At 45.3% G+C, this 57671-nt stretch carries 51 protein-coding genes (1 of these 51 cut by a window edge); 18 read left to right on the top strand and 33 right to left on the bottom strand.

Features of this window, described 5'->3' with window-relative positions; translation table 11 throughout:
• On the bottom strand, positions 1–1403 hold a 1403-nt coding region (locus V7Q33_RS02095), incomplete at its 3' end, for a glycoside hydrolase family 125 protein (protein WP_333818743.1).
• Between the two features lie 491 nt (positions 1404–1894).
• Between V7Q33_RS02095 and ychF the strand changes: the two genes are divergently transcribed.
• The gene (gene ychF / locus V7Q33_RS02100; RefSeq protein ID WP_331977901.1) at positions 1895–2992 is read left to right on the top strand and encodes a redox-regulated ATPase YchF; all 1098 of its coding nucleotides are present in this window, start codon (positions 1895–1897) and stop codon (positions 2990–2992) included.
• Between the two features lie 167 nt (positions 2993–3159).
• Positions 3160–3915 (top strand): CRISPR-associated endoribonuclease Cas6, encoded by a 756-nt coding sequence (gene cas6, locus V7Q33_RS02105; RefSeq protein ID WP_331977903.1) that lies wholly within the window; start codon positions 3160–3162, stop codon positions 3913–3915.
• On the opposite strand, the gene V7Q33_RS02110 is transcribed toward cas6, so the two are convergent.
• Complete coding sequence (locus tag V7Q33_RS02110; RefSeq protein WP_333818744.1) at positions 3912–5192, bottom strand: type IX secretion system plug protein; 1281 nt, start codon at positions 5190–5192, stop codon at positions 3912–3914. The two genes, cas6 and V7Q33_RS02110, sit on opposite strands and share 4 nt — an antisense overlap.
• 56 nt (positions 5193–5248) lie before the next feature.
• Here V7Q33_RS02110 and V7Q33_RS02115 point away from each other — a divergent pair, with 56 nt between their 5' ends.
• The 5 genes from V7Q33_RS02115 (at position 5249) to V7Q33_RS02135 (ending at position 10272) form a co-directional block, all read left to right on the top strand.
• Positions 5249–5956, top strand: coding sequence for an RNA polymerase sigma factor (locus V7Q33_RS02115; protein ID WP_331975907.1), 708 nt, complete (start codon positions 5249–5251; stop codon positions 5954–5956).
• Entirely contained in the window at positions 5937–7991 is a 2055-nt protein-coding gene (locus tag V7Q33_RS02120) for an outer membrane beta-barrel protein (RefSeq protein ID WP_333818745.1), read from the top strand. Before V7Q33_RS02115 ends, V7Q33_RS02120 begins: the two co-directional genes overlap by 20 nt.
• Before the next feature lie 61 nt (positions 7992–8052).
• Positions 8053–9387 (top strand): LVIVD repeat-containing protein, encoded by a 1335-nt coding sequence (locus V7Q33_RS02125; RefSeq protein ID WP_331975911.1) that lies wholly within the window; start codon positions 8053–8055, stop codon positions 9385–9387.
• Positions 9377–10006, top strand: a complete 630-nt coding sequence (locus V7Q33_RS02130; RefSeq protein ID WP_331975913.1) for a hypothetical protein — start codon at positions 9377–9379, stop codon at positions 10004–10006. Before V7Q33_RS02125 ends, V7Q33_RS02130 begins: the two co-directional genes overlap by 11 nt.
• A gap of 50 nt (positions 10007–10056) precedes the next feature.
• Positions 10057–10272: a KTSC domain-containing protein gene (locus V7Q33_RS02135; protein WP_331975915.1), complete on the top strand. Its 216-nt coding sequence runs from the start codon at positions 10057–10059 to the stop codon at positions 10270–10272.
• 211 nt (positions 10273–10483) lie between these two features.
• Here the strand turns inward: V7Q33_RS02135 and abc-f are convergent, their stop codons facing one another.
• The gene (gene abc-f, locus V7Q33_RS02140; RefSeq protein WP_331976008.1) at positions 10484–12391 is read right to left on the bottom strand and encodes a ribosomal protection-like ABC-F family protein; all 1908 of its coding nucleotides are present in this window, start codon (positions 12389–12391) and stop codon (positions 10484–10486) included.
• Positions 12392–12647: 256 nt separating this feature from the next.
• Between abc-f and V7Q33_RS02145 the strand changes: the two genes are divergently transcribed.
• From V7Q33_RS02145 to V7Q33_RS02155, 3 genes are read left to right on the top strand one after another with little or no spacing between them, the layout of a single operon-like run.
• The gene (locus tag V7Q33_RS02145) at positions 12648–13826 is read left to right on the top strand and encodes a PQQ-dependent sugar dehydrogenase (RefSeq protein WP_333818747.1); all 1179 of its coding nucleotides are present in this window, start codon (positions 12648–12650) and stop codon (positions 13824–13826) included.
• Positions 13827–13838: 12 nt separating this feature from the next.
• Positions 13839–14960 carry a C1 family peptidase gene (locus V7Q33_RS02150; protein WP_333818748.1) on the top strand — a complete coding sequence of 374 codons (1122 nt, stop codon included), beginning with the start codon at positions 13839–13841 and terminating at the stop codon, positions 14958–14960.
• A gap of 30 nt (positions 14961–14990) precedes the next feature.
• On the top strand, positions 14991–15779 hold the full coding sequence (locus tag V7Q33_RS02155; RefSeq protein ID WP_333818749.1) for a prolipoprotein diacylglyceryl transferase: 789 nt from the start codon (positions 14991–14993) through the stop codon (positions 15777–15779).
• Here the strand turns inward: V7Q33_RS02155 and V7Q33_RS02160 are convergent.
• The 4 genes from V7Q33_RS02160 to V7Q33_RS02175 form a co-directional block, all read right to left on the bottom strand.
• The gene (locus V7Q33_RS02160) at positions 15772–16191 is read right to left on the bottom strand and encodes an META domain-containing protein (RefSeq protein WP_331975923.1); all 420 of its coding nucleotides are present in this window, start codon (positions 16189–16191) and stop codon (positions 15772–15774) included. The two genes, V7Q33_RS02155 and V7Q33_RS02160, sit on opposite strands and share 8 nt — an antisense overlap.
• A 136-nt stretch (positions 16192–16327) precedes the next feature.
• Entirely contained in the window at positions 16328–17086 is a 759-nt protein-coding gene (locus tag V7Q33_RS02165) for a 3-keto-disaccharide hydrolase (protein WP_331975925.1), read from the bottom strand.
• An 18-nt stretch (positions 17087–17104) separates the two neighbouring features.
• Positions 17105–17617 (bottom strand): hypothetical protein, encoded by a 513-nt coding sequence (locus tag V7Q33_RS02170; RefSeq protein WP_333818750.1) that lies wholly within the window; start codon positions 17615–17617, stop codon positions 17105–17107.
• Positions 17618–17621: 4 nt separating this feature from the next.
• Complete coding sequence (locus V7Q33_RS02175; RefSeq protein ID WP_333818751.1) at positions 17622–18149, bottom strand: DUF2911 domain-containing protein; 528 nt, start codon at positions 18147–18149, stop codon at positions 17622–17624.
• A gap of 236 nt (positions 18150–18385) precedes the next feature.
• On the opposite strand from V7Q33_RS02175, the gene V7Q33_RS02180 reads away from it, so the two are divergent.
• Complete coding sequence (locus V7Q33_RS02180; protein WP_331975931.1) at positions 18386–18868, top strand: deoxycytidylate deaminase; 483 nt, start codon at positions 18386–18388, stop codon at positions 18866–18868.
• Between the two features lies 1 nt (position 18869).
• Here the strand turns inward: V7Q33_RS02180 and V7Q33_RS02185 are convergent, their stop codons facing one another.
• The 6 genes from V7Q33_RS02185 to V7Q33_RS02210 form a co-directional block, all read right to left on the bottom strand.
• Positions 18870–19322: a hypothetical protein gene (locus tag V7Q33_RS02185; RefSeq protein WP_331975933.1), complete on the bottom strand. Its 453-nt coding sequence runs from the start codon at positions 19320–19322 to the stop codon at positions 18870–18872.
• Positions 19323–20088: 766 nt separating this feature from the next.
• Positions 20089–21108 (bottom strand): UDP-N-acetylmuramate dehydrogenase, encoded by a 1020-nt coding sequence (murB, locus tag V7Q33_RS02190; protein ID WP_331975935.1) that lies wholly within the window; start codon positions 21106–21108, stop codon positions 20089–20091.
• Between the two features lie 177 nt (positions 21109–21285).
• Positions 21286–22515, bottom strand: a complete 1230-nt coding sequence (locus tag V7Q33_RS02195) for a hypothetical protein (RefSeq protein WP_331975937.1) — start codon at positions 22513–22515, stop codon at positions 21286–21288.
• An 8-nt stretch (positions 22516–22523) separates the two neighbouring features.
• Positions 22524–23417, bottom strand: coding sequence for a hypothetical protein (locus V7Q33_RS02200; protein WP_331975939.1), 894 nt, complete (start codon positions 23415–23417; stop codon positions 22524–22526).
• 24 nt (positions 23418–23441) lie between these two features.
• Positions 23442–25172: a DUF1501 domain-containing protein gene (locus tag V7Q33_RS02205; protein WP_333818752.1), complete on the bottom strand. Its 1731-nt coding sequence runs from the start codon at positions 25170–25172 to the stop codon at positions 23442–23444.
• A gap of 19 nt (positions 25173–25191) precedes the next feature.
• Entirely contained in the window at positions 25192–26964 is a 1773-nt protein-coding gene (locus tag V7Q33_RS02210; protein WP_333818753.1) for a DUF1800 domain-containing protein, read from the bottom strand.
• 220 nt (positions 26965–27184) lie between these two features.
• On the opposite strand from V7Q33_RS02210, the gene V7Q33_RS02215 reads away from it, so the two are divergent.
• The gene (locus V7Q33_RS02215) at positions 27185–28036 is read left to right on the top strand and encodes a hydroxymethylglutaryl-CoA lyase (RefSeq protein WP_333818754.1); all 852 of its coding nucleotides are present in this window, start codon (positions 27185–27187) and stop codon (positions 28034–28036) included.
• Positions 28037–28097: 61 nt separating this feature from the next.
• Complete coding sequence (locus tag V7Q33_RS02220; RefSeq protein ID WP_331975946.1) at positions 28098–28736, top strand: tetratricopeptide repeat protein; 639 nt, start codon at positions 28098–28100, stop codon at positions 28734–28736.
• A 232-nt stretch (positions 28737–28968) separates the two neighbouring features.
• Here V7Q33_RS02220 and V7Q33_RS02225 read toward each other — a convergent pair whose 3' ends face one another.
• The 16 genes from V7Q33_RS02225 to V7Q33_RS02300 all read right to left on the bottom strand — a co-directional run bounded on the left by V7Q33_RS02225 (position 28969) and on the right by V7Q33_RS02300 (position 46924).
• Entirely contained in the window at positions 28969–29814 is an 846-nt protein-coding gene (locus V7Q33_RS02225; protein WP_333818755.1) for a CheR family methyltransferase, read from the bottom strand.
• A 53-nt stretch (positions 29815–29867) separates the two neighbouring features.
• Positions 29868–30461: a hypothetical protein gene (locus tag V7Q33_RS02230; protein ID WP_333818757.1), complete on the bottom strand. Its 594-nt coding sequence runs from the start codon at positions 30459–30461 to the stop codon at positions 29868–29870.
• Entirely contained in the window at positions 30458–32152 is a 1695-nt protein-coding gene (locus V7Q33_RS02235; RefSeq protein WP_333818758.1) for a chemotaxis protein CheA, read from the bottom strand. Before V7Q33_RS02235 ends, V7Q33_RS02230 begins: the two co-directional genes overlap by 4 nt.
• Positions 32149–33165 (bottom strand): chemotaxis-specific protein-glutamate methyltransferase CheB, encoded by a 1017-nt coding sequence (gene cheB / locus V7Q33_RS02240; RefSeq protein ID WP_331975954.1) that lies wholly within the window; start codon positions 33163–33165, stop codon positions 32149–32151. The genes V7Q33_RS02235 and cheB overlap by 4 nt, the downstream gene beginning before the upstream one ends.
• A 6-nt stretch (positions 33166–33171) precedes the next feature.
• Complete coding sequence (locus tag V7Q33_RS02245; RefSeq protein WP_331975956.1) at positions 33172–33528, bottom strand: response regulator; 357 nt, start codon at positions 33526–33528, stop codon at positions 33172–33174.
• 16 nt (positions 33529–33544) lie between these two features.
• Entirely contained in the window at positions 33545–34000 is a 456-nt protein-coding gene (locus tag V7Q33_RS02250; protein ID WP_331975958.1) for a chemotaxis protein CheD, read from the bottom strand.
• Positions 33997–34512: a chemotaxis protein CheW gene (locus tag V7Q33_RS02255; RefSeq protein WP_333818759.1), complete on the bottom strand. Its 516-nt coding sequence runs from the start codon at positions 34510–34512 to the stop codon at positions 33997–33999. The genes V7Q33_RS02250 and V7Q33_RS02255 overlap by 4 nt, the downstream gene beginning before the upstream one ends.
• An 11-nt stretch (positions 34513–34523) precedes the next feature.
• Positions 34524–36812 (bottom strand): methyl-accepting chemotaxis protein, encoded by a 2289-nt coding sequence (locus V7Q33_RS02260; protein ID WP_333818760.1) that lies wholly within the window; start codon positions 36810–36812, stop codon positions 34524–34526.
• A 4-nt stretch (positions 36813–36816) separates the two neighbouring features.
• Positions 36817–37590, bottom strand: a complete 774-nt coding sequence (locus tag V7Q33_RS02265; protein ID WP_333818761.1) for a ParA family protein — start codon at positions 37588–37590, stop codon at positions 36817–36819.
• A gap of 310 nt (positions 37591–37900) precedes the next feature.
• A complete protein-coding gene (locus V7Q33_RS02270; protein WP_331975966.1) occupies positions 37901–39040 on the bottom strand; it encodes an efflux RND transporter periplasmic adaptor subunit in 1140 nt (379 codons plus the stop codon).
• On the bottom strand, positions 39037–40329 hold the full coding sequence (locus tag V7Q33_RS02275; protein WP_333818762.1) for a TolC family protein: 1293 nt from the start codon (positions 40327–40329) through the stop codon (positions 39037–39039). The genes V7Q33_RS02270 and V7Q33_RS02275 overlap by 4 nt, the downstream gene beginning before the upstream one ends.
• Complete coding sequence (locus V7Q33_RS02280) at positions 40316–43456, bottom strand: efflux RND transporter permease subunit (RefSeq protein WP_333818764.1); 3141 nt, start codon at positions 43454–43456, stop codon at positions 40316–40318. The genes V7Q33_RS02275 and V7Q33_RS02280 overlap by 14 nt, the downstream gene beginning before the upstream one ends.
• Positions 43457–43550: 94 nt before the next feature.
• On the bottom strand, positions 43551–43937 hold the full coding sequence (locus V7Q33_RS02285; protein WP_331975972.1) for a hypothetical protein: 387 nt from the start codon (positions 43935–43937) through the stop codon (positions 43551–43553).
• A 324-nt stretch (positions 43938–44261) separates the two neighbouring features.
• Positions 44262–45374, bottom strand: a complete 1113-nt coding sequence (dprA, locus tag V7Q33_RS02290) for a DNA-processing protein DprA (RefSeq protein WP_333818765.1) — start codon at positions 45372–45374, stop codon at positions 44262–44264.
• 118 nt (positions 45375–45492) lie between these two features.
• On the bottom strand, positions 45493–45831 hold the full coding sequence (locus V7Q33_RS02295) for a MerR family transcriptional regulator (protein WP_331975976.1): 339 nt from the start codon (positions 45829–45831) through the stop codon (positions 45493–45495).
• A 1-nt stretch (position 45832) separates the two neighbouring features.
• A complete protein-coding gene (locus V7Q33_RS02300) occupies positions 45833–46924 on the bottom strand; it encodes a CapA family protein (RefSeq protein ID WP_331975978.1) in 1092 nt (363 codons plus the stop codon).
• Between the two features lie 115 nt (positions 46925–47039).
• Between V7Q33_RS02300 and V7Q33_RS02305 the strand changes: the two genes are divergently transcribed.
• Positions 47040–47627, top strand: coding sequence for an HPP family protein (locus V7Q33_RS02305; protein ID WP_331975980.1), 588 nt, complete (start codon positions 47040–47042; stop codon positions 47625–47627).
• Between the two features lie 13 nt (positions 47628–47640).
• Here V7Q33_RS02305 and V7Q33_RS02310 read toward each other — a convergent pair whose 3' ends face one another.
• Complete coding sequence (locus V7Q33_RS02310) at positions 47641–48606, bottom strand: M23 family metallopeptidase (RefSeq protein ID WP_333818767.1); 966 nt, start codon at positions 48604–48606, stop codon at positions 47641–47643.
• Positions 48606–49571: a M23 family metallopeptidase gene (locus V7Q33_RS02315; RefSeq protein ID WP_333818768.1), complete on the bottom strand. Its 966-nt coding sequence runs from the start codon at positions 49569–49571 to the stop codon at positions 48606–48608. Before V7Q33_RS02315 ends, V7Q33_RS02310 begins: the two co-directional genes overlap by 1 nt.
• A gap of 214 nt (positions 49572–49785) precedes the next feature.
• Here V7Q33_RS02315 and alaS point away from each other — a divergent pair, with 214 nt between their 5' ends.
• The 4 genes from alaS (at position 49786) to V7Q33_RS02335 (ending at position 56072) form a co-directional block, all read left to right on the top strand.
• Positions 49786–52482, top strand: coding sequence for an alanine--tRNA ligase (gene alaS / locus V7Q33_RS02320; RefSeq protein WP_333818769.1), 2697 nt, complete (start codon positions 49786–49788; stop codon positions 52480–52482).
• A gap of 123 nt (positions 52483–52605) precedes the next feature.
• Positions 52606–54060, top strand: a complete 1455-nt coding sequence (gene gatB, locus V7Q33_RS02325) for an Asp-tRNA(Asn)/Glu-tRNA(Gln) amidotransferase subunit GatB (RefSeq protein ID WP_331975988.1) — start codon at positions 52606–52608, stop codon at positions 54058–54060.
• Positions 54057–55280, top strand: coding sequence for a TlpA family protein disulfide reductase (locus V7Q33_RS02330; protein WP_331975990.1), 1224 nt, complete (start codon positions 54057–54059; stop codon positions 55278–55280). Before gatB ends, V7Q33_RS02330 begins: the two co-directional genes overlap by 4 nt.
• 15 nt (positions 55281–55295) lie before the next feature.
• Positions 55296–56072, top strand: a complete 777-nt coding sequence (locus tag V7Q33_RS02335; RefSeq protein ID WP_333818770.1) for a DUF3298 and DUF4163 domain-containing protein — start codon at positions 55296–55298, stop codon at positions 56070–56072.
• Between the two features lie 21 nt (positions 56073–56093).
• Here V7Q33_RS02335 and V7Q33_RS02340 read toward each other — a convergent pair whose 3' ends face one another.
• Together V7Q33_RS02340 and V7Q33_RS02345 are read right to left on the bottom strand one after the other, a co-directional pair.
• Entirely contained in the window at positions 56094–57626 is a 1533-nt protein-coding gene (locus V7Q33_RS02340) for a M56 family metallopeptidase (protein ID WP_333818772.1), read from the bottom strand.
• 39 nt (positions 57627–57665) lie between these two features.
• Positions 57666–57671 carry the end of a BlaI/MecI/CopY family transcriptional regulator gene (locus V7Q33_RS02345; protein WP_331976010.1) on the bottom strand. The gene runs 360 nt beyond the window's last position, so 6 of the gene's 366 nt are visible here — the last part of the coding sequence; its start codon lies off the right edge, out of view; its stop codon occupies positions 57666–57668.

Raw genomic sequence — 57671 nt, forward strand, 5'->3', positions numbered from 1 at the left:
GGCTTCTCTTTGTATACATGCCATAAGAACTCACCAAATATAGTATTCGCCCAGGCGAACCACTTGCGGGTAAATTTTTGCGGGTCGTCTTTGTGGAAGGACTCGTGCATGAGGCCTGTGCCTCCGTGAGTGGTTTTGAGTGTTTTGATACAGTCTTTTATTTCCTGGTCGCTGGTGCTGGTGAGTCCGCGCATAATAATGCTGAGCGGCCAGATCATGTCCATGCCGGCATGCGGTCCGCCTATACCTTCGCCTGCTTTGCCTTTAAAGAAGAACGGATTGTTTTGTGAGAGTATATATTTGCGGGTGTTTTGATAGATCGGGTCATCTGTTTTTACAGCACCTAAATACGGCAGCGAGAGAAGGCTGGGTATATTGGCATCGTCCATCAGGTTGCAGCTGCCGTGGCCGTTTACTTCGTAGGCATATACTTTGCCGTGGCCGGGTACATCGATCACAGCATATTGTTTCAAGGCTTCGGCAACTTCATTGGATAATTGCAGTAATTCTGTTGCTAAAGCACTGTCTTTAAATATAGCAGTAATCATTTCGGAAGCCTGTTTCAAACTTACCACAGCAAAGAAGTTCGAAGGAATCAGGAATGGAAATATAGTAGCATCATCACTGGGGCGGAACATGGAACAGATAAGCCCTACAGGTTTAACAGGATATCCATACCCCGCGAGCGGCACGCCATCGGTTGCCCAGGCGGTGGTACGTTGAAATGTATAGGGACCTTGATTCTGTTTGCGTTGCTGCTCCTTAAAAACTTTGAGTGTTGCCTGTATCCCCGACTTCCACGAAGCATCAAAAGGGGTAGTATCTTTTGTGAGTGTCCAGTAATGATAGGCGAGGCGTATTGGGTAGCAGAGTGAATCGATTTCCCACTTGCGTTCGTGTATACCGGGTTTCATATCGGTGATGTCGTCTTTCCATTCGCTAACCTTGGCAGGGTCGTCATAGAAAGCGTTGGCATACGGATCTTTCAGTATACATTGTGTCTGGCGGTTGATTACGCCTGCAATCAGATTTTGCAAAGATGCATCCGTCTTCATGAATGGTAAATACGGCCATATCTGTGCAGTGCTGTCGCGGAGCCACATGGCATCGATATCACCGGTGATAATATAGGTATCGGGATGAGTGCCTTTTGCTTTCAGGAATACCGTAGTGTCGAGTGTATTAGGAAAACAGTTTTCAAAGAGCCATCCCAGTTCTTCATCTTTTACGTGCGACTTAAATTCTTTAATGGCATCTTCAATGGCCTTGCTTGTAAAGTTGCGTGCGCCTGCTTCAGGACGTTTGGATATATACCTGGATTGTTCTGCCGAAGCAGTATTTATACTTACGAGTAATCCGGCACTGATCAATCCGGCATACTGGAGAAATTCTTGTCTGTTCATGGTAGCGGAAAATTACTAAACTATGTCTTTGTAGGAAAGAACGAATTTACTTCGTTAAATCTAACCGAGGATGGATGAAAGATAAAGAGTATTTAATCCCGTTGATAACGCTATACTAAATTTTGTTGTAATCAATTGAAAAGTATCGTAGGAAATTATCTTCCAAACAGGAATATTGCGTGCGTTTTAAAATATTAACCTGACCTACTTGTGTTTTTCTCTTTATTGTCCAGGATGCGTGTAGCATCTCGCTGGTTACAATCGTCAGCCTATTTATATTCGATTGCTGTTTTTGTTGCTTCCTTCGTGCTTACCGGATGTGCTTCGTCTTACAGACCATTTCATAACGGTTAATCGTTATCCGTTAACAAGCCCTCATCTGATAACCTGTAACGGATAATTAATAACGCATAACCACCAACGTTTCACACACCAGCATTTCCCTTTACCAAATCTCCCCTTATATTTGCGGCCTTAATTAAAACACGATCATGGGACTTCAATGCGGGATTGTAGGATTGCCAAATGTTGGAAAGTCAACACTCTTTAATGCTATATCCAATAACAAGGCGGAGGCTGCCAACTTTCCGTTCTGCACCATTGAGCCCAACGTAGGGGTGATCTCCGTTCCGGATCAGCGTTTGAAAATTCTGGAGGCACTTGTAAACCCGCAGCGTGTATTGCCTACAACCATTGAGTTTGTAGACATTGCCGGTCTGGTAAAAGGCGCCAGCAAAGGCGAAGGTCTTGGCAATCAGTTTCTGGGCAACATTCGCCAGGTAGATGCTATTGTGCACGTAGTGCGTTGCTTTGAGAACGACAATATTGTGCACGTAGATGGTCGCGTAGACCCGGTAGCCGACAAAGAGATCATTGACACTGAGCTTCAATTGAAAGATCTCGAATCGGTTGAAAAGAAGATTGCCAAAACCGAAAAGGCTGCCAAAGGTGGCGATGCCAAACTGAAGAAAGAATTATCGGTACTCCAATTATATAAGGAGACGTTGCTCTCCGGCAAGAATGCCCGTTCGCTGCAAGTAGATGAAGAGGATAAAAAGGCGGTTGCCGACCTGCAATTGCTCACGGCCAAACCCGTTATTTATGTTACCAACGTTGATGAAGGCTCCATCCACACGGGCAACAAGCACGTGGAAGCGCTGAAGGCTCATGTAAAAGATGAGAATGCAGAAGTCGTAATTATCAGTGCCGCCATCGAAGCCCAGATCGCGGAGCTGGAAAGCGAAGAAGATCGTAAGGTGTTCCTGGAGGAGTATGGTCTGACTGAATCCGGTCTCAATAAGTTATTGAGAGCGTCTTATCATCTGCTCGACCTTATCACGTATTTCACGGCAGGGGAGAAGGAGGTTAGGGCGTGGCCTATTAAAAGAGGATGGCGCGCGCCACAAGCGGCTGGTGTTATACACTCTGACTTCGAAAAAGGGTTTATCCGCGCGGAGGTTATAAAATTAACTGATTATCAGCAGTATAAAACTGAACAAGCCTGTAAAGAAGCCGGCAAGATGGCGGTAGAAGGAAAAGAATACGTGGTGGAGGATGGTGATATTATGCATTTCCGCTTCAACGTTTAAAGTTTCTTTACAAATATATTCAACCTTGACTTTTTTTTCTTAGCTTTATAAACCGCTCACATTCAGTGCTGAGCGGGTTTTTTGTTTGGGTATCATTTAACCCCTGACTAATTTTTTTTGGCTTGAGAACCAGGATTATTTTTTCACTGAAAAACAGGGGTGCGTACGTGCCTTTTCACCACCAATATCTATTGGCGCAGGTAATAAAAGGCCTTTTGATTTTTGGGCCTGAGAAAAACTACGTAGAGTTTAACCAATACAACTTTTCAGGATTGAAGGGGCAGACCAAGGTCAGCCGGAAAGGACTTCATTACTTTTCATCGAAGGTAACGTTGGTGTTTGCCTGTTCAGACAAGGCTTTTATGGACTATTTCACAGCTCGTTTGTTTGAGCAGAAGGAAATCATAGTAGGCAATTTGCACCTGGTGCCGGAAGCCATTGAGCAGGAAGAACCTGTAAAGATCAGCGATGAATCGCGCTTTCTGTGTATATCACCGATCGTTGTGATTCCGGCGGCATTTAATGATGAGAGCGGAAAGAAATTCGTGTCTCCCGAGAGCGATGAATTCTCCGATCTGCTATATGATTCCACTATTGCGCGGATGGAAGCCAATGGAAAATATACAGCCGAGCAACTTACATCTTTCTATAAATTTCAGATCGTTCCTGATCACGACTATATTCAGCGGATACAGGCATCGCATAAAAAATTTGCACGCATCTATCCGCTTTATGATAGTGATGTAAAGTTTGAAGTGCGCGGCTATACATTCCCGTTCACACTCTATGCTGCCAAAGAAGTGCAGCAGTATGTTTATGAGAATGGCCTCGGCTACTTTACACACAAGGGCTTTGGTATGCTGGATGTTGCCAACAACGACTCCATCCAGCGCACTGCACAGCAGGAAATGGTATACGCTTAACGCGGATTTGCCTCCAGTCGCAAATAACCTATCAGCAGGTCGGCCTGTGGTTGAAATGGTCTGTAGTATACAAAGATCTCGTATAGGTTCTCCGTTTCGAAATGGCTGCCTTCAAATGCATAAGGGCTCACCGTTGGCGACTTTACCACATATTGATAATCATACCAGCCTTGCTTCAGCAACATGTTTGCAGTATAGGCACTTTGCGCAGTATCATAATGCATTCTGTTCTCATTGTTCAGGTTCCAGTAGTTGAAAGCTCCGGCTACATAGACATCGCCTTTAACAGGTGGTGATGAGAGTGTAAAATTTACATCGACATAATTTGCATACGCCATGTTCTTGTTATAGTCCAGATTGTCGAGCGTATAGTTGCCATCGAGGTCGTTGTATTGTGCGTAGGCCTGGCCGTCTCTGCTTTTATCTTTCTGAATATAGGCTTTAAAAGGTTTTACCTTCTTATCGACATACGCCACGTTGCGTCCCGGGTATACCAGGGAACGCAGATCAAAGAACCTGAACTCATTTCCGCCTTTGAACATCTGTGTATCATCGAAGAAACGATACTCAATTTCTTTCTCGATCTCACGTACAAAGCTCGGCTTTACATTGGAAGCCTGGTTATCCCAACGTTGGTTCTGACGAATGTTCACGTGTACATCCGTAAGCGGATTCATGATGTTCAGATTCTCGTAATCAACCGTAAAATTCAGTTGTTGATTGAGATCAGCAATTCTGCCGGGGCCAATGAGATTGCCATTCTGCGTAAAGCTGATCTGTGTGTTATATACCATGAAGCGTCTGCTCAAAATAATATCGTCTTTGTTGCTGCCGCGATATACTACCAGCACATAGTTGCCTGGTATTCTTACAGGCGGTACCGCGAACTTGTAGTGGATGTATAGTATATGCGTGTCAACCGAGTACTCGTAGGTATTGATCGGGAACTCGTTGTATGTAGTCATATAGTCGAGATCCTGCAGACCTGATTCAGTCCAGTTGTAATTGCAATGAAGAATTTTGGCGTAGTAGGTATCGTTCTGATTCCGGAGGTCATCAAACTCCAGCATCAGGTTCTGTTGTGCGAGGTTTGTTACGGCCGGGTTTAACGGATTGCCGGCAGCGTAGAGCTGTACGGTTTTGATCTGTGGTTCATACGCCTGATCACTGCGTTGCAGGGTTTTAGGATTACCCTGAGAATTAAGCGAACTTTGAGCGATCGGGGTGCAGGCAGAAGCGAGCAGAAGGAGACTAAGCGAAAACAGTATGGATCTCATGCTGAACTGATAAAAAATTTAAAGGGCGCCATGCTATACCGGCAAGCCCTTGGAAATTGGGTATTGCGTACAAACGACAAAGGAAAAAAGAAATTGCCAAAATCAAAGCGTTTACACTCTTTCGGGAGCTTACGATCGTTTCAGGTATTCCAACTTTTTCAACCGGCGAGGTGTCTAACATGCAACATGGCCGTATTATCGGATTGATGCTCAGCGAAAACGAGCTTATAGACGGGTGCCGTAAAGGCAGCAGGGCTTCTCAACGGGCTTTGTACGATCGCTATTGCCGAAAAATGATGGTCGTTTGCCTGCGCTATTCCAAAACAACGGCAGAAGCGGAGGATATCCTTCAGGAAGGTTTTGTCAAAGTCTTCCAGGGGATAGAAAGTTTCCGCGGTGATTCGAAGCTCGAAACCTGGATCACACGCATCATGGTAAACACTGCTCTGAACGCCAACCGAAAGAAACTCTACCTGATGCCGATGGTCGATATTGAAGAGACCAACCTTCCGGAAGATGAAGTAAGTATATCCGGCATCCACTTCACGCAGTTACTGGAAATGATACAGGCCTTGCCGCAGGGCTGCCAGATCGTTTTTAACATGTTTGCCATTGAAGGATTCAGTCATAAAGAAATAGCAGAACAACTGGGTATATCAGAAGGAACATCGAAGTCGCAGTTTGCACGCGCGAAGAACTTGTTGCAGCAGCGATTGCTAAAGGAATCAACGTACTATGAACGATATGGAGAGTCGAAAATTTGAGGATGCGTTCAAGGATGCTTTCGACAAAGCCGAGGTAAGTCCCTCCGACAATGCGTGGACGAACATTGAGCTTGATCTCGAAAAAGCAGAAGGCGACAAAATGAAACGCAGGATCTTATTCTATAAGCTCCTGGCGGCAGCGTCTATTGCATTTGCTATGTGTGTAGCCGGTGTTGGCTATTATATCGTGAAAGATAAACACGATCTGCATTATGGCGGTGTGGCCACTACTAAAACCAATCCATCCTTACAAGAAGGCTCCGCTTCGACTCCGGATGCTGCCGCCGATAATCCATCCGGCAATGATATTCAGCAAGATCCAACAGCTGCCGGTATAGAAAAACAAGCTCGTGAAAACGATGCAAGTATAGTTACCGAAGGAACTTCCTCTGCTGCAAAGCAAACTATAGCAGAACAATCTTCACCGGATGTATTGATCAAAGATGCTGCTACATCGGGAGATGATAATTTACTTACAGACGGAAATAAGAGCAGCGCGCAATCAACAGCCGCTGTCGCCAATAGACGTTCATCGAACAGAACAGCAAAACAGCATCGTGCTGCCGTGAATGATGAACAGATTCATCACACAGATCTGCGACAAAATACAATAGTAGCTACAGAGCGCAATGGTAATGTGGCCGATCAATCGGTTTCTTCAAATGTTAATAATCGCGGTAAAACGGACGGCAACATTAACAAGATGAATAATGAAGCGGATGCTGTGAACGCAAATCGTGAAGCTTCATTGGATCAGTCACAAAAGCAAAACGTGGCGGCAGTAAATGGTAATGATGCGCAGGCAAATCAGTCAGGCAACCAGATCGCTGCAACGTCTTCCCACAATGTTGTCAGTATAAAAGAAAGTAATACTGCCGCCAATGCAATCATTGACAGCAACCAAGCGAGCCACGAGAATATATCAGTGGATAAGACTCAATCGGTCGCTACGAACGCAGTAACACAACAACAGCAGCAACACATTGCTGCTACCAATAAACTGAATGGATCAGAGCAGACTGATATACATCGTACAGGCCAAACGCAAGTTGACGCAGGTGATCAGACTGTTACCTCTCGCGAAAATACCGACAACGCAACGCAGGCAAATCCTTTTACCGATCAGCAAGCAATCATTGCCCGGCTTAATACCAACAATGCCATGCAAACCGCAGCCGTTGAGAAATTACCATCGCGCATGCGTAAACCGGCTGACTTTGATGCATCAAAATTCCAGCCGCAGGAAGATCCATTGATGAAGTTGCTGGAAAAAATGACGGAAGAAGATAAGGCTCGCGCGTTGGCCGCGAACAAGGACGAAAACAAATCGGTAGAAAAAATATGGACCTCGGTTGGTTTTGCAGCAGGAAGTTTTAATACGGTTAACTCCAGTGTGTCGCCTTCCAATTCGTTTGCTGCAAACAATGTTACCAGTCAGCAGGCGAAAGCTTCCGGTTCTGCCTATACCGTTGGTGTTAGTATGGGCACCCGCATAGCCAAGCGCTGGGTTGTGCAGGGTGGTGTCAGTTATATGACACAGGCTTCTGAGTATACATCCAACACGGCCGGCACTGCTGATTATTCCAAATTCTCAGCGCCATCGGTAAACAGTATTCTGGGCACTGCCGATGCCAAGATGGTTTATACGGCACCGTATACCATTAATAACAACATGCAGTTTATCAGCGTACCGCTGCAAGCCGGGTATCTGGTCGTGAACAAGCGATTTGGCTTGCAGTTGAACGGTGGTATAGCAACTGATATGTTCCTGCAAAATACACTGACTCCCGAAGGAGGAGGAGGGGTTATCAGCAAGACTACACAATCCAGCGGAGCAGATTCTCCCTACAGAACACTTAACTTCAGTGGACTGGTAGGAACAGAACTGAGCTATAAGTTTGGACAACATTATCGTCTGGCACTGAATCCGGGACTGCGATATCCTTTCAATTCTATTTATAAATCAGATCAGCCTATCGCGGCTATGCCACTTACTTTCGATGTCGGGTTAAGATTCCGATATATTTTTCACTAACGTTCCAACCTTTTTAGAGAGGGTAGGGTCTAAACTACCAAAGAACCCTCCCAAACCGATTATGGATACGTTAGAAAACAGACTTCAAAAACGGATACATGTATCCTTGTATGCCCTGCTTTTCCTGACTGGTCTCCTGGGGATCAGTGTATTGCTTGAAGGTTGTACAGACAAATGCGAGGTAACGAATGAGTATGTTACCTATAAACCGATATATACTTCCCTGGAGGAGATACGACAGGTGCGTGTAACGCAGCCGGAAGAAATTAAAACAATCGGCAAGATATACTATAAAGATCACTACCTGTTTGTGAACGAACCCGGAAAAGGTATACATGTGATCGATAACCATAATCCTGCAGCACCGGTTAACAAAAGTTTTATCAATATTCCCGGTACATACGAACTCGCTATCAAAGGCGATGCATTGTATGCAGACAGTTATATAGACCTGGTGGTGCTGGATATTTCTTCTCCTGACAATATTCATGAAGTAAACCGGATCGAAAATATATTCAGTAACTATAATTCACTTGGTTTTTATATGGATCCTGAGAAGGGCCTTGTTACCGACTGGGTTGCTGAAAAGAATGTAACGATTATGAAGTCAGACTGCAACAGCGGTGTGCAATCCTGGGGCGGTATGTATTATGACGGCGGCATTGCGTTAGCCAGCAACATTGCCTTTGACAAGAGCGCAGCCATCGCTCCGGGGAACGGCTCTGGCCCCGGAGTTGGCGGCTCTATGGCGCGCTTTACGATTAACAAAAATTATTTATATGCACTGGATGCTTTTTATGTTAAGCCCTTGGATATTTCCAATGAAATGAGCCCTGAGAAAAAGGAAGCGGTAAATGTAGGGACGTATTTTGAAACTATCTTTTCCTCTGCGCAGAATCTCTTTATGGGTGCCCACGATGGTATGTATATATATGATGTGTATGATCAGGCCGTGCCCCAGCGGGTAGGTGTCTATGCGCATGCCAGAACGTGCGACCCGGTTGTTGTAGATGGTAACTATGCCTTTGTAACGCTACATTCAGGTACTACCTGTGACGGATACTCCAATCAACTGGACGTGGTCGATATTCAAAATCTGCAGGCGCCTCAGCTGGTGAAAACATACCCGATGACCAACCCGCAGGGACTTGGAAAGGATCAAAATACTTTATTTATCTGCGATGGCTCAGATGGTTTGAAGGTATACGATGCCTCCGATGTAAACGCGATCAACACCAAATTGCTGGCCCACTATAAAAACATAGATGCATACGATGTAATTCCAGTGGATGGTGTGTTGATGATGATCGGAGCCAACGGCTTGTATCAGTATGATTACTCCAATCCCACGGATATAAAATTACTCAGTCATCTGGCTGTGTCGCATGAAGACTAAGGTAGTAATATTGGCGCTTCTTTCTGGCATGCTTGCCACGTCCGGGCTGCTGGCGCAATCAGATACAGTAGCAACGAGTGCAACGGCTCCCTCCGCTACAAAAAAATCGATCCATTATACCAATAACCTGATGTTCGGTGCGCTGTTCGGCAAGAATGGATACGGTACCTATATATCGTTGAATACTACTCACGGTGTTCGCTACGGTCGCTGGACCGCCGGTATAGGAACAGGTTACGATGTCTATAAAGATTGGAATACGCTGCCGGTATTTGGCAGTGTGTCGTATGATTTTGCGCATAGCGGGGAGCATACTTTCTTTGCACAGCTCAACGGCGGATACGCGTGGGCATTTTATAGCGTTACGGATTATACCAATATGGATTCGAAGGGCGGAAGAATGTTCAATCCCATGGTTGGCTATCGATTTAAGATAAGTGATAAAGTACGTCTCTATCTCAGTGCAGGCTATAAATTTCAGCGCATCAACTATGAGTTTACGCCTAACGTATTTTATATGTATGATTGGGTGCCGGGCGCAACATATGTTACTCCCGTTACCAAAGTGCAGCGCGACATGGACCGTGTAGTGGTGCAGATTGGCTTGGGACTATTCTAAGTATTTTTCAGATAACCTTCCGTGGCATAAATTTTTGGCGATTGCTATACATGCTACGAACCCGCGTTAAATCCTCTGGTCTGGCCTCTATCGGATACGATGAGGAGCATGAGATTCTTGAAGTTGAATTTACTTCCGGAGAGGTATATCAATATCTGCGTGTGCCCATGGAAGTACATGAAGCACTGATGAGTGCAGAATCGCACGGCACTTATTTTTCAAAGCACATCCGACCTTTTTACGATTTCCGGCACATAGAGAAATAGCCGCAGGCTATGGGAAGCGTTATCCGTTAATCGTTATCAGGAAGAGTATATTAACGGCTACCGTAAACGATCTGTGCTATTCTGTGAAATCTGTGGGAACAAATGCATTTATTTCCCACAGAACTCACAGAATAACACAGATTGTTATAGATTAACCGGTTAATATACACTTCCTGATAACGATTAACCTGTAACGGATAACTCCTAATAGCTATCCCAGTTCATCGATTTCAATCGCCAGCTCTTCCCATTTTTTATTCGCAGCGGCAAGGGCGGCTTCGGTTTCTTGGAAGGTTGTTTGTACTGTTTTCAATTTTACCGGGTTGCCGAATACTTCAGGGGTGGCAAGCTCATTTTCGAGTGATGCTTTGCGTGCTTCGAGTTCGGTAACTTGTTCCTCAACTTTCTTTAACTCTTTTTCAAGCGTCTTGCGCCTGGCTTCGTTGCCGGGTGTTTGTGGCTGTTGTTGTTTTACAGGTTCAGCTTTCTTTTGTTTGGGAGGTTCAGCTTTTATACCTGCTGCTTCGTTCTTCTTGCGCCAGTATTCATACTCTTCGTATGTTCCGGGGTATTCTTTAATCTGTTTGTCTTCAATATACCAGATCTTGTTTGCAATCTGGCTCACAAAGTGACGGTTGTGCGATACTACCACAAAGCTGCCCAGGTATTGCTGCAGCGCCTGTATGAGTATATTTTCTGAAATGAAGTCGAGGTGGTTGGTAGGTTCATCAAGCAGCAGGAAGTTTGCTTCCGAGATCAAGGTCTTGGCCAGGGCCACCCGCGATTTCTCTCCGCCGGATAATACTTTGATCTTCTTGAATACATCATCGTCTGTAAAGAGAAAGCATCCCAGTACATTTCGTAATTCCTGGTCTGTTTTGCCGGAGCCAGCCTGCATAAGCTCTTCGAGAATTTCATTCTCTACATGCAGTGATTCCAGCTGGTGCTGTGCATAGAAGGCGCGGATCACATTATAGCCCATCACTCGCTCGCCCTCTACCGGTTCTTCACCGGCAATGATGCGCAGCAACGTAGATTTACCTTTACCATTGGCACCGATGAGCGCAATCTTATCGCCACGCTCAATGGATATAGACGTGTTCTTTAAGATCTCTAATTGACCGTATGCTTTCGATACATTGTTCAGTGTAATGATATAGCGGCCGGGCTGTTGTTTGAACCGGAACCGGAAATTTACCGCGGCCGTATCATCCACCACTTCTTCAATGAGGTCCATCTTCTCTAACGCCTTTACACGCGATTGTACCTGGCGCGCTTTCGTAGCTTTGGCTTTGAAACGCTCTATGAAACGTTCGGTCTGGCGGATCTTCTGCTGCTGATTTTCGTATGCACCTTGCTGTATCTCCTGGCGCAGTTCTTTTTCTTCGAGGTAGAAGGAGTAGTTACCTTCGTAGGTGACTAATTGCTGTTGAGTAACCTCTACAATTTTAGTAACCACATTGTCAATGAATGTACGGTCGTGCGATACAATGATTACAGCGCCTTCATAATCGCGCAGGTAATCTTCCACCCATTCAATAGAAGGTAAGTCCAGGTGGTTGGTAGGCTCATCGAGCATGAGCAGCGAAGGTTTTTCGAGGAGGAGTTTGGCCAGCATCACGCGCATGCGCCATCCTCCGGAAAATTCTTTGAGCGGTCTGTGCAGGTCGGCTGTTTGAAAGCCTATACCTTCCAATACTTCTTCCGCTTTAGACTGAATCGTGTACCCATCCAGGTGATCGAATTTCTCCTGCAGCTTGGAAAGTTTTTCTACCAATGCATCCGAGTATTCGGTTTCGAGTTGTTTGATAGTAGTTTCAAGCTGTCGTTCAATCTCTACCACTTCCTTAAAGGCGCCCATGGCCACCGTAAGGATTGAATCATTGGTTTGATAGGAGAGGAGGTCCTGGTTGAGAAAGCCGATCGTACAATCGTTGCTCTTGCTCACCGAACCGCTGTCGATCTTGTATTCTCCGTTTATGATTTTGAGCAAAGTTGATTTGCCACGGCCGTTCAAGCCAATTAAACCGATCTTGTCTTTCGGTTTAATAAACATGCTGGCATTCTCGTAAAGCGCGCGGCCTCCGATATAGTACGAAAGATTGGTGATTGATAACATAATGCAATTTTCTCCCCAGGCATTGCTGACCAATGCCACACTGAATCTGTTGTAAAAATAATGAGTATTTGCTGATTTTCCGGATTTAGCCTTCGCGGCGATAAAATTTTGCCACTTACGTAAACCTTACCCTTTCTCCGGGTAAAAAAACTTAATTTCAGGCGTGTTTCACAACTCCTGGTATCCCGAAGCCCGAGTAACAGAATAATTCGGGTGCCGGCTGTGATAGCACATTAGAACATTTAAATTATAGCGCATGAAATCGATTAGCTCCATTTCTCTCATGATCATGACGGTGATGCTGGCCTGCGGAAATTCCGGTTCTGACCGTGATGTAATAGCCGATAACAGTACCACCGATGCAAGTGCTCCTGCCATTACAGACTATGCAGCCACGTTGCCTCTCGATAAAATCAAGTTGCCGGCAGGTTTCCAGATTGAAGTATATGCTGAAGTAGACAACGCACGCTCTATGGCGCTAAGTCCTTCTGGCGTACTATATGTAGGCAACCGCGATAAAGACAAAGTATATGCTGTAAAAGATACCAACGGCGATTTCAAGGCTGATAAGAAGTGGGTGATTGCTTCCGGCCTGAATATGCCAAACGGTGTAGCGTTCAAGGATGGTAATTTGTATGTAGCGGAGATCAGCAAGATCACGAAATATACCGGCATTGAGTCGAAGCTGGATAATCCACCAACGCCCACGGTTATTGCTGATAATTATCCTACCGAATCACATCACGGCTGGAAATATATAGCGTTCGGTCCTGATGGAAAATTGTATGTGCCGGTAGGTGCGCCCTGCAACATCTGTGAATCGAAAGATGAAATCTATGCGAGCATCACACGACTCAATGCAGATGGCAGCGGTCGTGAAATATTTGCAAAAGGTGTTCGTAACTCTGTAGGTTTTACCTGGCACCCCGTAACAAAAGAATTATGGTTTACAGACAACGGTCGCGATATGCTGGGTGATGATAAACCTTCCTGCGAATTGAATGTGGCGGCTAAGAAAGGAATGCACTTTGGTTATCCGTATTGCCACGAAGGATCGATCAAAGATCCTGAATTTGGTGATAAGCATGCCTGCGCTGAGTTTACAGCACCGGCCGATAAATTAGGACCTCACGTAGCACCGCTTGGTCTTAAATTCTATACCGGCAACATGTTCCCGGCTGCATATAAAAACCAGATTTTTGTAGCAGAGCATGGTTCGTGGAACCGCTCGAAGAAGATTGGTTACAACGTAACCCTTGTAAAACTACAGAATAACAAAGTAACAGAACACGAAGCGTTTGCAACGGGCTGGCTGGATGATGCCACGCAGAAGGAGTGGGGGCGCCCCGTAGATGTACTGGTAATGCCTGATGGATCGCTATTGGTTTCCGATGATAAGGCCAACGTGATCTATCGTATCTCGTATAAGAAATAAAACTACTACCCTATGAAAAAAAACCTTAGTATTTGTCTGCTGTTTGCCTGCGGTATATTTTCCGTATTGGCGCAGCCTGCTTCTGAGAAAGCGCCACTGGCAACTGTTTCGAAAGCAGGATATACTTCTGTGAAGAACCAGGCAAACACCGGTACTTGCTGGAGCTTCTCCACTACATCACTGGTAGAGTCGCAGACGATGAAAGGTGGTCTGGGAGAGTTTGATCTCTCGGAAATGTATACCGTACGGAATATATATACCGAGAAAGCTAAAAATTATATCCTTCGCCAGGGCATGGCACAATTTGGTCCGGGGGGACTGGGCCACGATGTAATTCGCGCCATCGCTACCTATGGCGCTGTGCCGGAGAGTGTATATTCAGGATTACCATTAGGACAAAAGAACCACGATCATTCCAAACTGGATACACAACTGAAAACGTATCTTGATAGTTTGCTGAAAGTGCGCCCGATACCCTCCGACTGGATGAAAGGTTTTGAAGCTATACTGGATGAACATCTGGGTAAAGCTCCGGCTACGTTTACCTATAATGAGAAGCCCTATACACCCAAAACATTCGCGAGTGATGTGCTGCACTTCAAGGCTGACGATTATGTGAACATTACTTCCTTCAGCCATCATCCGTTCTATGCCTCTTTCATACTCGAAGCTCCCGATAATTTTGCCAATGGTTCGTATTACAATGTGCCCCTGGATGAAATGATCCGCCTCACCGAGCGCGCTGCGGAGCAAGGCTATTCTATTATGTGGGATGCCGATGTAAGCAACGCATGCTTCCGCCAGAAACAAGGGTATGCCCTGCAATGGAAAGATGGTAAAGCTCCAGCATCCATCACACCGGATGATGAAGAGATGAAGTATGACCAACAGCTTCGCCAGACGCTATATGAAAACCTGACGACACAAGACGATCATCTCATGCATTTGGTAGGATTGGAGAAATCGCCCGGTGGAAAGAAATTTTTCCTGGTAAAAAACTCCTGGGGCGATTCGGGCCCTTTCAATGGATTCATTCACGTATCAGAAGCATATTTTGCGATCAATACCGTGAGTCTTGTAGTTCCGAAAGCTGCTATAGAAAAATCGTTGCTTACCAAGCTCGGGATTCGTTAAAAATTTCGTGAACGCTATCTGCCCTGACCCATGCACCCCGTGTTGTTCAAACTTGGCGGACTAACCGTATATAGCTACGGCTTTATGATTGCACTTGGCACAGTGGCAGGTGTTGCCTATATGGTGATCAGGGGAAAGAAAGAAGTGGGGCTTACGTTCGATCAGGCAAATTCATTGTTTCTTTTCATTTTTATTGCAGCCTTTGCAGGCGGGAAGGCCCTGCTGTTTTTTGAAGATGCCAGACTTTATGTACAGCATCCCGCAAGGTTATTGACGGGTCGTGGTTTTGTATTCTATGGATCGTTTCTGTTTGCGATACCCACCATGTTCTGGTTCTTCAAACGGAACAAGCTGCCGACTTATGCTATGCTCGACATTATGGCGGTTACTACCTGCCTGGTACACATGTTTGGTCGCATCGGTTGTTTCCTCGCCGGATGCTGCTATGGTTTACCCACCGATTCTATTTTTGGTGTGATCTTTACCGACCCGGCATGCCACGCCAATCCAAAAGGCGTACCCCTTCATCCAACACAATTGTATGAATCGGGCTATATATTTATGGTGATGCTTGTATTGCTATACCTGCGCGAAAAAAGAACATTCTATGGCCAGTTATTCCTTACGTATCTGATGCTGTATGCCATTGGCCGCTATGCGTTGGAGTTTTTTCGAGGAGATACTGAGCGCGGTTTTATTATTAAAGATTATCTGTCGCACTCACAGTTTATAGCGCTCGCTATATTTGTGGTGGTGGTATACGTCTACAATCGCTGGTCAAAGCGTAACCTGATAAGCTTGTACAAGAAGCCTATTTAAGGTATACAGAATGAAAGGTAGCAAGCAGTGTGTTGCCTTCGTATAGCTCCAGCGTTTCACCGTTGATCTTGTAGTTGTCTGCTGAATCGAGTGTTTTGGTAAGGAAGTTCTCTACATCCAGGCGATCGCAGGCCATCTTGGTAGTAATGGTAGTAAACTTGATCTTGTTGCCATCCTGTGTATAATTACCACCGAGGCTGTTACATCCGGCAAATCCCTTGATGCGTTTTTCTCCGCCCTCACTGCTCAAAACGAAATGTACTTCTTTGGAACCATCCGGAGTTTCAACAGGCATGCCGTTTATATCAGCCAGCTTCCAGTATGTATTTTCAAGGTGCGCCATGCTTTCGTTGTTTTGGGCTGTTTTGCATTGAAAGGAAATCAACAGCGCGAAGAAGAGGATCTTTTTCATAGGCAATATGGTTATCCGTTATTCGTTATCCGCAAGAGTCTGTTAACGGTTAACGTGTAACCGTTAACGACTCCCAGGTATACACTATAATCTCGTGCCCACCTGCTTGTCTGGCAGCTCGTAGCCCGCAGCTATCTCAAAGATCGCGGATCCAGATATTCCGATAGCTTACCGGGTTGCCGTGATCCTGCAGGCGGATCGGACCCTTTTCGTAAGCCTTGTATACCGGTAAACCTATATATTCTGTAGGGCCCCAGATCGCTACGTGATTTTGCGAAAGCACTCCATTGTGCACTACGGTTACATAGGCAGGAACAAGAACACGTCCTTCTGCATTAAAGCGTGGTGCGGTAAAGTATATATCGTATACCTGCCACTCTCCGGGCTTGCGGCACGCATTCACCAGCGGTATGTGTTGTTTGTAGATAGAACTGGCCTGGCCGTTGGCGTAAGTCTTGTTGTTGTAGTTATCGAGCACCTGTACTTCGTAGCGTTCCTGCAGAAATATACCGCTGTTACCGCGTCCCTGGCTTACTTGTTTCGGGTCAACCTCCGCAGGTGAGCGCCACTCTACGTGCAATTGAAAATCACCGAACTCTTTTTTCGTCTTTATATCTTTGCTCCCCGCCACTACCGTTACAGCACCATCTTTTATAGTCCACTTCGGGGCCGTGCCATCGATGCATACCCAGTTGTCAAGCGATTTTCCGTCAAACAATACAGTGGCATCCGAAGGTGCATCGCCTGTTTTCTCGGCAGGTGTAATGATGCGGGGTTGTGGTTCCCATATTTCAGATGACTCGGGAGTTTTTTTGTTAGGTTGATCCTGGGCTTGCACGGCATTCGCGGCACCTAACAGTGCCAGTGCCACAAGCAGATGATTGGCTTTTTGCATATTCGTCTGGTTTATTAATTAGAAGTCGTTGGCTATGTCGTTCACTTTTTTCTCCTTGTCTTCTTTCATCATGTTGCGAACAACAGGAGAGGTATATTCCAATATAAGTTCGTGCTTACCGGTTGCTTTGAAACGTAGCATAATGCGATCGCTCTTCCAGAAGTATAATTGGTTTTTCATATCATAGTCCGCCTTGCCGTAGAGCGATTCCAGTGCTTTCATCAGACGCGGATCTTTTTCGGTAGTCACAGTAATCTCGTAGATCAGATCCTTATAGGCCTTCATCTCGATATCTTTCACCCTCACTTCACCAATCTTTTCATAGTCGGTATGCTCCACAGAATATAGCTTGGCCGGGTAAACGTCCTTCTCTTTAAACTCTTTTTTCATTTTGGAGCCTTTCACCGAATCGGCTACAGCGCCCAGCTGAATACCTTTAAAGCCATTTCTCTTTTCAAGCTCCTCAATGCTTTGAGCATGCACCAGGGATACCATTAACAAGAACAGGACCGGAAGGATAGCGCGGATCATGAGTTTAATTTATGAACTTAATCGGAATACTAATCTTTGTTCTGTCCCACATTATCAAAAGGTCTGCCACATCATTTCGCTGGTCAAATTTCATGGTGAGTGGCTCGTAAATAAGGTTGCCAGTAGATTGCACGGGCACATCGAAGCGAATCAGGTCCTGCTTCTGGTTATAATTATACGAACCCCACAGGCCTACATCTTTGTTTACAATGATGGTCCATTTTTCCTTATCGGGTATAGTAAATATAGAATATGTTCCGGCCTTTACCAGGAAGCCTTTAAAGGTAAGGTCTTTGGTAAGCGTGATCTCGGTCGCTTCATTGGCACCAGGGCTCCATTCCTTTCCAAATGGAATAAGCTTGCCAAAAATTTCGCGTCCGTTCTTATAGGGTTGTGAATATGTGAGCTTGACATACGACTCTTTATAACGCATGGAGATAACATCGAGTGGACTGGTTCGCGGACGGATTTCCTGTGTCCATCCTGGAGTGAAAAATACCAGACAGTAAAATGTGAGAATATATCGTGTCATTCGGTTTTAAAGATAATAATTTAGAATTCATCTGCAGATTAAATAGCTGCTAGCCGCAGCTACGAGCTGCTGGGTCGGCTACAGCTATTTCGCGAATGCCTGACAAGGAACATCGATCAACGAATGCCGAAGTATAGAAGCACCATACAATCCATTCACCTCACACGTCTGGTGGCTCGTAGCCAGCAGCCAGCAGTTTAAAAAAAAGCTCGTAGCTTTTTTTTACTTTTACGCCCATGTCTCGTCCTGCTTTTGATGATATCTACATGGAGCTGGCAATAAATCTGGCCAGACGTTCACATTGTATCAAGCGTCACGTTGGTGCTGTGCTTGCAAAAGATACACGCATTATATCCATCGGGTATAATGGTCCGCCGGCAGGAACACACAACTGCGATGAAGAATGGCCCGATACAGGTTGCCCTCGCGATTCCAAGGGAGGGTGTTCACTCGCGCTTCACGCAGAGCAGAATGCTATCTTGTATGCCGTGAAAAATAAAACTTCAGTAGAAGGAGCGACATTGTATATAACGCTGTCTCCCTGCCTGGCATGTTCGCGGATTATTTACTCGATGGGTATCCGTAAGGTGGTATACCTGAATTCGTATGCTCAGTACAAAGGAATACCTTCCGATGAAGGTGTCGACTTCCTTCTAAAGTTTGGGGTAGAGGTGGAAAAGTTTAGCGGGTCACTCACGAACGTGACGCACATGATATAGATTACTGCACTTTCAGTGCTTTTTCGAGATCACCAATCAGCTTAACGGTTATTCCCTTTGTTTTCTTGGTCTTCTCAGCATTGAATACGGTAACAGCGCGGCCTACTGCTTCATATAAACCCGAAGGATTTTTATCGTGACGATAACTGCCTAGGCACCACTCAAGATCGGATTGCAGTTGCTGATCAATTCCTAATTCCTGTAGTTTCTTCAAAGCTTCTTCACTTGCCTTTTCAATATCGAATGAAGGTGTTGCTTTTGCCCGTGTAGTTTTTGCCGGAGCTTTGGTAGCAGTTGCTGTTTTAGCGGTTGTTGTTTTTGCCATGGTTATGAGTCGTTTGTTGTTTTGACTAGAGAAAGTTACGAGTGATGCAAGCGTAAGACAAGCGTCATGTGCATAAAATTTACGCAACCGAATGTGGATCGGGCGATTTGTGATGCTGTTCGCACGCATGTATTGCGTTTCTTTAATACGAGTCACCACCGAACATCAATCAGTTTGCAATGATTAAACGATGGTGTATGCTGTATAATTATAAAGATGACAGTGAATCAATTTGCCGGTGTGCCGGTGATGAATGCATCCGTAACCTATATCTGTTGACCATTATTCATGCCGTCTCGTGTTGTATACTGGTGAATATAGGTAGCTAATGGTAGTTGAAGTGGTGATCATGGATGAATCAGCCGCGCGCAGAGCCACTTAAAGCTGAAGTTTAACAATGTATAGGCATGCACTATGTTTTCAGAGAGACATCTTTGAATGAAAAATAGGTAAGAAACAGCGCTCATGCCATTGTATAGATAAAAAATGAAGAGGAGAGCTGCGATAGGATCAGGATGGAGAGGATGATATGCAAAATGTATAGCGCGTAACGAAGGTGTTATAAAAAACGAAAGGGAAGTAAATCCGATTTACTTCCCTTCGCAAAGTTTCTTAGGTCAAAACCTAATTACTTCTTCTTCTTAGCAGCTTTCTTAGCAGTCTTTTTTGCAGACTTCTTAGCTGCTTTCTTCGCTGATTTTGCCATAGCGTTTTAATTTTATGTTTAAACTATACGAAAAGTAGTAACAAAAAATTTATCCGCAAAAATTTTTCGCAAAAAATTTTTTCAACCAACAATTTTTAACGAGTGATGAAGCAATGATGAACATGCATTGAATAATAAAATGATGTTGTTGATGCGAGATGGAGATGTGATACATATCAACATCATTACTCAAATAACATTCACTTCAGGATGTAGTATAATGTTGAATTTTTCTTTGACACTCGACTGAATATTCATGGCGAGCTCCCATATTTTTTCTCCTTCACCACCTCCGTAGTTCACCAACACAAGCGCCTGATGCTGATGTACACCAATGCTGTTAAATGTTTTTCCTTTCCATCCACATTGTTCTATTAACCACGCGGCAGGTACTTTAAACAAGGCACTTCCAGCAGTATATCCGGGAATATCCGGGTACGTTTTCTTTAACGCTTCGTATAATGATGCATCAATCGTAGGATTTTTGAAGAAGCTTCCGGCATTACCAATCATAGCAGGATCGGGAAGTTTGCTTCTGCGAATGTGGATAACGGCATCGCTGATCGCGCGAACCGATAATTCATGATGGCCTAATGCTTTCATGGTATCCGTTACTGCACCATAACTGCTGTTGAAGCGATGATTTCGCGTGGTAAGTCGTAATGTAACACTCACCATGATGTATTGATCCTTTACTTCCTGCTTGAAAATACTTTCACGATAACCAAAACGACACGCTGCGTTGCTAAAAGTTCTGATCAAACCGCTGCGAACATCAATCGCATCCACACTTTCAATTACATCTTTGATCTCTACACCATACGCGCCAATGTTTTGCATCGGAGCAGCACCCATCGTGCCCGGTATAAGCGATAGATTTTCTACGCCACCCCAGTTATTATCCACGCAGTACATAACCAAAGCATGCCAGTTCTCGCCTGCACCTGCTTTCAACACCACGTGGTCATCATCTTTGTGCATAACTTCTCTTCCTTTGATCTCTATTTTGGCAACAAGGCCATCAAAATCTTTTGTGAAGAGGATATTGCTGCCGCCACCGAGTATCAATACACGCTGATCGCGGAATATATCCGAAGCAACCAGCCGTTGCACATCTTCGATGGAATGAAGGACGGTAAATTCTTTTGCTGTTGCCTGTATTCCAAACGTGTTGAAAGGCGCGAGACTTACATTTTTCTGGATGATCATGTGTCAGATCGATGTGATGATAGTGAAGTATAGCCCATCCGGTAAGGTGCAACGAGCTCTATAATCATGCCCGCCATACATAGAACAGGCCATTGAATGAACCATTCAATGGCCTGTATATAGTTTACGGTGCTGTGAATATGCGTTGTGCCGGATTGCATGGGACAATCTTACGCACTACTTCACGTTCGATGCAACTTCTTCTTTGGAAAGTTTAAAGATACAAATGCGCGGAAAGCGTCCGGCCAGGTAGGTAATGCCGCATACAGCAACTCCTCCGTCCTCGGTAGCAATCAGGCTGCCGATCTGAAACGGATTTGAGAACCCGAGGTAGCGGCTGCCTATAAATGCACCGTCTGCTTCATTGTAAAAATATAGTCCAATCTGTCGTGTTTGTGTATCGGCACCATAGATCAGCACATTCTTTCCGTTCAATGTCGCGCGAAGTATTTTTACTTTGGTGTTGTCAATAAGTTCCAGTAGCGTAAGTCCACCCAGTTGATCGGCATTTTTTTTCTCGGTAGCCGCCAGGGAGAGGTTCGGCAAGAAGTAGTTGTTCCCAAAATTGAATCGTGCGGCTGCATATTTACTCGCACTCAGCGGAACCAGTGCGCTGAAACCTCCTTTGTCGTTATAGCCATTCACATATCCCACCGGTTCTTTGTTATCCGGGTTCAGGTCGGTAAATACCAACGAGAAAGTATAATTCCAGAAACCGTTGAAGTAGTAAATGCCTCCTGCGAGCTGGCCCACATCAAAAGGAAACTGTGTACCCGTGCGCAGGAAATGATTGAGTATCGGTTCTTCGCTATTGTCGCCTTCGCCTACAGTATAGGACTTCGAAGCGGTTACTGCGCCCTCGGTTGTTACCGTAGAGATCACCGAAACCTTGTCGTCTATATTATAGCTGAGCAATACAAATTGATTGCCGCTCAAAGCCAGTGATGCTGCAGCAGGGTAGGTGATGCCACTTACATTCGTGGTTTTAAATCCATCGAGGTTGACGTCTACGGATGCGAGCCGTGCATCTTTACCATTGGCCTTCACGACTGATACCATGCAGAAGAAATATAATTTGTCGTTTATCAGAGACAGTTTTCCTACCGGATTGATCAATGTATCGCCAAGCTCAAGTTCTTTCACAAAATTGCCATACTTATCGGCTTTCAATAAGTAGATGTTGGGAATCTCAGTAGTGTCGGTAACTTTTTCTTCGGCCAGCACAACATAACCACCATCGGCGGTTTGCAGCATGTCTACAGGATTGAACCCTGCATTGAACTGGTTGTTGTCGAAAATTGAAACAAACTGATTCATTTCAGCCTGCGGATTATCGGCTTCTCCACACATGGTAAGGAGGAATGCGGCCGATACTATAAAAGATGATGAAAGTATTTTTCTAAACATAATCGGCATCATTTACGGTCTAATGATTTGAAACCACTCTCCAGGAAGCGTAACGGGAACAAACAACCGACTGATACAGACAGGTTATCCATGTTCAGATCGTCCATCGCATCGCCTATACCGGCCAGACGGTCGTTGCTATACCGGTTCTTGGTAGATGTAATGTTGCTCATGCCATATTTATACTGCACATCGAGGTTAAGACGCACGTTGTTGCCCAACGTATAGTATACACCGGCACCGCCGGTGAAGCCCCAGTAATTTTTCGCAAAAAGATCTTTGGCACCAACCGTAACGGGTTCGTCACTAAATTCATTTTTCCCTCCGGAAGCCTGATCTATACCCGATACGGTAACCGACTTGGTGGCTCCCACACGTATTGCCTGAAACCAACCGATCTGCACATAGGGTCTGAGTTTATTGCCACCCAATTCGTATTTGATGAGCAACGGGATCAATACATGATCTGCTTTCTGCTCCTGTGCGTAGTTCAGCTGCACGTAGTTGGAATTGTTTTCAGTGCTGGTAAGCCAGGTATACTGGTTCGAGTAAGCAAAGCGGCTGTGCTGAAATGTAGGCTGTGTACTGAATGTAAAGCGCTTGTAGTAAAACATGGCTTCCATCGAAAACTGACTTCCCACGAGGTTGAAGTTTTTATATTTCTTGCCACTCGCGGAAGCATCGTAGTTGGTAGGCGATATAATGGAGAAGTTGGTGATTACATTTACCCTGGTGAGGTTCATGCCACCGGTTATGCCAAGCCACCATTGCTTTTCGAGAAAGCGTTCGTTCTCTTTATTCTGTTTGTTATAGGCTGCCGGAGATTTTCGTTTTTTACTTTGCGCCAACGAGACGTTGGCTGCCAGTAAAAGACAAAGCAGCAAGAGGTAAAGGTTTTTCATAAGGGATTGTGGAGGTTCGTTTTTTTATTTTGTGATGACGAGTTTCTTGGCTTCTTTATAAAATCCGGTTTTCAATTCATAAACATACGTACCAACAGGCAAACCGGTAAGATCAACTTCTACTGTATGTTCGCCCGGGGTATATACTCCGTCTACCATCGGCTTTATTTTTTTGCCTTCGCTGGTATAAAGATTTATCGTTACATGATAGGCACTGTTCACACGGAAGTGCACCGTGGTTTTATCTTTCGCCGGGTTAGGATAGCAATCTTCCAGGGCAAAGCGATCGCCTATAAATCCTTCGTTGCCGGTAATGGTTTGCTGTGCGAGGGGTAATGCTTCGAACCGCGTTCCATCCGATGTACTCGTGGTCATCAATCCGCCCTTCGAAGCATCGTCATCGGAATACGGGAATATCTTATCAAGCTGTGTATCACTAACGCCCATCCAGTCGCGCATAATGTTGGCATATACATTCCGGTAATCGTACTGCATGACGAGGTTCGAGCCATTCGTTGCGAACGCATCGCCAATCACACCGGGACGTGCACCTTTGCCGAAGATGAACAACGGTCCGGCTGTACCGTGATCTGTTCCATAACTTGCATTTGAAGTTACTCTGCGCGAAAATTCTGAAGTAGTTACTGTCAGTGCGCGATCTTCAATGCCGCGTGCACGTAAATCTTCCTGAAACGCTTTCATGCTCGTGGCCACGTGATACATGAGCGCTGCATGCGATCCCATGGTTGGATCATACTTCTCTACCTGATCGGCATGCGTATCAAACCCTCCGATCTTTACCAGGAACACGCGTGTTTTACATTCGGTGCTCAACAGGCGCGCCACCAGTTTCAATTGTTTTTGTAATGGATTACGCAAACTTCCTGAAGGAGCATTAAAAGGATATGATTCCGGATAGGTTACGGTTGTTGGCTGGCTGTTCTTCAGCAGTGCAATCAATCGCTCGGTATAGCTTTGTGTTTTATCTTCCAGATCAAGAATCCATTTTAACTCTTTATAATAGTAAGAGTCTTTCAGATACTCCGGAGGTATACCGCGTGGATCGGTTGATTGATTTTCAAAGAACCCTTCCAGGTTGGTGAGATCGTCAAGTCCGTCTTCCGATAAAGTAAATGAGGTAGGTATATTTCCCTCCTGGTGAAAGATGAGCGATTCGTCATTGCCAATCTCAATGGCCAGCGGATCTTTCATGTCTGCAGTCGGAAAATCTTCCGGGTAACGATCGGGTGCATATTCTCCCTGCAGGTAACGGCCCAGCCATCCGGATTGAAAGTAATCGCTATAAGAGCCACCCATAAATTGTATATCGCGTCCGCGAAAGTGCGAGCCGTTGTTATTCTTATACGATACACCTTGCACGATCGTCATGCGGCCCTGATCGTACAGCGTTTTCATTGCGATCATGTCCGGATGAAGACCGATCTGCGCATTTTCATCCAGGGTGCTGTCGAGCGGTACATATTTACGCAAACTGTTGGCAGCAGGTATTGCAATGTTGGCACGCTTGCTATAGTATTCGGCATACTTTGCTATCGGTATACAGCAATTCAAACCATCATTACCCCCGTGCATTTGCAGAATGATCAATACACGGTCGGTACTGCCGGCAGCTGCAGCAAGCTTTGTCAGGGTGTTATCCTGGCCCATTACCCGCATGGTTATTCCCTCTATTGTAAAAGGAATACTCATCGCTAAAGGAAGTTTCTTTAAGAAATCTCTTCTTGATTTATTCATATATAGGGTAGGGTGAAGGTTAGGCTAATTGATATTCGGGCGATTGTAAAATAGTATTGAGCAACCGGTTCAGCCACAGGCGTAGTTCTTCCAGGTCGGTTCCTGCATTCCAGGTGGTGGTCCAGTATCCTTCCGGATCGGTGTTCACATCGGTAAGGAAGCGCTTCTTGAAATAGATAAGTCGCTTGGCGGTGAGGCTGGCCGTTGTATCGGCACCATCGGTAAAGGTGAGATCATCGTGGTGCGGCAGCAGGTATATTACTAATTCTTTTACCAGTGCCTCAGCATTCGCAGCTACGCCGGCAAAGTTAGCTTTGATAAACTCATAGCTGTTTACGGTGAGCGGATCGAGCGGGGCAGTGGCATCCAGCAGCTTCTCTATAAATATATAGCGTTTGCTCAGCGAGCTGGTGGTGATCCAGTAACGATGAAACACCGGGAATTGATGATACGCTTCATATCCCGCTACATCATACGGATTATAGTATGCCATACCCAGGTTTTCTACTTCGCTGAGTATTTTGCTCGTCATGGCATAAAACTGTTCTGTTTGTGTGCTGAGATCAGGCAGCTGCACATTAAAGAATTTCAACGTGCCAATGATGAGATCGATCGGTGATTTAATCAATCCGCCATACCCATCATCTGTAACACCGGCGGCGGCATCATAAAAATGCTGACTGCGCAATAAGTTCTCGATTACGGGCTGCAGCTTGAAGTTATTCGCCTTGAATGTATTGGCCATTTCTTCAATAACATTTGCTTCGATAGGGTCTGTCTCTGCTTTTGTATGCGGCGCCCACACAAAGAAACGGTATACCTTGCGGCAGATGTGCCGGGCGGTTTCATCCTGCTCGTATATCAGATCGATAAGCTTGGTGATCTCATCCAATGCGCTGTCCTCGGTGGGAGTGCCCGCAGGCATTAACAGGGGGTCGGGAGTAATTGTATTATCAGGGAATAATGTGCTTTTAAAATTTGAACTGAATTTTTTGGGTTTGGTTTCATCATTATCGTGCGAAGAAGCATTGGTTCCGGTCTCGCTTCCCTTTACTTTACCACGCGGAAGATTGGTATCTGGATCGATGTTCTTGTAAGTATCATCAACATCCCAGCCGGTTAAGATGCGTGCTGCGGTTTTTACATCGTCTTCCGTATATACACCGTAGTCGCCTTCCTGCCCGGAAGTAGCCGGCGGATCTACTTCAAGACCACGACCTATTGAGTATAATTCCAGCAGCTCGCGTGCATAATTTTCGTTGAAGCTTCCCTTTACATTGAGCTTGCCATCGAGTAATTCCAACATGGCGTTGTCAACACTGACTTTTACTGTGAGTGTTTTGAAATTTACGGCAGCATTGGCCGAAGTAGCATCGAGTGCAAACTGGCGGAAGAGCTGGTTCTGATAATATATAGAGCGGGTGTTACCAACCTTTTCGGTGCGCATGGTAAAGTGCGTGTGCAGAAAATGTACAATCTTTTCGCGCGCACTATAGGCTAGCGAGCTGTTCATCATCTGGCCGAGGAACCAGCCCAGCAGGTAGTTCATCAAGTCTCTATTTTCGCTGTTAGCTCCTGTCGTACCGGTAGTTACCCATTCTGAACCGGTTTTAGGATCGATGGGTAATACAGGATCTGAAAGCGTTTGTCTGAAAAGTTGAGTGATAGCTTGCGCAGGAGTGAGTGCTGCAAAGGAATCGATCTGTTGTTTGGTGGCACCAAATGTTGCTCTTCGGAGCAAATGGGCGGCTCGTTTCTGGCCCAGGGCTCCTCCATATTCGGGTAGTGGCATATAATGTAGGGTAGTTTTGGATGCTTTTAATCCAATAATCTTTACAAATTAATTCCAAATGGGTGATAAACTGCATTAGCTTCCGATAATTGAAACTATTTTCCTATGGTTTTGAGTCACCAGGGTATGAGCCGCAAAGAACAATGATACGCTGTGTTGTGTTTATCAGGTATAGATTGCGTTTGCACGGGTATATATAGCGACTATTTTTGCTGATACTATGAAGATTATAGAATGTCCGCGCGATGCGATGCAGGGACTTGAGAAGTTCATTCCCACCGAGCAGAAAATACAATATCTTAATCAACTATTAAAGGTTGGTTTTGATACGATCGACTTCGGGAGCTTTGTATCACCGAAAGCGATACCACAGCTTCGGGATACAGCCATTGTACTCGAACACCTGCAATGGAGGGAGAGTCGTTCCAGGTTGTTGGCGATTATCGCCAACACGCGTGGAGCAGAAGAAGCCTGTAAGCACGAAGGGATTACCTATCTCGGTTTCCCGATGTCTATATCGGAAACATTTCAGCAGCGCAATACCAATAAGTCAATTGCTGAAGCACTCAACACCATTGCTGAAATTCAAAATCTTTGTGCTGCATCCGGTAAAACATTGGTGACCTACATCAGCATGGGCTTTGGTAATCCGTATGGAGATCCGTATGATACTTCTATTGCAGAACAATTTGTAGATATCCTGATCACACTCGGGTGTAGCATTATATCGCTGGCCGATACCATTGGTGTTTCGAATCCCGATAATATCAGAACGCTGTTCTCAACACTCTCGGCACGTTACCCAGCCATAGAGTTGGGTGTACATCTGCATTCAACGCCAGTCACGGCCACGGAAAAGATTGTGGCTGCCTACCAAGCCGGATGCAAGCGCTTTGATGGTGCTATTCGCGGGTATGGTGGTTGCCCGATGGCAGAAGATGAACTGGTAGGGAATGTAGCTACCGAAAACATTTTGTTCTGTCTGGAACAGCACGGTATAAATACAGGAGTAGACACAAAGGCATTCGCGGAAGCGTTAAAATTGGCTGACGAAATATTTCCAAAGCATTGAAAATATTACTTCCTGACTTTTGTGGCCCGATATTCGTTTACTTTTGTTTAAATTCGATGATATGAAAAAACATATTTTAGTTGCGTGCGTCATCCTTTGTTCTGGAATTGCTGCGATGGCACAAACGGCCAAAGACTATACACAAAAAGGTCGCGAATTATACGAGCGCAACGAGTTCATGGAGTCATTGCTCAACGTAAACAAGGCGATTGAATTGGATCCGAATTATGCCGTGGCGTATTACCTGCGCGGCAATATCAAAGATCGTTTCGATGACCGCCACGGTGCCATGAAAGACTATAATATAGCGATTGAGAAGAATCCGAAATTTGCCGATGCATTCTTTTCACGAGGCAATGTAAAGATGAAGCTGCAGGATTATTATGGCGCCATTACCGACTTCAGCTCTGCCATCAATATCAACGAAAATTATATCGAAGCGTACTTCAACCGCGGAAAGGCAAAGCAATTTCTGCAGGCATACGAAGATGCCATCAACGACTGCTCCAAGATCATCCAGATCAACCCTAAAAATGTAGATGCTTACTATATGCGTGGCATTCTGCGAATTGATTTCGGTGATGTAAAGAATGGCTGCCTCGATCTTAGCAAGGCAGGCGAGCTCGGCGATCTCAAAGCTTACGAAGTCATTAAAGAAAAATGTAATCAGAAGACACAGGAGAATGACGGCAGCTATTAGGTGTACGTTATCTGTTACAGGTTAATAGTTACAGGTTATTAGTAGTTATCTGTGATTTCTGTGGGAAATAAATGCATTTTTGTTCCTATAAGCTATTCGTTAGTCGTTAATGGCTAGTTATACGTTAATAGTTTAACAGCCCCTGTAGGCATGCATCTGACTCGGACGTAGGGTAAAAACAATAACGATTAACTGTTAACGTGTAACTGATAACGGTTTTAAACTGCTTACCCTATATCTTCATAAAAATCTTTGCATCCAGATCCATAATGGCGAACTTGCGATTATCGATCAGAGGCATCACGGCATCATAAAAACCAATGATGAGCAACCCGCCCGGGTTCAGGGCATTATAGAATTTATCAAACAGCTTTACTTTTGTGTCGTTATCGAAGTAGATCATTACGTTGCGGCAGAAGATTATATCGAAGTGATACGAATATGAATCGGTGATGAGGTTGTGATAGTTGAATGTTACATGCCGGTTTAGGGATGAATCAAGTACAAAGTTTTGATCATTTTTCTGGTAGTGCCATTTTAGCGAACCTTGTAAATTATACTCTTTATAATTGCGTTCGTATTCAGCAAGTTTTGCAATAGAATACTCGCCGCGTCTGGCTGTTTCCAGCGCTTGCTTGCTGATATCGGTTGCCCAGGAGCGAATGCTCTGCTTGTGTATGGATTCGCGGGCTACAATGTTCATAGTATAGATCTCTTCACCGGTTGAACATCCGGCATGCCATATCGAAAGTAGCGATTTGGATTGCAATTCATTGTTCAACAGCGTCCTCATCTTTCTCCAAAGAATCGGGTCACGAAACATAGCCGTAAGGCCTACGCTGATCTCATCCATAAACGAATAAATGAATGTCTGATCGGCGAGTATACGTATCCAGAGGTGGTGGATTCCTTCCATTCCAAAAACGCTCATGGCACGAATAACCCTCCTTTTCAAAGATTGCTTTTCGTAACCTGTAAAGTCTATGCGATGCCGGTTAAAAATCGCATCCGTAAGGGAGCAAAGCTCCTCATCGTTAATAGTGATATAATTGGTGTGTTGATATGTTAATCGATTCATTCACATTCAATCGGAATGTCTGTAAAATATTTTGTTGGGTTTTATATCCTGATTTAGTTGATGGTTGTGAAGATATCCTGATCGACCACCCATACAAAGCAAGGCTTTAACTCCGGATAGCTTAGAATTTTGAAATGTATAGCGATAACATATACTCCGGAAACATCTTCTGCGAAGTCATCAAAAATTACACTTGCCAGTTCAGATGCAAACGGGCGAACCATTACCGGCACGTTACCATATATTTTCAACCCAAGCTCATTGGCAAGTTTGGTGATTACCGAAGCGGACAGGATGTTATCCAGTTCTTTAATAAACTCCTCCCGTATCGTGAGCACAGATGCATCTTTTCCATATATACCACCCGAAAGAATTTCAAACTCCTGGTTGGTCATTAGTAAATAACTTTTGCCAAATACATTCCCAATGATTTCGGTGGTGACCAGTAAATTTGATTTATCGGCTTTTAGATTGCAGAGCCCTTTTACATCATCGTCTTCTACGGTATGAACACCTTCGTGAACGATCTTATAATCAACCGGTATATTTGCAAACTGAGTAAATGAACTCACAGCATGAACAAAGCCTTTTTCGAACGCTGATTTCGCTCGGCTTTCTGATTCTTTCGTGAAACGATGTGTGATCATATAACTTTTTTGTTGGTTTGATTATGATGTATAGTTTGTAAAATACCGGGAACGCTTAGTACGAGGCAAACATGGCCGTTTCCAAGAATGGTAACACCACTCACTAGCGTTACATCTTTTACCGGTTCGCGCAGTGGCTTTTCGATGATCTCTTTTTGCTGAAGCAACTTGTCAACAATAAGCCCCAGCTGTTTTCCATGAAATGAAACAATAACAATTTCGAGCCGGCTTTCCGGATGAAGAGCATGAAAGGCATCCAGCGGTGTGGTACCATGTTCATTTTTATACTGCAGCAAATCCGTGAGAAAGAAGAGTGGAATGGTTTTGCCAAGATATACAGTGAACAGCGTTTGAGATACAGAATGTATTGCTGAACGATAGATGGACGTAACGGCCTCAGTATAGTTGAGCGGAATGGCAAACGTTTCGCGGTCGAGTTCAAAGAGCAATGCAGGTTTAACCGCCATGGACATCGGCAAACTTAGCCTGAACGTTGTACCTTGCCCAACAATAGATTCAACCTGAATGCTGCCGCCAATAGAATCCAATGCTTTCTTGACTATATCCATGCCTACACCGCGGCCTGCCAGGCTGGTAACACTATCGCGGGTGGAAAAGCCAGGTTCAAAAATGAGTAATTGTACATCCTGCTCGCTGAGCTGATCTATTTCATGCTGACTGAGCATCTTTTTTTCAACAGCCTTTCTTTTAATCTGTTGAAGATTTATACCGGCACCATCATCTTGTATGGTAATAACCACAGCATCGGCTTCATTGCTTGCTGTAAGTGTAATGGTGCCTGTGGCCGGCTTTCCAACAGCTTGACGTTGTTCTGGTGTTTCAAGACCGTGGCTGATGGCATTGCGTATCAGGTGTACGAGTGAATCGCTGGTAGCCTGAAGTATATTCCGGTCTATTTCAGTATCGGCTCCTTCAAGCACAAGGTTGGCAGTTTTACCTTCCAGTATAGCGGCATCGCGAACGATGCGGTGAAATTTGTTGAACAGAAATTCAATCTGCACCAGCCGTACATCCATTACCGAGTATTGCAGGTCGGAAAGTGTGCGATTGAAGCGCGCTAATTGACCACCCGCGGTATAACTATCTTGAAGAATACTTACAATCCGGTCGCGTTCAATAATAAGTTCTCCTACCAGGTTGAGGAGGTTATCCAGTTTTTGCACCGGCACTTGTACAAGCTCCGAAAATACAATTCTGCTATCATCTTTATCTTCGGTAGGTGCTGTTTCAGCTTCTGTTTCTTCTGCCACTATAGCCGGCGGTGGGCTAACTTCGTGTATGGCGATTATTTTTTCGCGGAGCAATACTTCCAGCTTCGTTTTGATGCCGCGATACTGTACATTTTTAGGATGTTTTATTGCGCGGATCAATTCACTCACTATATCCGCAGCGCGGTATATCGATGTAAACATGTCGGCATCGATCAGCAGTTTACCATCACGTACAGCGGCAAAGAGATCTTCGAGCACGTGCGTCATTTCCGCGATCTTGGTATAGCCCATACCGGTAGCATTTCCCTTGAGGGTGTGCATGTTCCGGAACAGTGACTTGATGATGGAAGCATCCGTCGGATTTTTCTCCAGGTTGGTGAGCAGCCGGTTTATCTCGGTTATCTGCTCAATGGCTTCCGCCAGAAATATCTCAAGGTATTCTTGTTCTTTGGTACTCATGAACGATAAACACTTCTGGTGATAAATGCAGGTATTTCGCTTACAGACATTTGATACAATGCGGCGCCTGATTCGAAAGCTGCTTTCGGCATGCCGTATACAACCGATGATGCCTCATCTTGTGCAATGGTATATCCGCCTTGTTCTTTTATTTTTTGCAAACCATATACACCATCTTTACCCATGCCGGTGAGTACGATCGCCAGCGTACGCTTGCCAAATACGGCGGCCATCGATTCGAACAGGCAATCGATAGACGGGTTGTTGAACTCCCGGTATACATCGGGAACGTAGGTGAAAACGGGTTGGGAATTTCTTTCGACTATCCGGATGTTGGCAATGCCGGGAGCCAGGTATATATGTGCCGGTTGCAGTGGCTGCCCATCCTGTGCTACTACAATGTTCCTTCCGGAAGTTTCCTGCAGCCTTCGTGAAAATGACTCGATAAAGGATTGCGGCATGTGCTGGGCAATTACTACCGGTATAGCCAGTGTAGGAGGAAGGTGGTTGATGATATATTCGATCGTCTTCGGGCCTCCTGTCGATACACCTATACCGATGATATCGAACCTTGTTTTTCTTGAGGACTCCCAAGCAGGAATTTCCGGCTGTGTATAGCGGATAAGCGATGCCCTGTGCACCAGTCTTTTCAAAGAGGTATATCCTTTTTGTATTTGGGCACTATCAGGTTTCTGTACATAGGCAAATGCACCCGCATCCAGCGCTTCGGATATGCGCGGATCATATCGCTTCAGTGAACTGAGCAGGATAATCGGAAGAGGCATCTCCGTCATCATTTTTTTTACAAAATAGCACCCGTCATACTCTGGCATTTCCATGTTCGTGATCGCTACATCCGGTTTCAGCTGCTTCGATTTATGCACCCCCTCGAACCCGTTTTTGGCACGACCTGCTATATCGATCAGTGGATCTTCACTAAGCAGGTCGGAGAGCAGGATGCGCATAAAGCCTGAATCGTCTATCAGTATGATCTTAATTCTATTTGCCGGCACAACAGATTATAGCGCTTGAATGGTCTGAAGTAATTGTTCCGGAGTAAAAGGCTTTACAATATAACCACGTGCTCCGAGACCTAATCCTTCCTGGATAACAGACTCCTGACCCACCGCACTGATGATAATTACCTGAGCTGATAATTCTCCTGAGCGGTATGCTCTCAGTATATCCAGCCCAATCATATCCGGGAGTATATTGTCAAGTGTAATAATATCGGGCTGAAGCTCAAATGCCATATCAATGGCCTGTTCGCCTGTGGCGGCTTGTCCAACCACTGTATATCCATTTTGCTCCAGCGCATCCTGGATTTGCATTCGCATATAGCGTGAGTCATCAACGATTAATACATTTTTAGACATAGTCGAATTTTTAAAATCAGATAGCGTATGTTTTGAGTTCTGATGTGAATATCGTAAGCTCTTGCGTTACGCTGTTAAAGCGTGCCGTGCGTGATATATATCCACCGGTATCGGTGGCTGCAATATATACTTTGTGTGTGCGAAGAAACGAGATTACCGATTCTGTATTGTTGTGACCGCAGGATGCCAGTGTTGAAACTATCCGGGCACCCCCAACAACCTTGGCGCGAAGATTGGCCAGATCGCTTCCCAACGATTGGAATCCTTCCATCAGTTCAGAAAGTAATTCATCGGCACCGCGCATGTCGGCATTGCCCTCGCCCGGAGGTAAAGGAATGTGTGCACCTCCGGAAATATTACGGAGTTTATCGGTTACGAAGAGACCTATGCAGGAGCCGAGCCCATGGCAAACAAATTCCACCGGCCCTTTACACACCTTCACTTCGTTGATCGATAGTGCCTTGGAAATCATTCTGCAACGGCTTTGTTTACGTATTGTTTTACTTCCTGCTGACCGAGCACACGCAGAATATCAATAAGCACAATCAGGCGATTGTCGCGTTTTACTATACCGGTGATATAGGATTGATCGTGCGCATGATTACCGGTGAAGAACGACTCTTCTACATCGGCAGAAGATATGGTAAGTGTGTTCGGTACTTCTTTTACCCGCACACCCATTTTAAATTCAGAGTGGTTAATAACCAGTGTGAAACTCTTTTCGTTGATTGATGTAACCTGTTTTCGGGGTATACCAAACTTTTCTTCCAGGTCCAGCAGGGCAATGATGTTTCCGCGAATGTTTCCGACACCGAGTATATATGCAGGAATCTGCGGCATGCGTGTAATTACCGGAGTGATGGCTACTTCCTTGATCTGATCGATGGTAATGCCATATTCTTCATCTCCCAGGCGAAACACTACAATTTGTCGTGTGCCCTGATGAAATAACGGCTTGATATCTTCTTTTGATAGCATATTCATGTTAGTATAGATCAATGGTGTAGTTGCTCTTTCAATTTGAATTGCTGCACACTGGCTTGCAACTCTGCGGCTACTGTCGATAATTCATCACCAGCTTTGGAGATGTCGAGCATGCCACTGCTCATTTGCTGACTCGCGCTGGCAACCTGTTGTGTACCGGCTGCTGTTTCTTCAGCTACTACTACGATCTGTTCCATGTTTTTTACAACATTATCGATCGCATTCTTTTGTCCGGAAGCTGTACTGAGAATTTCTTTCGAGAGCCCAAATGTCTCTTCTGTTGTTACAGTAATCTCCTGAAATATGCGAGATGATTCTTCGGTGGCTTCGCTACCTTCATTTACGCTGGTTTCCATATTCTCGATAGCTTTACTGGCAGCCTGCGTATCTTTCTGTACATCGCTGATGATCTTTTCAATCTCAACAGCCGAGCGGCGTGAATCTTCGGCAAGCTTTCGTATTTCATCGGCTACTACTGCGAAGCCGCGGCCGGCATCGCCCGCACGCGCTGCTTCTATAGCCGCGTTGAGGGCGAGAAGATTCGTCTGACTTGCTATATCGGTAATGACACGAAGTGTGCGACCGATCTCTTCAGAACGTTGTGTTAATATATTGATCGAGCGTGCTGTGAGACTGGCAGACTCTTTAATGCCGCTCATATTCTTTACCAGGTTCTTCATGGTTTTCAACCCGGCGTTAGAACCTTCCTGTCCGCGTGCAGCAGCTTTGCTGATGAAGTCCGCTTTCTTTTCCATCTCACCGGCGGAGTGCAGCACTTGTGTTACCAGCTTGGAAGATTCGTCAATGCGTTGGGCCTGGTCTTGTGCACCTCTGGCGATCTGTGCAATAGAAGCAGCCACTTCTGTAGTGTTACGCTTCATGTCCTGTGTCTTCTGCTGAAGAAGGTCAGATGAGCGTGCCACCACTTCAGAACCCTGATTGATGTTGCTCATCACCGATGCGAGGTTGTCAAGCGTTTTGTTGATTACCAGAGGAAGTCCGGTAGTATTTGCAGAAACCTGGCAGCGGAGGCCGAGGTTACCACCGGACATTGCTGTAATGACGCGTATCATATCTGTTACATCCAGTGCAAACTTTACTACTTTTGAAAGTTTGCCGTTCAGGTCATAGATTGGATTGTAAGAAGCCTGGAGGTAAACTTTTTCACCACGTCTGTTGATGCGAGTGATTGTATCAACAAGAAAGTTTCCGTCTGAGAGACTACTCCAGAGTTGCCGGTATTCATCGCTTCGTGCATATACCGGGTCAACAAACATGCGATGATGTTTACCTACAACATCTTGTAACGAATAACCCATTGTGGTCAGGAAATTCTCGTTGGCGGTAATAATGTAACCATCTACGGTAAATTCCACTACGGCATTTGATTTACCGATGGCATTCATCTGGCTGAGTAAATCTGCACTGCGAATTTTCTGCACACTGGTATCGGTGCCGATGGTAAGGATGGATACAACGTTGCCCGATTCGTCTTTTACCGGTGTATAGCTCGCCTGCATCCACACTTCGCTGCCATCGCGTGCAATGCGCTTGAATTCATTTACCTGTGGAATGCCGTTTCGAAGATCATTCCAGAAACGTTCGTACTCTTTCGTATAGGTATAGTTCTCTTCGCATAATATGCGATGGTGTTTTCCGATCAGGTCTTCCTTTCTGTATTTCAGTGTGCTCAGGAGCAGATCGTTGGCCTTTACGATATTTCCGTCAACATCAAATGCTATATAAAGATTGCTGGCGTTGATGGCGGAGAGTTGTCCATCTGATTCGAGCTTGGATTTTTTCAGCTCTTCTTCTTTCAGCACCTGCTCCGTGATATTGTAGCGAACACCTATATATTTAATGGGCTTGCCGCTGGCATCCGTAACAGGAGCAATAAGCGCATCTACCCAATACGGGCTGCCATCTTTCTTCCTGTTTTTAATTATCCCTCTGAAGATTTTGCCGGCTCGGATAGTAGTCCATAATTCGCGGAACAATTCTTTCGGCGTATCCGGGTGACGAAACATGTTGTGTGGCTGGCCGATGCATTCCTCGCGTGTATATTGTGTTACTTCGCACAACGTGTCGTTTACAAACGTAATGTTACCCTTCAGGTCAGCTTCCGATACAATACAGGCTACGTTTACCTGTGCCATGCGTATATCCAGCTCGCGGCGAAGCTGTTCGAAAGCAGCGAGCGATTCCTGTTGCAGTTGCGTTGTTTCATGCGGATCTTGCGGAGTTACTACTACCGCCGATGATTCCGTAGTTGTAGCCGGGAGAATCGTTTCTCTTTTCATGTTTTTACCTAGGGCCATAGTTTTTATTGCTGGTTGATAATGTTTTTAGAAATTCGTCTGCGAAGTGTATATAATCCTGGGCGCTGGTAGCAGCCGGTGCGTAGTGAATGATGCTCGTGCCAAAAGAAGGCGCTTCGGAAGCTTTGACGTTGGCGCGTATGTGTGTGTCAAAAATTTTCAATTGATGGTGTTCACGTATGTGATCGAGAATCTCGGTATTCAGATTCTTGCGTTTATCCACTAACACCGGAAGTATACCTAATACTGAGAGAGACGGGTTGAGTGTTTTCTGTACCTCTTTTACGGTATTTAAAATCATTTCCAATCCACGTACTGACAGTACTTCTAACGACAAGGGTATAATTATGCTACTGGAGGCGCAAAGTGCATTAATCGTTAGCAGCGACAGCGATGGCGGGCAATCGAGCAGTATATAATCATACTTTTTAGTGTATTCACCAAGCAGATCGCGTAATGCATAATACGGTACTTCAACTTTTCCCAATGATCGCTCGAGGTCAGCCAGGCTGGTGTTGCCAGGCAGTATATCCATTCCTTCGCGTGCTACAAGGGCTTGTTCGAACGTAACTTCTTCGAATAAAACTTCAGTCAGTGTTGGGCTTGTTTCGGCAATACCGAGTGAGTAGCCCAGATTGCCTTGTGCATCCAAGTCAATCAATAATACCTTTAGCCCCAGGCGTGCAAGAGAAGCCCCCAGGTTTACGGTAGTAGTAGTCTTTCCTGTTCCCCCTTTATGATTGACAATTGAAAGCGTCATGCAGTAACTTGATCGTAATGTTTTGTCTAATCGATCAACTGTCAAAAATCATAATCTTTTATGATCTATATCATAGAGTGATATTGTAATGATATGATTGTAAGATTTGAACTCATTCTATTTAAAAAGTGGAAAAGTTCTGTCTTATTACGTATCTATACTTCGGTATAAATACTTAAAAAAGATTACGTGTAGCCGGTACGTGATTGTAAAGATGATCAGAAAAAATACATTTTCTGATAGTAAACAAACGGTGGCACTGCATAATAAAAGTATAGGGCACCGTTTTTGAAGGTGCCCTATACTGCGATTACTCTTCTTCGCCCTGGTTCTTTAACAACCCCAGCAGCTCGAATGCACCGTGTGTAACGATGGGAGTTTCTCTTTTAAAATTCTGAGGCAATGTTATCGCTGTAAACTCATCAGTCGTGTTGCCGGTTTTTACCGACACGGCTTCGAAGTGATGGCGATCGCTAGCGGGTACAAATATATATTGTTCCCCTTCGAAACTCACAATGCAGTCAGAAGGTACAACATCAGTTGCAGCGGAAGATATTTCTATCGTTGCTGATATAAACATACCGGGCAACAATTTTGTATCTTCTTTTTCCAGGTGACAGTGTACGCGCACTGTGCGTTCAGGACTGATTTCCTTACCGATCAGGTATATCGATGCTTCGCGCTGTAACGTTTCGTTGGTGGCCTGAAACAGTACTTTCTGGCCTACAGCAATCTTGCTGATATCCTTTTCATATACCTGCAGCTCCGCGTGAATGTGTTCGAGGTTTACGATCCGGAACATAACATCGGTGGTATTTACAAACTGACCGATATTGACGTTTACTTCGGTGATATAGCCGCCCAGCGGTGCAAATAAATTTATAGAGGGACGCACGTTGCCGTTGGCAAGCGAAGCAGGGGAGATGTTGATCATGGAAAGCTTGGCTTCGAGGCCGCTCACCGCTGCTTTCATGCTTACAAATTGCGCTTTTGCCTGTTGCAAGGCTTTCTGTGCATTTACATTTTCGCGTGCAAGCTCCTGTTGGCGATTATACTCAGCCTCCAGAAATTCCAGTTTGCTTTTGCTGTCCAGGTAGTCTTGCTGCAATTGTATATAGTCCTGGTTTTCCAGCGTAGCCAAAACATCGCCTTTATTTACCTTCATACCTTGCAGCAGAGTGGTATTTTTTACAAAGCCTCCCATAGGAGCAGCAACGGTGATGAGGTTCTGCGGAGGAACATCCAGCTTACCGCTTACCTGTATATGCTGGGTAACAGGCCGTTGTTCTATTTTTCCGAAAGCAATAGCGGCCGCTTTATACTGCGCATCGCTTACAGTTACAAAGGTAGCAGAGTCTGCCTGCCCTTCCTCACCCGATTTTTCCGCCGGTTTACCGGTGCATTGTGCCAGCAGTGTACTCGTTATAATGCCAATGGCGATATATCTCATGGTTTGTTTCCGTTTAGATAGTGAATGAAAATGATGCTCTGATTGTATTGCTGCAATGCGCTGAGGTATCCTTCGTGTATGGACAGTGCCTGCCGCAGATTCAGTAAAAGTGTAGCGTAATCAAGCTCACCACTTTTAAAGGCTACACGGCTTTGATGCGTTAACAGATCGGCTGTTTTCAATGCAGAGCTTCGGTAATATTCTAGGCTGTTACGATTTTTTTGCAGTTCCTGATACGCCTGGTTGTATTGTTGTGTAAGCGCAAGGATATAGGTTTCTTCCTGCTTACGGGCCACATCGGTAGCTAACGATGCTGCTCTGATCCTGGAAGCATGCGGTGCATACCACAACGGTATGGCGATGCCTGCCTGAAATCCCTGAAACCGTTTTGACGGACCAAAGTATTGTTCCTGACCTTGCACGGTTTGTAATCCTATAAGGGTCTGGTTAAAATAACCGAGCCTCAATTCAGGCAATGCCCTTGCAGTTTCAAGTTTCTTTTGCAACTGTGCCACTTCAATTTGCTGTCGCGTATAGAGTAAAGATGGATTCTGCTCGACCGAAACAGAATCTAGCGACAGCGCTGTGAAACTGGTTTCAAGATCGCCGGCAATAGCAGTAATTGCAGGCGCCTGACAAAGCAATTGCAGACGATTCAAAGCTATATGTATATCAGCCTCGTTGCGGCTATACTGGTTCTGTAGTTCATGCCATTGGGTTTCTGCAGATGTTTTCGCGAGCAATGTTCCCTCACCGGTTTTATAGTGCAGGGCAGCTACTTTTGCCAAATCACCTAACAAACTGTCTTGCTGCTGCAGTATGCGATGACGTGCCTTCAGGTAAAGCAACTGATTGAATACTTCGCGTACAGAAAATACCAGATCGTTGCGCGATATATTTTCACGATACCGGCTTGCTTCGGTCATTGCTCTGTTTAGTGACAATTGTCGCGAGAAGACAGATGGAAACGGGATGCTCTGTGATACTGTGATATTATTGTCACGTTTTTCAATGCTGTTATACTGCCCATAGAGCAACGATACTTCCGTTTTGGGTATGTCGATTGAGGCACGATTCAGCGTTTCCTGTCGCGTAGTCTCCAGTGTAGAGACCTGTATCGATGGATTCCGTTCCAATGCCAGTGCAATCGCTGCTTCGAGTGTAGTACCCGATTCCTGAGCAAATACAGGGGTGGAGCAGCCCGCGAACGCAACGACTATACACAGTATGCTATAGCTTACAATCGCACGCTGACGATCTGAATATATACTTCTTTTACTGCAATTCATGACGTTCGGATTTAGGCATTGACATAGATTCAGCGATATAGTAAAGTACCGGCAATACAATCAGGGTAAGTAGCGTAGCTGTGGCCAATCCACCGATCACTACCGTTGCCAGCGGTTTTTGCACTTCGGCACCACTTCCCTGCGACAGGGCCATTGGTAAAAAGCCGAGCGAGGCCACCGTAGCCGTCATGATTACCGGGCGCAGGCGTACAGCTGTCGCTTTCATAATGATTTCATGCAAGGTATAGCTCCCTTCTTTTTTCAACCGGTTAAACTCTGCGATCAATACTATACCATTTAATACCGCGACACCAAACAGTGCAATAAAACCAACACCGGCTGATATACTGAATGGCATACCCCGTAACCAGAGCGCCAGCACACCACCAATTGCCGATAAAGGTATAGCCGTATAAATAAGCAATCCCTGATGGACGGATCCGAATGTAAAATAGAGTAGTATAAAAATAAGAATGAGTGCTACCGGCACCGCTATAACAAGACGGGCACGGGCTTCCTGCAGGTTTTGAAATGTGCCACCATAGGTAACATAATAGCCGGGGTCAAAATTGATTCCTGCATCGATCTTTTGTTTCAATTCGTCTACAATGCTTTCAACATCGCGGCCACGGGTGTTGAAGCCGATCACGATTCTGCGCTTGGCATCATCACGTTGTATCTGGTTGGGACCAACTTCCAGGGTGACATCGGCTACCTGCGAGAGGGGGATCTGCAATCCATCGGGAGACGGTATCGTAAGGTTTTGCACATCTTCTATGGACTGACGGTTTTGTATGCCCATGCGTACTACCAGATCGAAACGTTTCTCGCCTTCAAAAACGAGTCCTGCACTTTGCCCTGCCATAGCAGCATTGATTACCTCATTTACTTGCCGCACCGACAGATTGAATCGAGCAAGTTGTTCGCGCTTCATGCGTACAATGATCTGGGGCAATCCCGTCATGTTCTCAATGAATAAACTTTCTGTGCCTTCAATGGATTTTACGAGTCTACCGAGCTTCTGTGCATAGCGTGTAAGTTGATCGAGGTCTTCACCATATATTTTTACCACAACATCCTGACGTGCACCTGTCATGAGCTCGTTGAAGCGCATTTGTATAGGATGCTGAAATCCGAACCACACACCGGGTACTTGCTGGCGTAGCGCTTCTTCCATTTTGTGGATCATGTCGTCTTTTGTAGAAGCACTTGTCCATTCCGATTTATCTTTCATCACCACCATCAGGTCTGCCGCTTCCACGGGCATCGGGTCGGTGGGAATTTCGCCTGAGCCTATTTTGGAGATCACTTTTTCAACTTCAGGAAAATTTTGAAGTAAAACCTTTTCTGCCCGCTCGGTAACTTCTATGGTAGCAGTAAGACTGCTGCCGGTAACGAGCCTTGTTTCTACAGCGAAATCGCCTTCATCCAGCTCCGGTAAAAATTCACCACCGAGGAGAGTAAATATAAAGATACTGATAGCAAGCAATGTAACAGCGGCGCCAACAATGGGCTTACGATGTTTCAGTGACCACTGCAGTGCAGGTGCGTAGATGGTATGAAGCCAATCGATGATCCTGTCAGATATATTTTTCGTATGCGTGACGGATTTGCTTAGGAACAATGCAGATGCTACCGGTACATACGTAAGCGATAGAATGAATGCGCCGATAATGGCAAAGATTACTGTCTCGGCCATAGGGCGAAACATTTTACCTTCTATGCCTGCCAATGAAAGAATAGGCAGGTATACGATCAGAATAATGATCTGGCCAAAGGCGGCAGCGTTCATCATTTTGCCGGCAGAATCATTTACCTCTTTGTCCATCTGTACTTGCGTAAGCCGGCCTGGGCCCGTGGAAAGTGTAATGTGATGCAAGGTTGCCTCCACGATGATCACAGCACCATCTACAATCAAACCAAAATCGATGGCCCCGAGGCTCATCAGATTTCCGGATACACCGAAGAGATTCATCATGATGATGGCAAACAACATCGCCAGGGGTATTACCGATGCTACTACCAGGCCCGCACGCAGGTTACCCAGCAACAGCACCAACACAAAGATTACAATGAGTGCTCCTTCTGCAAGATTCTTTGTTACGGTATCAATAGCATTGTTCACGAGCTTGGTTCGATCGAGAAAGGGGGCGATTGTTATACCTTCCGGCAAGGTCTTTTCGATCACGGCGATGCGCTCCTTTACACGCTTGATCACTTCCGAAGAGTTGTCGCCTTTCAACATCATCACTACAGCGCCAACCGTTTCTCCTTTGCCGTTCTCAGTCATAGCACCATATCGTATGGCATGACCAAGGTTAACGGTGCCTACATCGCGAATGAGCAGGGGAGTGCCGGAGTGTGAAGTGCGCACAATGATACTCCCTATATCTTCTGCGGAGGTGATCAATCCTTCGCTGCGGATAAAGTATGCACTGTTATTTTTTTCGATATAGGCGCCACCGGTATTCTGATTGTTGCCTTCGAGTGCAGCAAATACATCCTGTATCGACAGATTGAGACTCCTCAGTTTTTCGGGTGACAGGGAGATCTCGTATTGCTTTACCTGGCCACCAAAACTGCTTACGTCTGCCAGGCCTTTAGTACCCAGCAGTTGCCTGCGCACAATCCAGTCCTGAATGGTGCGAAGCTCCATGGGAGTATATTTACCTTCATAACCGGGTTTTACTTTAAGCTGGTACTGGTATATTTCGCCAAGTCCGGTAGTGATGGGGGCCAGCTCGGGTGTGCCAACTCCCAATGGAATTTGTTTCTTTGCTTCGGTGAGTCGCTCACTCACTTGCTGACGGGCCCAGTATACATCGGTTTCATCGGTAAATACAATGGTGACTACCGATAATCCGAATCGTGAAATAGAGCGTATCTCTACAATGCCGGGTATAGTAGCCATAGTTTGCTCTACCGGAAATGAAACAAGTCGCTCGATGTCCAGGGCTGATTGTGATGGGGCAACCGTGATCAACTGCACCTGGTTATTAGTGATATCGGGCACAGCATCGATGGGTAACTTTGTTACAGAGTAAGCTCCCCAACAGATAAGCGCCACGATGAACAAGCCAATGATAAGTTTGTTGCGTATGGAAAATTGAATAATGGAATGAAGCATGCGCCAAGTCATTTTAAAAATAGAAACATGCAAGCAAAAGCATTCTGCGAAAAATTGCAGAAGTACGCTTGTCTATAAAAAAATTAAATGATGATCAGGCCCGGGGCGGTTGCCAGATAGAAAACAGGAAAGCTGATGAGCAGAAGAGTGGTTGAAGAATGACGTTCTTTCGGGATAACAACGAGAAGTTAACAACCGGCTCTGTAAAGTAATCGGTGGGAACAGCCAGTGATATACTTCCGAGCTCTACACAGCAGTGCGCGTGCTTGAAGGGTAATTGCTGATCGCGCTCATAATCAGCATCGCGTATATCGCCACTGAAATAATGCAGGGTAATAAACTCCAGCATACTGATATGAGGATTTTCTTCCTGGTGCTCAAAGTAATGCTGAAAGAAAACAGGCAGCCTGAATACCTGGTGCAATTCGGTATTGGCGAAGAGATATAGAATCAAAAGCGCTATTGCGTTGGCCCGTTTCATTGTTTCTGCAAACAAATAAAGCAAATCTGGATGGATTCTGGAGCTCCAGACAGCTGCTGTATAGATTTCAGGCAAAAATAAAGAAGAAGATTCAAAGTTCAGATTTAATTCAGATTTGCCCCATACTATTGTCGCTGTAAGGTTACAGAAACCGAAAGATCTTTCGGAACCTGTGGTATAGGGGGTTAGATTATAGTGTTCCGAAGCCGGCAGCGTTTGTCTGTCGGTTTTTTATTTTAGCTGCTAGCTACCAGAAGTGTGAGTTTGAGCATTGTGCATGCTTTCGTCTTCCGGACATTCCTGTATTTTTCTATCAGCTCGCAGCTAATAACTCACAGCTAATTTATACACTTTTCCCGGCAGCGTGGCAATAATGCCTTTGAATTCCAGTCCTAACAGAATCGATGCCAGCATGCTTACCGATATACCTGCCCGCCAGCTAAGCTCATCGATCATCAGTTGATGATTGTTGGCTAGTAATGTTTTCAGTACGGTTTGCTCATCGGGAGTATATACTTCGATGTTGAAGGTTTCTTTTTTAGGACCAGCTTTTTCATTCGCGCTCCAGTTCATTATATACTCAAGGTCTTTTATCGTAGTGATGAGGTGTGCTTTGTTGCTTTTAATCAAATTGTTGCAACCTGCTGAGAAACTCTGCCCTATATTTCCGGGAAAAGCAAATACGTCTTTGTTATAGCTGTTGGCAATTTCTGCTGTGATGAGCGCACCGCCTTTCTCGGCAGCTTCCACGACTATCAGCGCATCACACAACCCGGCGATGATACGATTGCGTGCCGGAAAATTATGAGCATCGGGTTTGGTGCCGAACGGATTCTCGGTGATCAATCCACCGTGGTTTATCATCTTACGTGCAGTTTCAGTATGTACAGAAGGGTATATTATATCCATACCGCTGCCAAGCACACCTACCGTAGGCAGATCGTGGCGCAATGACTGTTTGTGAGCAAGTATATCTATACCATAGGCAAGGCCGCTTATGATCAGCGCGTTGTGAGGCACCAGACTTTCCACTAATTCTTCCACGCATTGCTTTCCGTAGTCGGTAGACTTGCGTGTACCTACAATGGCAACGGCCTTTGTATTCTCAAAATCAATATTGCCTTTCACGTATAACAATGAAGGTGCATCGCTGATGAGTTTCAGTCGATACGGATAATCGCGATCGGTATAGAAAATAAGCCGGGTATCGTTCTTTTCTGCAAGCTTGCATTCATTTTCAGCGGGTCCGAATGGCTTTTCATTAACGATTGCCTGCGCGGTAACTTCGCCTACACCCGGTATCTTTAGTAATTTCCCTTTGGGAGTTCTGAATACTTTCTCTGCTGAACCGCAGTAACTTATCAACTGGCGAATGGTATAATTTCCTATACCGGGTATAAAATGCAATGCCAACAACGCTAGCCTGTTCTGATCCATAACGGTTATACTTACACAACTTAACGGCCTAAAAATATAAAAGCCGGTGCTAAATTACACCGGCTCTTAATAGCTTTTTGAAAAATATATTTTAAAAATGCTTCAGTAGTATATCTGGTTAGCGAAGCTTATCGCGCATCTCGATGAGGAAGCTCCGAACGCGCCTCAGTGAATCGAGCATCTCCATTTTGTCTTTTACCGCCTGTGTATCATTCCGTAACATTTCTTTGGCACCTTGCAGGGTAAATCCTTTTTCTTTTACCAGGTGATAGATGGTTCTTACGTTATCAATATCTTCTTTTGTAAACTGGCGATTTCCCTTCCGGTTTTTCTTAGGCTTGATCAGATCAAATTCAGATTCCCAGAAACGGATCAAGGACGGAGCAACGTTAAACATCTCGGCAACTTCACCAATGGAGAAGTAAAGCTTTTCAATTTCCTTTTCTTTATAAGCCATGTTACTGAGCAAGATAAGTAATTAAACCATTATCATCAATGCGGATTCGGGATTCGGGTAAATCTTTTTTGGTAAGCTCCTGTATCTTTTTAATCACCTGTTTTTGAGGGTCTATCTTTACTCCACTGCCATACGTCTGATATGTAGGCGTAATCTCTGCCTTGAAAAGTTTGCCCGTGCGATCGGTATACACTTTAATAATAGGAGCGAGGCCATTTACTCCTGATACACTGATGCCGCGGTAGGTACAAAAATTTCCCATGCTATAAGCAATAAAGCGATCTTTGTATACATCAACGGCGCGTGTTACGTGCGGGCCATGACCAAAAATAATATCGGCACCCGCATCGATCATGGTGCGTGAGAATTTGTATACATCGCCGCGGTTTTCGCCGTGAAATAATTCGTTGGTGCGTGGTATATTTTGATATTGAGCACCTTCTGCACCGCCGTGAAACGAAACGATTACGATATCAACCAGTGAGTCAAGTTGCTTTACCAGGGCACTGGCACCTTCCAGGTCATTCAGGTTAACGCAATTGCTGTTGGGGGCGAAGGCCACCAATCCATAGCGTACACTGTCTTTGGTAAAAATAACCGTCTTCTGATTTACCTGCCCGGCATGGAGTATTCCACCTGCTTCGAGCGTTTTCATGCTGCTGTTGCGTCCGATATCACCAAAATCACCCGCGTGATTGTTGGCAAGGCTCATCATATCAAAACCTGCGCTAATCAGGTTCTTGATATAGCGTGTAGGTGTTCTAAAAACGTAACATACTTTTGGGTCTTTGCATTTCTTAGGTGTGCCACCGGCATCGAGTAGTGTACCTTCCAGGTTACCAAAAGTAACATCAGCATTGCGAAGAACAGGTTCTACCTCGCGCATCAAAAAGGCACCATCTTCCGGGGGCAGTTTATCTTCCGGGTAACTGGTACCCATCATAATATCGCCAACACCAATAATGGTGAGTGTATCTTTCCGTGTATATTCAGTAGAATCGTGGGCTATAGCGACCGAATCCTGGCGCTGTTGGGCTGTTGAAATAAGGGTAGAAGCAAGAAATAAAGCAGGGAGTAATAAAAGGCGCATCATCAGTGAATTATAAGGTGCAAAGAAAAAAAGTTTTCATAACCCGGCAAAGGAATATCGCCGGAGTGCTAATCACTTTCTAATGATGCGGTACCCATATCAGGATTATTTTTGCGGCATGAAAAAATTGAAGCGGCGTGTACGATTGCTCAAGATCGTGGTATACAAAGAAACGCTCATCGATTTCAAAGAGCACTTATGGACCTTTATCGGTTCGTTCTTCGGTATAGGCCTTATTGGTTACTTGCAAAGCCGCTCATTATCAGACCTTGACAATCTCTTTCTGATCGGATCATTCGGTGCCTCTTCCGTTCTCCTATACGGTGTTATACAATCGCCGCTGGCGCAGCCCCGTAATTTGATTGGTGGCCACCTGGTGTGCGCCTTTGTTGGAGTAACGATTCGTTATCTCGTGCCGGAAGTATGGCTGGCAGCTGCTTTCGCTGTTTCTATTTCCATTGTGCTGATGCAGATTACACGCACATTGCATCCCCCGGGCGGGGCCACGGCATTAATTGCCATTATCGGTTCTGAAAAGATCAAAGCGCTCGGGTATATGTACCTGTTAAGCCCCGTATTGAGTGGTGTTACAATTCTGTTGATCGTAGCGTTGTTCTTCAACAACATGACATCTCACCGCCAATATCCGGTAAACCGCCATTGGTATAGGGTATGGAAAAGAAAATACTTGCAGAGATTTCAGTGATCACGAATCAGTTTTAGTCAAGCGGGTGTTCCTGTTGACTTCCAATCTCGATCAGCTTTTGATATTCCCGGTTGCTCAGGTCGCGCTGAAAGAAGTTGATCGGGTGAACATGCTGTCCTTTGTATAGCACTTCGTAGTGTAAATGCGAAGCTACCGAGTTGCCGGTACTTCCAACATAGCCAATCACTTGTCCGCGTTTGACCGCTTCACCTTCCTGCACAGCAAACCCTGAGAGGTGTGCATAGCGGGTTTCAAAATTATAGCGGTGATCAATATACACCACATTACCGTATGATCCGGAGAAGTAAGCTTTGATTACTTTGCCATCGCCGGTAGCATATACCGGAGTTCCTTTAGGGGCTGCAAAATCGAGACCGTTATGCGCCATATATTTATGGAAGATAGGATGGTAGCGCGTTCCATACGTCATGTGCAGGCGTGAAAGTTCTTTGTTGCTGATCGGCTGAATAGCAGGTCGCGATGCCCACGCCTCCAGTTTATCTTCGATCATCGACTTCAGTTTGCCGTACGATTGTACTTCAACATCCAGCTGACGTTTTAATTGCATCACGGAAGTATAGTTGTTGAGCACGATCGGAAAATCCTGAAACTCTTTTGTTTCAAGTTTTACACTACCACCGACACCGGCCTGGCGCTCACTGGGTTGCAGCGGTTCGGCATCGAGAATTACGCGGTAATTGTTGTCGTCTTTATCGATCAGCTGATGCAGCTCTGCGTATGCTTCGTGCGTGCGGTCCTGAATCAGTTGCCATTCTACTTTTAGTGTCTGGTTCTTCTGTTTCAATATGATCTCATCAAACGAGCCTACATATTGGATATAGAAACTGTATGCCACCAGTGCCAACGCGAGCGATATACCAAAGAGTATAAAAGAGCGAAGACGGAGTGCTTTACCTTTCAGGCGCCATGGTTCATAGCGCAGTGTTTCCGAATTGTATTTGTACTTAATGCGTGCCATTAATCGAGCGACTGGTTTGATTGCTTATTGCGTTCGAGTAATTGATGATGCTGCCGGCTGGTAATGCCTTCTATAAAATAGAGAGAGGGATCGACATGCTCGCCATCGCGTATCACTTCATAATGCAGGTGGGGTGCAACCGAACCTCCGGTGCTTCCCACCGTGCCGATCACCATACCCTTTGTTACTTTTTGACCCGGACGTACCGTAATGGTTTCCAGGTGTGCATAACGTGTAGACATACCGTGGCCATGATCAATCACGATCGAATTGCCATATCCGGCTTGCAACTCATTTTTATTTATATCATTTACTTCTCCCGGAGCGGTGGCGACTACTTCGGTGCCGCGAGTAGCAATAAAGTCAACACCGGGATGGAGGTACATACCTTTATGGAACGGATTGACGCGTTTGCCGAATCCGGATACAAGTTTTTCAGCTTCAAGGTTTTGAATGGGAAGTATAGAAGGGAGAGAAAGCATCATCGCCAGATCTTGTTCGCTGATGGGGCGGGTAGCAGCATGCGAATCGGTGGTGCGATCGTACAAAGCGTCTGATCGTCCTTTCAATGTTTCGAGCATCGACTGGAAATCACCAGCATCGGCCAGTAACACTTTTTCTTTGGATAGTGAGGCGGCTACGTTCTTTTCAGATGGTGGCGTTGTATTGAACAACTTGGTGTACAGGTCTTTTTCTTCGGATTTGAGTTTTTGCAGTGTGGTTTCGATCTCGTTGAGATTCTCCATCAGCACCGGCTTGTGCTCCTTTAACAATTTGTTTTCAGCGCGAAGCTGCCGCTCGTAGTCAGAAGTAACAAAGCGGTTGTGGAGAACAACAATACCTATAAATAATAGTGTAGCAGTGAAGAGTATACCAAAACCGGTAAGAACGATGTCGCGCCATGTAAGACGGGCACGCTCGTATTGACAGGTCTTCGGGTTGTAGATGTACTTTACGTCCTTCATTAAGTCAGGTCAGGGTCTGTTAGCAAAAGGTGTTTCAAGCCAGAAAAAAATATCTGATACCTGCTTAATCTCTGTCATCTGCGTTTAATTTTGTGGCTTGCTCGTATTTTTTTGCGGGCTAATATAGTAAAAACCCTTGCCCTGCCAAACCCTCGTTCTACCAACAGGCGTCAGCATCGGGTAAGATGTAAAACAGATTTTAACAATAATAGTAATGGATTCGGGTTCGATCAGACGGAAATTTCTAGAGTTTTTTGAGAAAAAAGGGCATACCATCGTTCCTTCAGCTCCTTTGGTACTGAAGAATGACCCTACGCTGTTGTTCACCAACTCGGGGATGGTGCAGTTCAAAGACTACTTCTTAGGAAACGCCATGCCGAAGTCGAGCCGCATAGCCGATACTCAAAAGTGTCTCCGTGTAAGCGGTAAACATAATGACCTTGAGGAAGTTGGTATTGATACCTATCACCACACCATGTTCGAAATGCTCGGAAACTGGTCGTTCGGTGACTATTTCAAGAAGGACGCCATAGCCTGGGCGTGGGAATTACTCACTGAAGAATATAAACTTCCGAAGGACCGCCTGTATGTAAGCGTTTTTGCCGGTGATAAAGACGACAACCTGCCGTTCGACCAGGAAGCGTTTGATCTTTGGAAGCAATTTGTAGCCGAAGATCGCATTATTCTGGGCAACAAGAAAGATAACTTCTGGGAGATGGCCGACCTCGGTCCATGCGGTCCATGCTCTGAAATACATGTTGACCTTCGTCCGGATGATGAACGCAAAGCGGTGCCCGGTAAGGAACTCGTGAACAACGATCATCCACAGGTGATCGAGATATGGAACAACGTGTTCATGGAATTTGAGCGCTACTGGAATCCGGAGAAAGGCGGAGCCAGTGAGCTTTTCAAATTCGATCTGGAATATAAAGGTGATGATAAGAAAGTAGCACGCGAAAGACTTCGCTCGCAGCTCACATTGCTTAAGCCGCTGCCCAACAAGAACGTAGACACCGGTATGGGCTTCGAGCGTCTGTGCCGGGCTATCAATCTCGTACACTCGAATTATGACACCGATGTATTTACACCGCTGATTGATTATATAGCGCAGGCATCTGGCATCAAGTATAAAACAGAAGAAAAGACCGACATCGCCATGCGCGTTATTGCCGACCACGTGCGTGCCGTATCGTTTGCCATTGCCGATGGACAGTTGCCTTCCAATGCAGGTGCCGGATATGTAATCCGCAGGATATTAAGAAGAGCCGTGCGTTATGGATTTACATTTCTCAACTTCAAGGAGCCTTTTATATATAGACTGGTAGCCGTGTTGGGCAATCAACTGAAAGATGTATTCCCGGAACTCAAATCGCAGGAGGAATATGTTAGCAAAGTAATTTTTGAAGAGGAGACATCATTTCTCCGCACGTTGGAGAAAGGCTTGAAGCGTATGGAAGGATTGCAATCCATAAGCGGTGAGCAGGCTTTTGAACTATATGATACCTACGGCTTTCCGCTCGATCTTACTTCACTGATTGCCCGCGAACGCGGCTTCACGGTAGATGAAGATGGCTTTAGAGTAGAGATGGAAAAACAAAAATCGCGCTCCAAAGCTGCAGCAGCAAAAGAAACTGGCGACTGGGTGATTGTAGGAGAGGACGTGAAGTCGGAATTTATCGGGTATGATTATCTCGAATCAGAAATAAAGATCACCAAGTATAGAAAGCTCAAGCAGAAGAATAAAGAGCTTTTTCAACTGGTATTCGATCGCACACCTTTCTATGCCGAGAGCGGTGGACAGGTAGGCGATACAGGCTATATAGAAAGTGCGAACGAAAAAATATATATCACCGATACAAAGAAAGAAAACGAACTGATCGTCCATGCTGCCGATAAGCTTCCTGAAAATCTTTCGGCCAGCTTCACAGCGGTTGTAGATAAACACAAGCGTCAGTTGAGTATGGACAATCACTCGGCTACGCACTTGCTGCACGCAGCGCTGCGCCAGGTATTGGGTAAACACGTAGAGCAGAAAGGCTCGCTGGTAAATGATAAAATATTACGCTTCGACTTCTCTCATTTTGCAGCGATGACGCCTGCAGAAATTCAGAAAGTAGAAGATATAGTCAATAGTAAAATACGCGAAGACATTCATCTCGATGAAAAGCGCAATGTCCCCATCGACCAGGCAAAAGCATTGGGAGCGATGGCCCTCTTCGGAGAAAAATATGGAGACTTTGTCCGCGTGATTACCTTCGATCCTAAATTCTCCGTAGAGCTTTGTGGAGGAACACACGTGAAGTCAACAGGAAATATAGGGCTCTTCAAAATTACATCAGAGAGCTCAGTAGCGGCCGGTGTTCGCAGGATTGAAGCAATTACCTCTGAGAATGCAGAACAGTTTGTTCGTAATGAGATTGCGTTGCTCGATGAAGTTCGCGCGCTGCTGAAGAATCCGAAGGATCTCCTCACATCGCTGAAGAATCTCTCCGAAGAAAAACATGCGCTCGAAAAGAAGATTGAAGTGTTTAACCAGGAGAAAGCCAATCTTATAAAAGACGAGCTGGTACGCAAAGCAGTAAAGTCGAACGGCTATCATCTGATATTGGAAAAAGTATCAGTACCCAATGCCGATGCGTTGAAGAATATAGCGTATGCCCTGCGCAATCAATTCGATGATCTGTTATTGATCCTGGCTGCTGACGTAGAAAGCAAGCCGCAGGTAACGGTAATGATCGGCGAAAAGCTGGCGCAGACGAATCAATATCATGCCGGCAACCTGGTGAAGGAACTCGCCAAAGAAATAGATGGAGGAGGAGGAGGTCAACCCTTCTTTGCTACCGCTGGCGGCAAGAACCTGAACGGATTAGATGCTGTTATTGAAAAAGCACGTAAATTAATCGGCAACTAGCCGGTAATTGTTACAGGTTAATCGTTATTCGTTACAGGTTAACCGTAACTACCGATAACGACTAACGGATAACGACTAACGGATAACGGATAACGATCGAAGCCAAAACAAACGACAACGAACATGAGTAATTTACGCGACAAATACACCCTCGTCATTGGTCTTGAAGTGCACGCGCAGCTTCTCACCAGGAGCAAGATATACAATACTGATTCTACCGAGTATGGAAGCTTGCCCAATACGAACGTAGGTGTTATTACGCTGGCGCACCCCGGAACGCTGCCACGGCTTAACAAGAAAGTAGTGGAGTATGCTATCAAGATGGGTATAGCCTGTCATTCGAATATTACGCGCTTCAATATCTTCGATCGTAAGAATTACTTCTATCCCGATCTTCCAAAAGGATATCAGATCACACAGGATCGTACACCTATCTGTAAGACTGGCTTTGTTACCATTCGTACCAAAGAAGGCGAGAAAGAGATTCGCCTCAACCGTATACACATTGAAGAAGATGCGGGCAAGTCTATGCACCTGGCAGCTGAGACCGATACATTGGTTGACTTTAATCGTGCAGGCGTACCGTTGATCGAGATTGTATCGGAACCTGATATGCGCACCTCCGATGAGGCCTACGCTTTCCTGACGGAGATACGCAAGCTTGTACGCTACCTGGATATATGCGATGGTAACATGGAAGAAGGTTCACTTCGCTGCGATGCAAACATCTCTGTGATGTTGAAGGATTCAAAAACATACGGCAAGAAAGTGGAGGTAAAGAACATGAACTCCATTCGCAACGTGCAGCGCGCTATTGAGTATGAATTTGATCGCCAGATTGAAATGCTGGAGAAAGGCGAACCGATTATATCAGAGACCAGAACGTTTGATGCCGGTGATGGCAAGACGTATGGAATGCGTACCAAGGAAGAGTTGAACGACTATCGTTACTTCCCTGATCCTGACCTGAGCCCGATGGAAGTATCACAGGCGTGGCTTGACGAGATACATGCTACCATGCCTCCGCTACCACGCGAGCTATACCAAAAGTATGTATCGGAATACCAATTGCCGGAATATGATGCACACGTGCTTACCGATAGTAAAGATGTAGCCCTGTATTTTGAAGAAGTGTGCAAGCTTACCAAAAACTATAAGGCAGCATCCAACTGGGTAATGGGCCCGGTGAAATCGTATCTCAATGAACTGACGTTGTCAGCGGATGAGTTTCCACTGGCGCCATCGATTATTGCTGATATCATAGCATTGATCGACCAGGGCAAAATCAACTTTGCTACAGCATCACAACGCGTATTCCCTGAGTTGTTGAAAAATCCGGGTAAATCCGCACTGGAAGTAGCGCAGCAGTTGAACGTAATACAAGACAGCAGTCAGGATACTATTCTTCCTATCGTGGAGCAGGTTATCAAAGAGTTTCCGTTGAAAGTGGAAGAGTATAAGAACGGCAAAAAAGGGATCATCAGTATGTTTATGGGCGAAGTGATGAAGCGCAGCAAAGGCAAAGCTGATCCCAAAGTGGCAACACAATTATTAACAAGCAAACTGGAAGAAGTATGATACGAGAGGCGATAAAGCAGAAAGCGGAAGGCAAAAAGCAAACAGTATCCGGTATAGGAAGCAAGATCAGAGCGTTTAGCTTTATGCTTTTGGCGCTTGGGTTTTCATGCTCCTCTACCACTCGTGAAGAACCGAAAGATGCCGATGCAGCCGCTGGCTGGAAGGTAACGGTGAGCGGTAAAGTTGGCTATCCGCAAAAGGATGGTAAGATCATGATCCAGCAAATTAAAGACGGTACTTTCGGCTGGCAGGATACCATTACCCTTCGAAGTAATTATACCTATTCCAAAACGGTAACATTATCGGAGCCGGGATATTATAAGATCAATTTCTTCAACCGCCAGGTGGTCGACTTTATTTTGTATAAAAGCAATGTGCAGATTAACGTGGATGGAAATGATCCGCGTGGATTTGTAGAGGTTACCGGTTCACCCGAGATCGATCTGATCCGCAAAGCACAATCTATCCTTACAGAAGCAGAACGCTCACCGGTAATTATACAGTTGAATGAAGACTTTAATAAAGCTGTGCAGGCGAAAGACAATGCCCGTATAGCAGAGCTTCAAGCTACGTATCAGAAGGAGATACAAAAAACACACGATAAGCTTGCTGAATTTTTGAAGAGCCAGCCGGCATCGTTGGGAACGATCAACTTGCTGCAAGGCAATACACTCGATCGCGATAAATATACCGATGTATATATCGCAGTAGCTGACAAGCTCAAGAAGGAATGGCCCGACTATGCGGTGTCGAAAGAGTTTGTTACCATGGTAGATCGCATGAAGGTATTGGCCATTGGCCAGCCTGCTCCTGAAATAGCATTACCGGATACAGCCGGCAACGTTGTGAAGCTTTCGTCTGTGCGTGGTAAATATGTATTGCTGGATTTCTGGGCAAAATGGTGCGGGCCCTGCCGCCAGGAAAACCCGAGCGTGGTGCGCGCTTTCAACAAGTATAAATCAAAAGGATTTACGGTTTTCGGTGTATCACTCGACCGCTCCAAACAGGACTGGATTAATGCTATTCACCAGGACGGCCTTACCTGGACCCACGTTTCTGATTTGAAGTACTGGCAGTCAGAAGCTGCAAAGACGTATAATATTACCAGTATTCCGTTTTCCCTGTTGCTCGATCCGAACGGTGTGATCATCGCCAAGAATCTGCGAGGTTCGGCATTGGAAAGTAAACTTGCCGAAATCTTTGATAAGAAAGCCAATTAACACCCTATATCTGTTATGAAACAATATTTATTCGTGGCTGTCATGGCCACGTTTTTTTTGTATGCCTGCAGCAGGAAAGAAGAGAAACATGAACACGCTTTGCCAGTCGCGTATCATATAAAGAACTTTGCCAAATACTCCAGCAACTGCCAGGGCGACTCACTGCAATGTGCTTCCTTCGAAGTAAGCTATCCGGAGTTCAGTGGTATAGATACGGCTATATCGCTGATGATAAAATTCAAGATCGATTCAGCAGTATCGGCAGGTTATTCAGAAGGTCTTGTGCAAACACTTGAACAAACCGGCAACATCTTTATTGAGGAATACGAAAACTTTATCCAGGCCGATTCGGAAGCGATTGGTATGGGTGGCTGGTATCATACGACAGATGTAACGGTGAATATCGCTGGTGATTCGCTCGTTAGCCTGACGGTAAATACAGACGACTATTCCGGAGGCGCGCATCCCAATGCTGCAGTCACGTTCATCAACATCAACCCGCGCACCGGGAAGACAGCCACGCTTAGCGATTTTCTAAAGCCGGGTTATCAGGCAGCGCTTACCAAACTGGGTGAAGCTATATTTCGCCGTGAGCGCGAGCTGGCTGATACGGCATCATTCAAAAATAACTTCTTTGATTTTCCCGACGATAAATTCAAGCTCAACCAGAACTATGGATTTACCAAAGAAGGTATACAATTCTTCTACAACAGCTACGAAGTTGCTCCTTATGCAGCCGGGCCAACCGATGTAGTAATTCCCTATAGCGAAATTAAAGACTGGTTGAAATAACCAACCAGTCTTTAAATAGATTTACCCTGCCGTATTTTTGCTGCCGCTATTCAGTGCGAATACAATCGGCAGAACAAATTGCTGTCGCACGGCTACACCTTTTTGCTTGCCGGGATTCCAATGAGGCATTGATCTTACAGCGCCCAGGGCTGCATCGTTGAGACGTGCGTCCGAGCTTCTGATCACTTCAAAATTACTCAGCGATCCATCGGTGTTGACTACAAACTGTACAAACACTTTTCCCTCTACACCTTGCTCACGCAGCTCTTCCGGATATTCCAGGTGGCTTGAAAGGAAACTTCCGATGGCTTCAAATCCACCATCAAACGTAGCAGTCTCTTCTACTACCGTGAATATCTCGCCATCTTTCACAGCACTGCTGGCAACTTTCTCAGTCGTTTCATTATACTCAATGATGATGAATGAACGTGCATTGCCATTTTTATCCTGGATGTTCTTCATTACATCCATCGATACAATTTGTGAAGGATCGAGCGCTCCGGTTTTCCGCTGCAGATCGGCTGCTTTGTCAACAGCATTTGCATCCGGTTCGATCACAATGAACTTCTTGTCAGGATGTGCCATTCGCATTTGTTCCAGGCGCATTTCTACTTCCTTCGGAATATCGAGTGCCATCGTAGAATTTTTAGCTATATCCTGAGCTTCGCTTGCTACCTGATCCTGACAAGACACGATAAAGAAAATTACCGGCAGCATACTGAGTATCGCGGCAACTTTCCAACCCTTTATTTTCGATTTGATTGTTCGCATCATTTCAATTCGTTTTACGGTTAAAGAATTACTAAAATGGTTGGCGAGTTTAAAGTCGGCCGACAGTAAAGCAACCTTCGCCAGCAGGCTGCAGTACTCATTCATATCCCGGTTTGCCACAGCGCGCGCATCTGCTTCAAACTCATGGAGCTGAATGAATATCTTTTTATATACTATAATTACCGGATTGAACCAGAAGAAAATACCCAGCAGGTTTACCAGTAAAATATCGATGGAGTGTAGTTGATGGGCATGTACCCGTTCGTGTTCAATAATTTGTAGCTTTTCAACATTCGAAAGCTGATCGGCTTGCCCGATAAAAATATACCGGAAGAATGAGAATGCGGACTTATTCTCTGTCGATTCGATAATCAGAAGATCATCATAACGGTACGCCGAAGCACGATAACACTTCGTAAGCAACCTGCTTAGCCGAAACATAAACAACGCCAGGCAGAGTATAATCCCGGAGCCGTATACTATATTTATATACGACCAGGCAGTATAGGTTGTATCCGTTGTCTGCCCGGCAACTTCGTTACTTCCGTGGATGGTAATTTCCGGCAGCCACGTAGGTGGCACCATGTCGCTCAGCAAAGGCACCACATGCCGGGTAGCGTTGAAGTGCAGCAAAGGCAACCCAACCGATGCGATTATTGCCAGCAACAAGAATCCCCGCTTCCATTGGAAGTTTGTTTCATTTCGCAGCACAACAATATAGAGTGCCATAAAAATGCACAATGCTAGATTGGCTTCCAGCAGATAATTCAGGTATATGTTCATGGTCGGTGCATTTACATCAAGATGTAGGTATACTTACGCTTAGAA

The organism is Ohtaekwangia sp., assembly GCF_036786105.1.
In the GTDB taxonomy this organism is placed as follows: Bacteria; Bacteroidota; Bacteroidia; order Cytophagales; family Cyclobacteriaceae; genus Ohtaekwangia.

Bases quoted from the DNA above. Each gene is read 5' to 3' on its own strand.
- dprA (WP_333818765.1), bottom strand. From the start codon at position 45,374: ATGGATCAGAACAGGCTAGCGTTGTTGGCATTGCATTTTATACCCGGT.
- V7Q33_RS02275 (WP_333818762.1), bottom strand. From the start codon at position 40,329: ATGAATTGCAGTAAAAGAAGTATATATTCAGATCGTCAGCGTGCGATT.
- V7Q33_RS02250 (WP_331975958.1), bottom strand. From the start codon at position 34,000: ATGATTTCCAAGGCACTATCGATCAACGAAGTGAAGGTGTGTAAAGGG.
- V7Q33_RS02165 (WP_331975925.1), bottom strand. From the start codon at position 17,086: ATGCAAAAAGCCAATCATCTGCTTGTGGCACTGGCACTGTTAGGTGCC.
- V7Q33_RS02185 (WP_331975933.1), bottom strand. From the start codon at position 19,322: ATGCGTGCGAACAGCATCACAAATCGCCCGATCCACATTCGGTTGCGT.
- V7Q33_RS02230 (WP_333818757.1), bottom strand. From the start codon at position 30,461: ATGATCACACATCGTTTCACGAAAGAATCAGAAAGCCGAGCGAAATCA.
- V7Q33_RS02155 (WP_333818749.1), top strand. From the start codon at position 14,991: ATGCACCCCGTGTTGTTCAAACTTGGCGGACTAACCGTATATAGCTAC.
- V7Q33_RS02110 (WP_333818744.1), bottom strand. From the start codon at position 5,192: ATGAGATCCATACTGTTTTCGCTTAGTCTCCTTCTGCTCGCTTCTGCC.
- V7Q33_RS02195 (WP_331975937.1), bottom strand. From the start codon at position 22,515: ATGTTTAGAAAAATACTTTCATCATCTTTTATAGTATCGGCCGCATTC.
- V7Q33_RS02175 (WP_333818751.1), bottom strand. From the start codon at position 18,149: ATGACACGATATATTCTCACATTTTACTGTCTGGTATTTTTCACTCCA.
- V7Q33_RS02260 (WP_333818760.1), bottom strand. From the start codon at position 36,812: ATGAAAAGAGAAACGATTCTCCCGGCTACAACTACGGAATCATCGGCG.
- V7Q33_RS02245 (WP_331975956.1), bottom strand. From the start codon at position 33,528: ATGTCTAAAAATGTATTAATCGTTGATGACTCACGCTATATGCGAATG.
- V7Q33_RS02220 (WP_331975946.1), top strand. From the start codon at position 28,098: ATGAAAAAACATATTTTAGTTGCGTGCGTCATCCTTTGTTCTGGAATT.
- V7Q33_RS02330 (WP_331975990.1), top strand. From the start codon at position 54,057: ATGATACGAGAGGCGATAAAGCAGAAAGCGGAAGGCAAAAAGCAAACA.
- V7Q33_RS02125 (WP_331975911.1), top strand. From the start codon at position 8,053: ATGGATACGTTAGAAAACAGACTTCAAAAACGGATACATGTATCCTTG.
- V7Q33_RS02280 (WP_333818764.1), bottom strand. From the start codon at position 43,456: ATGCTTCATTCCATTATTCAATTTTCCATACGCAACAAACTTATCATT.
- V7Q33_RS02170 (WP_333818750.1), bottom strand. From the start codon at position 17,617: ATGATCCGCGCTATCCTTCCGGTCCTGTTCTTGTTAATGGTATCCCTG.
- V7Q33_RS02135 (WP_331975915.1), top strand. From the start codon at position 10,057: ATGCTACGAACCCGCGTTAAATCCTCTGGTCTGGCCTCTATCGGATAC.
- gatB (WP_331975988.1), top strand. From the start codon at position 52,606: ATGAGTAATTTACGCGACAAATACACCCTCGTCATTGGTCTTGAAGTG.
- V7Q33_RS02270 (WP_331975966.1), bottom strand. From the start codon at position 39,040: ATGAGATATATCGCCATTGGCATTATAACGAGTACACTGCTGGCACAA.
- abc-f (WP_331976008.1), bottom strand. From the start codon at position 12,391: ATGTTATCAATCACCAATCTTTCGTACTATATCGGAGGCCGCGCGCTT.
- V7Q33_RS02255 (WP_333818759.1), bottom strand. From the start codon at position 34,512: ATGAATATGCTATCAAAAGAAGATATCAAGCCGTTATTTCATCAGGGC.
- V7Q33_RS02265 (WP_333818761.1), bottom strand. From the start codon at position 37,590: ATGACGCTTTCAATTGTCAATCATAAAGGGGGAACAGGAAAGACTACT.
- V7Q33_RS02120 (WP_333818745.1), top strand. From the start codon at position 5,937: ATGGAGAGTCGAAAATTTGAGGATGCGTTCAAGGATGCTTTCGACAAA.
- V7Q33_RS02235 (WP_333818758.1), bottom strand. From the start codon at position 32,152: ATGAGTACCAAAGAACAAGAATACCTTGAGATATTTCTGGCGGAAGCC.
- V7Q33_RS02210 (WP_333818753.1), bottom strand. From the start codon at position 26,964: ATGCCACTACCCGAATATGGAGGAGCCCTGGGCCAGAAACGAGCCGCC.
- murB (WP_331975935.1), bottom strand. From the start codon at position 21,108: ATGATCATCCAGAAAAATGTAAGTCTCGCGCCTTTCAACACGTTTGGA.
- V7Q33_RS02150 (WP_333818748.1), top strand. From the start codon at position 13,839: ATGAAAAAAAACCTTAGTATTTGTCTGCTGTTTGCCTGCGGTATATTT.
- V7Q33_RS02180 (WP_331975931.1), top strand. From the start codon at position 18,386: ATGTCTCGTCCTGCTTTTGATGATATCTACATGGAGCTGGCAATAAAT.
- V7Q33_RS02200 (WP_331975939.1), bottom strand. From the start codon at position 23,417: ATGAAAAACCTTTACCTCTTGCTGCTTTGTCTTTTACTGGCAGCCAAC.
- V7Q33_RS02340 (WP_333818772.1), bottom strand. From the start codon at position 57,626: ATGAACATATACCTGAATTATCTGCTGGAAGCCAATCTAGCATTGTGC.
- V7Q33_RS02145 (WP_333818747.1), top strand. From the start codon at position 12,648: ATGAAATCGATTAGCTCCATTTCTCTCATGATCATGACGGTGATGCTG.
- V7Q33_RS02305 (WP_331975980.1), top strand. From the start codon at position 47,040: ATGAAAAAATTGAAGCGGCGTGTACGATTGCTCAAGATCGTGGTATAC.
- V7Q33_RS02335 (WP_333818770.1), top strand. From the start codon at position 55,296: ATGAAACAATATTTATTCGTGGCTGTCATGGCCACGTTTTTTTTGTAT.
- V7Q33_RS02300 (WP_331975978.1), bottom strand. From the start codon at position 46,924: ATGATGCGCCTTTTATTACTCCCTGCTTTATTTCTTGCTTCTACCCTT.
- V7Q33_RS02130 (WP_331975913.1), top strand. From the start codon at position 9,377: ATGAAGACTAAGGTAGTAATATTGGCGCTTCTTTCTGGCATGCTTGCC.
- V7Q33_RS02295 (WP_331975976.1), bottom strand. From the start codon at position 45,831: ATGGCTTATAAAGAAAAGGAAATTGAAAAGCTTTACTTCTCCATTGGT.
- V7Q33_RS02315 (WP_333818768.1), bottom strand. From the start codon at position 49,571: ATGAAGGACGTAAAGTACATCTACAACCCGAAGACCTGTCAATACGAG.
- V7Q33_RS02225 (WP_333818755.1), bottom strand. From the start codon at position 29,814: ATGAATCGATTAACATATCAACACACCAATTATATCACTATTAACGAT.
- V7Q33_RS02310 (WP_333818767.1), bottom strand. From the start codon at position 48,606: ATGGCACGCATTAAGTACAAATACAATTCGGAAACACTGCGCTATGAA.
- V7Q33_RS02205 (WP_333818752.1), bottom strand. From the start codon at position 25,172: ATGAATAAATCAAGAAGAGATTTCTTAAAGAAACTTCCTTTAGCGATG.
- V7Q33_RS02215 (WP_333818754.1), top strand. From the start codon at position 27,185: ATGAAGATTATAGAATGTCCGCGCGATGCGATGCAGGGACTTGAGAAG.
- ychF (WP_331977901.1), top strand. From the start codon at position 1,895: ATGGGACTTCAATGCGGGATTGTAGGATTGCCAAATGTTGGAAAGTCA.
- V7Q33_RS02160 (WP_331975923.1), bottom strand. From the start codon at position 16,191: ATGAAAAAGATCCTCTTCTTCGCGCTGTTGATTTCCTTTCAATGCAAA.
- alaS (WP_333818769.1), top strand. From the start codon at position 49,786: ATGGATTCGGGTTCGATCAGACGGAAATTTCTAGAGTTTTTTGAGAAA.
- V7Q33_RS02285 (WP_331975972.1), bottom strand. From the start codon at position 43,937: ATGAAACGGGCCAACGCAATAGCGCTTTTGATTCTATATCTCTTCGCC.